Below are 57021 nucleotides of genomic sequence, written 5' to 3'. Positions count from 1 at the left end.
CCGTCGCTCACCCCGACGGCCCCCATCACTCATAAGGGTGGCAGCGACCGTGGAACTCGCTCCCGCAGCGAACGAAGCACGGGAAATGGCGCAAGCAATGCCCAGAACTCCCGCAGTGCTGGTGGCCTGGCTGATAGTCACGTAGGCGGTGGCCGCTCTGGTGGCGGTTTCCATTACTAATCTACGGAAATGACTCTGTGTACTGGCCTTTTTGACGGTACTCACAAGTATGCCGACGAATAAATGGCTACCTTGAGACGGGTAAGCCGGACGCCAAATAATTAAACAAATAACGTTAATGAGATTGCAAACCATGAAAAAACTGATTTTGAGTAGCATCACACTGGCAGCCATCACGGCTGCATCAATCGCACCGGCCAACGCTATCAATGCGCATTACCGTGACCAATTGATCCGTTCTGGCTGCACGCAAGTAAACGCAGGAACTACCTGCGATATTCACAAAACAAAGGCGCAGAACGCCGCGGCGGCTAAACCGAAGGCCAATGATGGCCATGCAGCTCGTCTGAGTGCAATGGGTGAGGATTTACTGGGCGAGAACGCTAGCACCGCCGCAGCCGCGCTGAAAGCAGCAGGATTCCAGCAGACAGACCCTGGGATTTGGTATAACTCAGCAACAAACGATGTGGTTAAGACCATCACGAAGAAAGGCGTGATTATCAGCGTTACCATTAACAAATAATCTGACGCGGCCATCAGGATGGTGGCCGCACAGAACTGTGCCGCACACGCGGCCTTTACGGTGATAACGCTAACAAAAAGCGCCTGCCGTTAGAAGAGATGGGGTATGAACGATGAAGTATTTTGGATTGAGGCCGATCCGCTGGATATGGCTGTTTCTGGCCGTTGTCGGTATGGTATTTCTGATCATCGGTGAGAAGGGCGCTCGCATAGATGAGTCGGGAATGCTCATTGAGTCGCGGCTGATGCTGCCGGGATTAATCATGCTTGCCGTGGCGTTTATTCTGGGGCTGTTGGACGTTATCACCGCCCGCTATTTCCGCAATCCGTCCTGACGAGGTTTTTATGAAATACCTGACAATCCTGCTAGCGCTACTAGCAGGCACTGCGCAGGCCACTACCTGCCGCACTGACTCATTCAACACTACACGTTGCGACAATGGCACGACGTACAGAACAGATAGTTTTGGCACGACCCGAGGCAGCGATGGCAGTACTTACCGCACTGACTCTTTCGGTACAACTCGCGACAACCAGGGCAACAGCTGGCGCACGGACAGCTTCGGGACAACGCGCGGCAGCAACGGCGACGTGACCCGCACAGATTCTTTTGGAACCAGCCGGACGCAGCACAGCGATGGCACCACCACCACGTGTCGCCGCGATAGTTTTGGCACGGTCCGCTGCGACTAATCGCCCTACTACCTACTACCTCCTCCGGCAAACGCCGAATGCGGCAGCGTCAACGGATGAGTGCAGAAAGAGCTCATTAAGACGTGCATAAAAAAGGCAGCCTTTCGGCTGCCTTAGTCTCCCCAATACTACGACTTCGAATAACTTAGTTATTACGAATATAGTCGTCCATCTCGGTTTTCAGGTTATCGGATTTGGTACCGAAAATGGCCTGAACGCCGGAACCTGCAACCACAACACCCGCAGCGCCCAGTTTCTTCAGGCCAGCCTGATCCACTTTCGCTACATCGGCTACGCTAACGCGCAGACGGGTGATACATGCGTCGAGGTTAGTGATGTTTTCTTTACCACCGAAGGCTGCAATCAGCGCCGGAGCCATTTCACTGGTGGCGGTTGCTTTAGCATCGTCAGTGTTGTCTTCACGACCCGGAGTTTTCAGATCCAGTGCTTTAATCAGCACGCGGAAAACAACGTAGTAAACGATCGCATAGCAGATACCGACAATCGGGAACAGCCACAGTTTGCTGCTGTTACCGGACAGAACGATAAAGTCGATCAGACCGTGAGAGAACGAAGTACCGTCACGCATACCCAGCAGAATACAGATTGGGAATGCCAGACCTGCCAGAATCGCGTGGATGATGTACAGGATCGGCGCAACGAACATGAAGGAGAACTCGATTGGCTCGGTAATACCGGTCAGGAACGAGGTCAACGCTGCGGAGATCATGATACCGCCCACTTTCGCGCGGTTTTCTGGTTTAGCAGAATGCCAGATAGCGATAGCTGCGGCTGGCAGACCGTACATTTTGAACAGGAAGCCGCCGGACAGTTTGCCCGCGGTTGGGTCGCCTGCCATGTAGCGAGGGATGTCGCCATGGAAGACCTGACCCGCTGCGTTGGTGTATTCACCGATCTGCATCTGGAAAGGAACGTTCCAGATGTGGTGCAGACCAAATGGTACCAGGCAACGTTCAATGAAACCGTAGATACCGAACGCCACAACTGGGTTCTGGTACGCGGCCCACTGAGAGAAGGTCTGAATAGCAGTACCGATTGGCGGCCAGATAAAGGACAGCACGATACCCATGAAGATGGCAGTCAGACCAGAAATGATCGGAACGAAACGTTTACCGGCAAAGAAGCCCAGGTATTCTGGCAGCTTGATGCGGTAGAAACGGTTGAACATGTACGCTGCAATCGCACCCGCGATGATACCACCCAGAACACCGGTATCAGCCAGGTGTTTTGCGGCGATCTCTTCAGCCGGTAAATGCAGTACCAGCGGCGCAACCACAGCCATGGTTTTCACCATGATGCCGTAAGCCACGACCGAAGCCAGTGCGGATACACCGTCGTTATTGGTGAAACCTAATGCAACACCGATAGCGAAGATAAGTGGCATGTTAGCAAAAACAGAACCACCTGCTTCAGCCATAACATGAGAGACGACGGCTGGCAGCCAGCTGAAGTTTGCGGATCCGACGCCCAGCAGGATACCTGCGATAGGCAGCACGGAAACCGGCAGCATCAGCGATTTACCGACCTTCTGCAGGTTAGCAAATGCATTCTTAAACATAATTAGGAGTGCTCCTGAGTATTTGTACTTTTATCTACGTTTTCACGCATTAGTGAGTGGGGAGAGACTCACCAGGGGTCAGGGCATCTAAAGCGCCCTTTATTTATTACACAGAGTAAAATAATTCACTCCGATTTTGTTTGACGGCTATCACGTTTCAAAGAGCTACGGCTGAAAAACTTAATCTTCTTTACACAAAGTATGTCTTCATGTTGCGGGATTAACATTCACCGCCACTTTTACGGCGGTGAACTGTACTCGCTTTAACCATTAATTACGAGCATTAAAATAAGCTAGAAAATCAGCAAGATTGCAGGCGGGCGGGATCGATATGGAAGAGTTTGGCGAAGTTTTCCGTCGTCTGCTGCGCCAGCTGTTCAACGTTCACACCCTTGAGTACCGCCATGTATTCAGCAACGTCGCGCACCATCGCCGGCTGGTTCTCTTTGCCGCGATGTGGCACCGGTGCCAGATAAGGAGAATCGGTTTCAACCAACAGCCTGTCTAATGGGACATACCGTGCGGCCTCACGCAGTTGCTCCGCATTACGGAAGGTCACAATCCCGGAAAATGAGATATAAAAGCCCATATCCAGTAGCTTACCCGCAGTCTCCGTGTCTTCAGTGAAACAGTGTAGTACACCGCCGCAATCCATCACCCTTTCTTCACGCAGGATATCCAGCGTATCGGCGCGCGCATCGCGAGTATGCACAATCACCGGCTTATTCAGCTCGCGGCCAATCTGAATATGCTGACGGAATGACAGCTGCTGCTGGGTTTTGGTTTCCGGAGTGTAGAAGTAATCCAGCCCGGTCTCACCCATCGCGACGACGCCCTCTTCCGCCGCCATACGACGCAGATCTTCTACATCGTACGCTTCATCCTGATTGAGCGGATGAACGCCGCAGGAGAACACCACTTCCGGGCGCTCCCCTACCAGCTCACGCATCTGGCGATAGCCGGGTAAAGTGGTGGCAACCGCCAGCGCGAAACGAACGTCGCGCGCGGCGGCTTTCGCCATCACGTCGTCTACGTCTTTATGCAGGGATTGATAATCAAGGCCATCGAGATGGCAGTGGGAGTCGACTAAAAACATGATGTCTCTCTTAGAAGTGAGATACTGGCAATATTGCGCCAGGTTGCAAATACTGTTCCCAGCGCAGCAGGCGCTCGGTGAGGATTAATTCGCGGTTCAGCCCGGTGACGCTTAACAACTGTTCGCGGCAAACGCAGGCATCGGCGACGATAGCCTGTAGACGCGAGGCAGACAGCGAATGGGCCAGTTGATTGACCAGCGCCAGATTGTCGGCATTGGTCAGTTGGCTAATGCGTTGTTGCTGTTTCAAGGCGTCAAGCAGGAGCGAGGATAACCAGTGCAGGCGTTGCACCACGGAATCATGGTTCAACGCCGGTAAAAGCGCCAGCCAGTCACCGCTGTTTACGCTGCCGCTCAGGGCCTGGCACAATTTGTCGCGGGCAGACCAGGTCTCCTGCGCCAGCAGTTCCAGCGCCGCCGCGGGCGCATGATCGCAAAGGCGCAGCGCGGTCAGGAGCGTATCGCGTGAAGCGGTGATTTCTCGCTCCAGCCACGCCAGCGCATACTGCTCGCTCGGCGGGGCCAGATGATAAAGACGGCAGCGGCTGCGCATAGTCGCCAGCAAACGAGCAGGCTCTTCGCAGGCGAGTAAGAACCAGGTATTTTTTGGCGGCTCTTCCAGCGTTTTTAGTAACGCATTCGCGGCGGCCTCGGTGAGCTGCGTCGCGTCGGCAATCCATACAACCTTCGCGCCGCCCAGACGGGCGTGCTCGTACAGCTTTTCACTGACGCCACGCACCGCATCAATACCCAGAGTACTTTTGCCTTTTTCCGGCTGCAGCGCGTAGTAATCGGGGTGCGTCCCCGCCTGCATCAGCTGGCAGCTATGGCACTTGCCGCAGCTTTTCTGACCGTCAGGGGTATGACACATCAACAGGCGGGTAATGGCGTAAGCGAGCGAATCGGCTCCCATACCCTCACGCGCCTGAATCAGCAGCGCGTGGTGACCCCGTCCAGCCTGATAGCTTGCGGTAAGCTGTTCAAACGGTGGGCGTAACCACGGATACCATTTCATGCCTGTTGCTCCGCAACCCAGACAGTTACCGCCGAGCGGATATCGCCCATCACTTTCTCCAGCGACTGGGTAGCATCGATGGTGATAATGCTGTCATCGGCCGCTGCCAGTTCAAGATAACGCGCTCGGGTACGGTTGAAGAAGTTCAGCGATTCTTGTTCAATGCGGTCCAGATCGCCGCGCGCACGGGCGCGTTTCAGACCGACTTCCGGCGTAACGTCGAGATAAATCGTCAGGTTGGGACGGAAATCACCCAGCACTGCATCACGCAGCGTAGCCAACATCTGGCGGTCGATACCGCGGCCGCCACCCTGATACGCCTGAGTCGACAGATCATGGCGATCGCCGATAACCCATTGGCCTTTGGCCAGCGCCGGTTTGATAACGCTATCAACCAACTGCACGCGCGCGGCGTAAAACATCAGGACTTCCGCTTTATCGGTAATCACTTCGTCGCCGACCGACTTAATATCCAACACCAGGCTACGCAGCTTCTCAGCCAACACGGTGCCGCCCGGTTCACGGGTAAACAGCAAGTCGTTGATGCCCAGCTCACGCAGCGTTTCGACGACAACATCCCGCGCGGTGGTTTTACCCGCCCCTTCCAGTCCTTCAATGACGATGTAATTACTGCGCATTTTTATCCTTTAGCACTTTCAGGTAATCCTGCACCGACCGGTTATGGCTCGCAAGATTGGTATTAAATGTATGTCCACCTTTGCCGTCCGCTACAAAATAGAGATACGGCGTTTTCGCCGGATGCGCGGCAGCATTCAGAGACGCTTCCCCCGGATTGGCGATGGCACCCGGCGGCATGCCGGCAATAGTGTAGGTATTATACGCGGTTGGCGTCTCAAGATCTTTACGCGAGAGCTTGCCATTGTAGCTTTCGCCCATCCCGTAGATGACGGTCGGGTCGGTTTGCAGGCGCATGCCAATACGCAGACGGTTGATAAATACTGAGGCTACACGGTCACGCTCTTCGGCTACCGCCGTCTCTTTTTCGATAATCGACGCCATGGTAACGAGCTGGTTTTTATCGTGATACGGTAGATTATCCGCTCGCCCGTCCCAGACTTTATCGACCTGGACGACCATTTTCTGGTGCGCGCGCTTGAGAATAGCCACATCGCTGGTGTTGGCGGTATACATCCAGGTGTCAGGCCAGAACCAGCCCTCTACCCATTCAGGGTTGTCCAGCTTCAGCGCCTGCGCCACCGTGGCGTAGGTATCATCGCTCAGTGTGTGTTTAATGTACGGTGATTCACGCAGCTGTTTGAGATAGTCGCTCAGGCGCATCCCTTCGACAAAACGCAGCGGGAACTGTGCCTCTTTACCGCTGGCCATCAGTTGTAGCATATCGCGAACGGTCATCTGCGGCGTGATACGGTAGGTCCCGGCCTTAAAGTGTGAAAGCTCAGGCTCAAGGCGCAGTAACCACTGGAAAACACGCGGGCGGTTCAGCACCTTCTCCGCGTAGAGCTGGTCGCCGAGCGCCAGACGCCCGGTGCCAGGTTTCAGCGTAAAGATGGTTTCGTCTTTAATCAGCAGCGTACTGTCCGCCAGCTGTCGAACCTTCCACATGCCCACACCGGCGGCAACGCCGAGGACAACCAACACTAACAGGACAAAGCGTAACATTTTCTTCATGCTAATCAGACGACTCACAAAGTGGGGCTAAAAATTGGTAGAGTTCGCGGGCAGGCCACTGCTGCTCCGCATAGCGCTGCACTGGGATAACCGGCATCAGCGCGTTACACATCAGAACTTCATCCGCCTGACTTATCGCCGCCAGCGGTGCATTGACTTCGACAACTCGATACGGCGAGCGTGCCAGCGTCGCCATAATAAACTGGCGCATAATGCCGTTCACTCCGGCGCTGTCGAGGCGCGGCGTGTACACTTCTTGTCCGCAGCGCCAGAATAAATTAGCGGCACAGCATTCCGTAAGCCACCCGTCGCTGTCAAGGACAAGGGCTTCATCCGCGCCCGTCTGCTCAAGATGAGTACGAATTAGCACCTGCTCAAGGCGATTGAGATGCTTAATTCCTGCGAGGTACGGATTACGCCCCAGCGTTACCGGGCTTAGCGCGAGCGTAACCCCGGTAGCCTTCCAGTGAGTATAGTGGGCTGGTGTCGCCGAGGTAGAGAGAATTCGCGTGGGTGAAACACAGGCACTACCGCTATAGCCGCGTCCGCCGGGTCCGCGGCTGATGATCACTTTAAGCACGCCGTTGCGCTGTTCACTTGCCAGCGCCGACATCTCCTGGGCCAGAATCTGCCAGTCGCTAAAGGCGATAGAAAGGCGCTCGCAGGCCAGCTGTAGACGGCCAATATGTGCGGCCAGGTGCTGTACCCTCCCCTCGACAACGCGAGCGGTGGTGAAACTGCCGTCGCCAAACTGCGTCGCACGGTCAGTGACCGCGAGGGTATTTTGTTCAAGGCCATTAATTAAGAACATAGCGGCTCCTTATCGATGGTCGGGTAGTTTCGCAAGATGGAACCCGTTGAACAAGCAGAGAAAGCCGAATAAAAAAAGGCCCGACAAGCGGGCCTTAATCATTTCGTTATCTGGCCACATCAAGGTGGCCAGATAATCAGGCTCAGACCTTTTTAAAGATCAGTGAACCGTTAGTACCACCGAAGCCGAAGGAGTTACACAGGGTGTACTCCAGGCCGCTAACCTGACGCGCTTCATGAGGCACGAAGTCCAGATCACAACCTTCATCCGGGTTATCCAGGTTGATGGTTGGCGGGACGACCTGATCGCGCAGCGCCAGGATAGAGTAGATAGATTCTACTGCACCCGCAGCACCCAGCAGGTGGCCGGTCATTGACTTGGTGGAACTGACCATCACGCGGCTTGCGGCGTCGCCGAAAACAGACTTAACTGCCTGTGTTTCTGCTTTGTCGCCAGCAGGCGTTGAGGTGCCGTGGGCATTCACGTAGCCAATCTGGCCCGCTTCAATACCGGCATCGCGAATGGCATTAACCATCGCCAGCGCAGCACCCGCACCGTTTTCCGGTGGTGAGGTCATGTGGTACGCATCGCTACTCATGCCGAAGCCAACGACTTCTGCATAAATTTTCGCGCCGCGTTTTTTCGCGTGTTCGTACTCTTCCAGTACAACCATGCCTGCACCGTCGCCCAGTACGAAGCCATCACGCTCTTTATCCCACGGACGGCTTGCCGCCTGAGGATTATCGTTACGCGTAGACAGCGCACGTGCGGCACCAAAGCCACCCACGCCCAGCGGGGTACTGGCTTTTTCTGCACCACCGGCAACCATGGCATCCGCATCACCATAAGCGATGATACGCGCAGCCTGGCCAATGTTGTGCACACCGGAAGTACATGCGGTTGCAATAGAGATGCTTGGACCACGCAAACCGAACATGATGGTCAGGTGACCTGCCACCATGTTAACAATCGTTGATGGAACGAAGAACGGGCTAATCTTACGCGGGCCACCGTTTACCAAAGAGGTATGGTTTTCTTCGATAAGACCGAGACCGCCAATACCGGAGCCGATAGCGGCGCCAATACGGTGAGCGTTCTCTTCCGTAATCTCGAGGCCAGAATCCTGCATGGCCTGCCAGCCTGCAACAATTCCATATTGAATGAAGGCATCCATCTTGCGCTGTTCTTTGCGCGAGATAATGTCATCACAGTTAAAATCCTTTACTAAGCCAGCAAATTTGGTTGCATAGGCGCTAGTATCGAAATGGTCGATCAGGCTGATGCCACTCTGACCGGCAAGGAGAGCTTTCCAGGTAGACTCTACGGTATTGCCGACAGGAGACAACATGCCCAGTCCGGTCACAACTACACGACGCTTAGACACGTTTGTCCTCCAGGGAGGGATAAAATAGATACTTGTGGGACAAAAAGATAAAACTCAGGCGGTCGAATGACCGCCTGGAGATGTTCACTTACGCCTGGTGACCGTTGATGTAATCAATGGCAGCCTGAACAGTAGTAATTTTCTCAGCTTCTTCGTCCGGAATCTCAGTATCAAACTCTTCTTCCAGAGCCATTACCAGCTCAACGGTGTCAAGAGAATCTGCGCCCAGGTCTTCAACGAAGGAAGCATTGTTGGTCACTTCTTCCTGCTTAACGCCCAGCTGTTCGCCGATGATTTTCTTAACGCGTTCTTCGATAGTGCTCATACTCTTAAATTTCCTATCAAAACTCGCTTTCGCGATGGTTTTCGTAGTGTATAAAATGTTGAAAAATTTGCAACTAAATCCCGGCAGGTCATACCACGATTTTACGCTATTTTGCGGGTTTTTGCCCTCATAACGCAAATCATTTTGCACTAATCATACTCAGACATACGTAGATTGCCCGTTGTCTGAGCACTTTGTGCAAAACACGGTCAGACCATATACATCCCGCCGTTCACGTGCAACGTTTCACCAGTGATGTAACTTGCTTCGTCGGAGGCCAAAAATGCAACCGCGTTAGCGATTTCATTTGGAGAGCCGAGGCGCCCCGCTGGCACAGCCGCCAGAGTACCCGCACGCTGCTCATCAGTCAGCGCACGCGTCATGTCCGTTTCAATAAAGCCCGGAGCAACAACGTTTACAGTAATACCGCGTGACGCAATTTCACGCGCCAGAGATTTACTGAAGCCGATCAGACCCGCTTTCGCCGCAGCGTAGTTAGCCTGACCCGCATTTCCCATGGTACCAACCACAGAACCGACAGTGATAATACGCCCATGACGCTTTTTCATCATAGCGCGCATTACCGCTTTTGACAGACGGAAAACAGATGACAGGTTGGTTTCGATAATATCGTTCCACTCGTCATCTTTCATGCGCATTAACAGGTTATCACGAGTAATCCCGGCATTGTTGACCAGAATGTCGACTTCGCCAAATTCCGCACGAATTTTTTCCAGAACAGATTCAATAGATGCAGGGTCGGTCACATTCAACATCAGACCTTTACCGTTCGCACCCAGATAATCGCTGATTGCCTGCGCGCCGCTTTCGCTGGTCGCAGTGCCGATAACTTTTGCGCCGCGAGCGGCCAGTGTTTCAGCGATTGCGCGGCCAATACCGCGGCTTGCACCGGTGACTAGTGCAATTTTACCTTCAAAGCTCATGCTGCCCTCTTTTATTGCGCAAGTGCCGCTGACAGCGCAGTTGGCTCGTTAATCGCCGATGCTGTCAGGGTATCTACAATACGTTTGGTCAGACCGGTCAGAACTTTACCCGGGCCAACTTCATACAGGTGCTCTACACCCTGGGATGCCATAAACTCAACGGTTTTGGTCCACTGAACCGGGCTGTACAGCTGACGAACCAGCGCGTCGCGAATCGCGTCTGCATCGGTTTCGCACTTCACATCGACGTTATTTACCACTGAAATAGTCGGTGCGCTAAAGGTGATTTTTTGCAGCTCAACGGCCAGTTTTTCCGCTGCAGGCTTCATCAGCGCGCAGTGGGACGGCACGCTTACCGGCAGCGGCAGCGCACGCTTAGCGCCCGCAGCTTTACAGGCAGCGCCCGCGCGTTCAACCGCTTCTTTGTGACCGGCGATAACCACCTGGCCCGGAGAGTTGAAGTTAACCGGAGAAACAACCTGCCCTTCAGCAGATTCTTCACAGGCTTTGGCGATGGATGCATCGTCAAGACCGATGATTGCGGACATGCCGCCGGTGCCTTCCGGTACCGCTTCCTGCATGAACTTACCGCGCATTTCAACCAGACGCACGGCATCAGCAAAAGCGATAACGCCCGCGCAAACCAGCGCAGAATATTCGCCAAGACTATGACCCGCCAGCAGCGCAGGCGCTTTGCCGCCCTGCTGCTGCCACAGACGGAACAGCGCAACGGAAGCCGTCAGCAGCGCTGGCTGAGTTTGCCAGGTTTTGTTCAGTTCTTCCGCCGGGCCCTGCTGGGTCAATGCCCACAGATCGTAGCCCAGAGCAGCCGAAGCTTCATGAAAAGTTTCTTCAATAACCGGGTAAGTCGCTGCCAGTTCAGACAACATCCCTACTGCTTGAGAACCCTGTCCCGGGAACACAAAAGCGAATTGCGTCATTTTTTTATCCTTGTACTTAGAAACGAACCAGCGCAGAACCCCAGGTGAAACCACCACCGAAGGCTTCCAGCAGCACCAGCTGACCGCGTTTGATGCGGCCATCGCGGACGGCTTCGTCAAAGGCGCACGGTACGGAAGCGGCAGAGGTATTGCCGTGACGGTCAAGGGTCACTACCACGTTGTCCATCGACATACCGAGTTTCTTCGCAGTCGCGCTGATAATACGTAAGTTCGCCTGGTGTGGCACCAGCCAGTCCAGTTCAGAACGGTCAAGATTGTTGGCTGCCAGCGTTTCATCAACGATGTGCGCCAGTTCAGTAACCGCCACTTTAAAGACTTCGTTACCGGCCATCGTCAGATAGATGGAATTGTCCGGGTTAACGCGATCGGCGTTTGGCAGCGTCAGCAGTTTGCCGTAGCTACCGTCAGCGTGCAGGTGGGTAGAGATAATCCCCTGCTCTTCAGATGCAGCAAGTACCACAGCACCTGCGCCGTCGCCGAAAATAATGATCGTGCCGCGATCGGTTGGATCGCAGGTACGTGCCAGCGTATCAGCACCAATCACCAGCGCATATTTGACCGCACCAGACTTCACATACTGGTCGGCAACGCTCAGTGCGTAGGTAAAGCCCGCACACGCAGCGGCAATATCAAATGCCGGTGCGCCTTTTACGCCCAGCATGTCCTGAATCTGGCAGGCCGCGCTTGGAAACGCATGGGTCGCGGAAGTGGTTGCCACCACGATAAGCCCCAGCTCGCTAGCGTCGATGCCAGCCATCTCCAGCGCACGTTTGGCCGCTTCATAACCCAGCGTAGACACGGATTCATCAGGGCCTGCGATACGACGTTCGCGGATACCTGTACGGCTAACAATCCATTCGTCAGACGTATCAACCATTTTTTCCAGATCGGCGTTAGTCCGCACCTGCTCAGGCAGATAGCTGCCGGTACCAATAATCTTCGTATGCATGTACGCTCAGTCACTTTTCGCTAATATAGCCGCACTACTCGACCGCTGCGAAGCCGGCTTTATTGTTTGCCGGTTTCCAGTGTGTCAAATCCTGCGGGGTATACGGATTCCAGGCGAGCGGCAATTCTCTGCGGAACTTGTCGCTGCACTGCCTGCACTGCCTGTTCAATCGCGATCGCGAACGCTCGCTGATTGGCTGCACCATGACTCTTTATCACCGTGCCGCGCAATCCTAACAGACAGGCGCCATTATACTGGTCGGGGTTGAGGTGACTGAATCGCCTTGTCAGGCTTTTTTGTAACCAACGCTTTAATAAAATCAGCCACCACGACCGTTTTTTACCTTCGCTCTGCGATTTCAGCAGCGAAAGGAAGACTCTGACAACCCCTTCCATCGTCTTTAAGGTGACGTTACCTGTAAAGCCATCACAAACCAGAACATCGGTCTTACCCGTCAACAGTTCATTGGCTTCAAGATAGCCGATATAGTTGAGGGAAGAGATTGTTTTTAACACTAATGAGGCATCACGGATACTATCGTGCCCTTTAATCTCTTCTTCGCCGATGTTGAGCAGCGCTACGCGAGGGTTTGCAATCCCCAACACGTCTTCTGCCATTACCGACCCCATGACGGCAAACTGCACCAGCATGGTACTGTCGCAATCTACGTTAGCGCCGAGATCCAGCACTACCGTTTTGCCCTTTTGCTGATGCGGTAGAACCGTCACCAGCGCCGGACGCTCAATCCCCGCGATGGGTTTGAGCAGTAATTTTGCTAGCCCCATCAGCGCGCCGGTATTTCCTGCGCTGACACAGGCCTCGGCCCGCCCTTCTTTTACCATTTCTAGCGCCACGCGCATTGAGCTTCCGCGACTGTGGCGAATAGCATGCGAGGGCCGTTCATCACTGGCAATAACCGACTGGGCAGGGATTATCTGCAAACGCGAACGTTGTTCAAAGTCAGCTTTGGCGAGTAATGGTGTAATGTCGTCGGGATTGCCGACTAAAAGAAGTGAGAGTTGCGAATTAGAATCCAGTGCCTGCAATGCTGCAGGCACTGTCACAGAAGGACCAAAATCGCCCCCCATGACATCTAACGCCAGGGTTAGACGTGTCAAGGTATCGTCGCCGCTCGGTTTGGTGTTTCCCCAGTTTCCCGGGGAAATTCCTCACTAAGCTTCACCACGCTTGAACTCTTCGGCCTTCACACGCAGTGCGAAAGCCTTGAGCGTCGCGTGATTACTTAGCGATGACCTTACGGCCACGGTAGAAACCGTCGGCAGTGATGTGGTGACGCAGGTGCTTCTCGCCAGAAGTTTTGTCAACGGACAAGTTTGCTGCGGTCAGAGCGTCATGGGAACGACGCATGCCACGTTTGGAACGGGTTGGTTTATTCTGTTGTACGGCCATGGACCTTACTCCTCAATTACTTTTGCTTTAAGCTGGCTAATACGGCAAATGGGTTTGGCTTCTGTGCCTCTTCAGGCAATTCACCAAAGACCATGTCCGCCTCGGACACTTCACAGTGTTCAGAATCATGCACCGGAACTACCGGCAAGGAGAGGATGATTTCATCTTCAACCAACGCCAGCAGATCGATTTCACCGAATTCGTTAACCTGAATCGGCTCATACGCTTCCGGGAGTGCTTCAACCTGGTCATCATTTTTGACCGGACTGAAACAATACGTTGTGTGTACATGATGGGTAAACGATTTCCCACAACGCTGACATTCCAGCGACACCGTCACCTTCGCATCACCGGTAATAACCGCGAGACGTTGGTTGTCGATGGCGAAGGACATCTCGCATTCCACATCAGTGTCCACACTGACTACAGACGCGGCAATACGCTCCACCAGATCACGGGTATAGATACCTGCATAATCAAGGCGTTTTTGAGCCGTACGAACCGGATCGAGAGTCAGGGGTAATTTTACGTTTTGCATAGGGCGCGCATATTAACTTTGTAGCGTCATAGAGTCAAAGAAAAAGGCAGCCTCAGGTTGCCTTTCGCCAATTATTCGCACACATTGCGGCCTATAGTTTAAAATGTCGGAATCTAATTCGCTACACTCTATTTGAAAAATTATGTCTGAATTGATTCTTGCATCGACCTCTCCCTACCGCAAAATGCTGTTAGAGAAGCTTGGCCTGCCGTTTGAGTGCGCCGCACCTGAGGTTGACGAACTCCCGTTACCCGGCGAAACACCGCGCAGCCTGGTGCTGCGTCTGGCTCAGGCCAAAGCCCAGGCGCTGGCGGCTCGTTATCCAAACCATCTGATTATTGGTTCCGATCAAGTTTGCGTGCTGGATGGTGAAATAACCGGCAAACCGCACACCGAAGAAAATGCCCGCCAGCAATTAAAAAAGGCCAGTGGCAATGTGGTGACATTTTATACCGGGCTGGCGCTTTATAATTCAGCAAATGGGCAGTTACAGACGGAATGTGAACCATTTGACGTCCATTTCCGCCATCTGAGCGAGCAGGAAATCAGCGTTTATATCCGCAAAGAGAGCCCGCTGAACTGTGCCGGTAGCTTCAAAAGCGAAGGTTTAGGCATCGCCCTGTTTGACCGTCTTGAAGGGCGAGATCCCAACACGCTGGTTGGATTACCGCTGATTGCCCTGTGCAAAATGTTGCGCCGCGAGGAGTTTAACCCGCTGTTAGACTAGCCTTACTCCCACCTTTTATTGCCTGATGCAACGCTCTTGCGTCAGGCAATTCTTATAAATATTGCTTATTCCTTCCGCGATCACAGTTTGTTTTTCCATCACCGCTAAAATCCCTTAATCAATATTGAAACGATGTTTTGATTTAAGGAGTGAGAATGCGTGGCAAAGGTAAGATATTATTTATGCTGACAATGGTAGCCGCCGCACAAAGTTATGCCGCCGACAGCTGGCAGCATCAGGGCGTGGTGGAAAGCAATCTCCCGGCGAGCTGGCAACAGCTGAAAAGCCAAATGACCTATCCTGACTCCTGGCTTTCTGGGCACAATTCCGATTTCCATGTCTGGCAGCAGCACGCACGTCAGCAATTACGCCAATCGCTGCTCACGCCGGACTCCCACAAACCGTTTGCTACGCAGATAATCGCCAGTGAAGATCGCGGTAGCTATACCGCCGAAAAGCTGGCGCTGAATATTACTGATGACAATCGTATCGCGGCTTTAATGCTCACGCCTAAAACGCCAGGCCCACATCCGGCAATCGTTCTGCTGCACGATCACGGTTCTCAATTTGACATTGGTAAAGAAAAGCTGATTCGCCCCTGGGGCAACGCTGAACAACTCGCTAGCGCGCAAGCGTGGGCGGATAAATTCTTTAGCGGGCGTTTTATTGGTGATGAGCTGGCAAAACGCGGGTATACGGTCATCGCCATCGACAGCCCTGGCTGGGGTGATCGTGGGCCGATAGTCTACGAACAGCAGCAGGCGCTCGCCAGTAACTACTTCAACCTTGGGCGCTCGCTGGCGGGTGAAGTGGCCTACGAAGACATGCGCACGGTCGATTTTATGGCGTCACTGAAAGGCGTTGACCCACAGCGTATCGGCGTACTCGGTTTTTCCATGGGCGGCTTCCGCGCATGGCAGCTGGCGGCACTCTCCGATAAAGTGGCAGCTACCGCCGTGATTTCGTGGTTTGGCACCTATGAAGGTCTGATGACCCCGGGCAACAACGTTCTGCGCGGCCAGTCAGCGTTCTATATGCTGCATCCCGGTATGCCGGCAAAAATGGATATTCCGGATATTGCCAGCATTGCGGCACCCAAGCCGATGCTGATTTTCAGCGGTGGGCAGGACAAGCTGTTCCCCGCACAGGCGGTCAGCGATGCCTTCGCGAAAGTGCATAAGGTTTGGGACTCACAAAAAGCCGACGATATGCTGGTAACCAAGAGCTGGCCAGAACTGGGTCACGTGTTTTACCGTCAGCAGCAGGATGAAGTGTTCCCATGGCTGGATAAATGGCTGAAACCTTGACCATTCAGCATCAGCCCACCCTCCTGGTGGGCTGACCCCGATAGATTTTTCATGCCGTCCTCAGTACTCTCTTGCCATCAATAATCATGACCACAGGAGTGCTCCGTGAGCACCTCATCGCCATCGTCTACAACTCTTTGGATCCCCATAACCCTCGCCAGCGTTATCTTGATGATCACCATGGGTATTCGGCAGACCGTGGGGCTGTTCATTCATCCCATCGTAATGGAAACGTCAATGAGCATCGCCGAAATCAGTATGGCGCTAGCGATTGGCCAGCTCATGTGGGGTGCCTTCCAGCCGCTATTTGGCGCATGGGCGGATAAGCGCGGCGCGTTCAGCGTGCTGGCGCTCGGGGCGTTGATGATTGCTCTCGGTCAATTGGGCACCCTGTGGGCAGCTTCGTTTTTACCGTTGACCCTGGCGCAGGGGCTGCTTAGCCCCGCAGGTGCGGCGGCGGGAAGCTTTTCCGTCCTGATTGGCGTGGTCGCTAGCCGTTTACCAACCGATAAGGGGTCAATGGCCAGCGGTCTCATCAATGCCGGTGGTTCCGTCGGGCAGTTTATCTTTGCTCCGCTGGTGCAGATTATTATTAGCCTGCGTGGCATGGCCTCAGGCCTCATTTTTTTAGCGGCAGCGGCGCTGGCAACGATATTTCCGTCATGGTTACTGTGCCGGGGCGATAAACGTCAGGCCCACGCTTGCGTTGAACACGCCGCAGAAGATAGCGGCTTAAAGCAACAGATTGCCCTTGCCTTTCGTCATCCCAGCTACCTGCTACTGCACGTCGGTTTTATGACCTGCGGCTTTCATGTGGCGTTTCTGACAACCCACCTGCCCTCGGAAGCCGCACTGTGTGGCCATGATTCAACGGTGCCCGCCATCAGCCTGTCGCTAATTGGGCTGTGCAATATCGCGGGAAGTATCGCGGCAGGTTTCCTCGGCAAGCATTATCCGATGAAGTACATCCTGGCGGTGCTGTACGCTTCCCGCGCGGTGATGATTACCCTTTTCCTGCTGTCGTCAAAATCCGAAACCGCGTTCTACATCTTCGCCTGCGCCATTGGTTTTACCTGGCTCGCTACGGTGCCACCAACCGCGGGGATCATCGGTAAGCTGTTTGGTACACGCTATCTGGCAACGCTGTTTGGCTTTACGCTATTTACCCATCAGATTGGTGCCTTCTTCGGGGCATGGCTTGGCGGCGTAGCGATGCAGTACGAAGGGAGTCTGACGTGGGTGTGGTACGCAGATATCGCGCTGGCGCTGCTGGCAGCTCTGGTCAATCTGCCGATTAAAGAGAAAAGCGTCGCCGTTCGTCTGCGCGAGACGGCGTAAAAAAAGCGGGCATAGCCCGCTTTTTTTATTTTTGGTTGCGCAGCACCTGCAAGCAACGTTTAAGAACGTTATCCATCGGCGCTTCGACGCGCATCACCTCGCCGGTTCCCGGATGGGTGAATTTCAACGCGGCGGCATGCAGGAACAGGCGATTAAGCCCGGTGCCTGCCAGCTGCTTGTCGAACTCGCGGTCACCGTAACGATCGTCGAACGCGATAGGATGACCGGCATGCAGCGTATGCACGCGAATCTGGTGGGTACGTCCGGTCACTGGGCTACAGCGAACCAGCGTGGCGTGTTCATAACGCTCTTCCACCTTAAAGCGGGTTTCCGACGGTTTGCCTTCCTGGCTCACTCGCACAATACGTTCGCCGCTCTGCAGAATATTTTTCAGCAAAGGTGCCTGGACGCTTTTCACGTGCGACTGCCACTGCCCGCGCACCAGCGCCAGATAATCTTTCTGCATACCCTTCTCGCGCAGCTGCTCGTGCAGCGAACGCAGCGCCGAGCGCTTCTTCGCCACCAGCAGGACACCAGAGGTATCGCGGTCAAGACGGTGAACCAGTTCAAGGAAGCGCGCTTCCGGACGCAGAGCACGCAGCCCTTCAATCACGCCGAAGCTTAACCCGCTGCCGCCGTGAACCGCCGTGCCCGATGGCTTGTTGAGTACGAGAATATGATCGTCTTCATAGAGGATCACGTCACTCAGCGCGGCCACCTTCTGCAGATGCGGCGATACCGCCTCTTCTTCACGCTCGGCCACGCGAACCGGCGGCACGCGAACCTGATCGCCATCTTCCAGTTTGTATTCTGGCTTGACGCGTTTTTTGTTCACCCGCACTTCGCCTTTACGCAGGATGCGGTAAATCATACTCTTCGGCACGCCCTTCAGCTGGGTGCGCAAAAAGTTGTCAATTCGTTGCCCGGCTTCATCAGCGCTGATGGCAATCATTTTTACGGTTGGAGTCTCAGTTTTCATGGTGCGCGATTCTAAATACCCCCGCTCAATAGCGCCACTCATTTTTCTATGCTTATATTTAGCATGACCTGTTTTCTTCTGGTGCTTTACGCCGCGAGTTGTTTGTTATTAGAACAATCTCATCGGACTGGTGAAGAAACTGTGAGTAACCGGGTGATAAAAGGTGAAAGTCATCTTGCTATAACTAGGTTAGCAAGGAATAATGAAGTCGTTTTCCGTGTTGAACCTGGAATAACAAGGACATTTACGGAATGACCAGTTTTGTTTGTTTGATCATCCACGCAGCAATGGCGTAAGACGTATTGATCGCTCAAACAGTTAGCGGGCTGCGGGTTGCAGTCCTTACCGGTACATATACTGTACGAATTTTAGATGATAGACAGAAAGCGCAACGGGAAACATCCGTGCTTACGCAAGTAAGATGCTAAGACCTCTAGCCTCTAAAAGATGACGAGTATAAATGGAATCTTCTCTGGAGAGTTATCCCAGGTTGTTCCCCAAATAATTGCGCTGTGGTTCCGTTTGAAACACAGGCTACCGACACTCTGCGCCTCTTAAACGAGCGACAACCGTGAGGTTGGCGACGTGAATAGTCACGAGGCCATCGGTTTACCCCGGAAAGGCAATACTCTGCTCGCAGCTTAGTCGTCAATGTAAGAATAATGAGTAAGTTACGATGAAAAGAATGTTAATCAACGCAACTCAGCAGGAAGAGTTGCGTGTCGCCCTTGTTGATGGGCAGCGTCTGTACGATCTGGATATTGAAAGCCCAGGACACGAACAGAAAAAAGCGAACATCTACAAAGGCAAAATTACCCGTATTGAACCAAGTCTCGAAGCCGCATTTGTTGATTACGGCGCCGAGCGTCATGGTTTCCTCCCCCTCAAAGAAATCGCTCGCGAATACTTCCCAGCTAATTACAACTCGCATGGCCGTCCAAACATCAAAGACGTGCTGCGCGAAGGTCAGGAAGTTATCGTTCAGATTGATAAAGAAGAACGCGGCAATAAAGGCGCTGCGCTGACCACCTTTATCAGCCTCGCGGGCAGTTACCTGGTACTGATGCCAAACAACCCGCGTGCGGGCGGTATCTCTCGTCGCATCGAAGGTGACGACCGTACCGAACTGAAAGAAGCGCTGGCCAGTCTTGAACTGCCGGACGGCATGGGCTTAATCGTACGTACCGCAGGCGTGGGCAAATCCGCCGAAGCGTTACAGTGGGATTTAAGCTTCCGCATGAAGCACTGGGAAGCTATCCAGAAAGCCGCTGAAAGCCGCCCTGCTCCATTCCTGATTCACCAGGAAAGCAACGTTATCGTTCGCGCTTTCCGCGACTACCTGCGCCAGGACATTGGCGAAATCCTGATTGATAACCCAAAAGTGATGGAAATGGCACGTCAGCACATTTCTGCGCTGGGCCGTCCGGATTTCAGCAGCAAAATCAAACTGTACACCGGTGAAATCCCGCTGTTCAGCCACTACCAGATTGAATCGCAGATCGAATCCGCCTTCCAGCGTGAAGTTCGCCTGCCGTCCGGTGGTTCTATCGTTATCGACAGCACCGAAGCGCTGACCGCCATCGATATCAACTCCGCTCGCGCAACCCGCGGCGGCGACATCGAAGAAACGGCGTTCAACACCAACCTTGAAGCAGCCGATGAAATTGCCCGTCAGCTGCGTCTGCGTGACCTCGGTGGCCTGATCGTTATCGACTTCATCGACATGACCCCGGTACGCCACCAGCGCGCGGTAGAAAACCGTCTGCGTGAAGCGGTACGCCAGGACCGTGCGCGTATCCAGATTAGCCATATTTCACGCTTTGGCCTGCTGGAGATGTCCCGTCAGCGCCTGAGCCCATCGCTGGGTGAGTCCAGCCACCACGTCTGCCCGCGTTGCTCCGGCACCGGCACCGTGCGTGACAACGAATCCCTGTCGCTCTCTATTCTGCGTCTGATCGAAGAAGAAGCGCTGAAAGAGAACACCAAAGAGGTTCACGCAATTGTCCCAGTGCCAATTGCCTCTTACCTGCTGAACGAAAAGCGTGCAGCGGTAACCGCCATTGAATCCCGTCAGACCGACGTGCGCTGCATCATCGTGCCGAACGACCAGATGGAAACGCCGCACTACTCCGTACTGCGCGTGCGTAAAGGCGAAGAGACCACCACGCTGAGCTATCTGCTGCCTAAACTGCATGAAGAAGAGATGGCACTGCCGGTCGATGAAGAAGTCGCCGAGCGTAAAATGCCTGAACAGCCTGCACTGGCAACCTTCGTCATGCCGGAAATTCCACCTGCTCCGGCTGCGGAAAGTTCAGCCGCTGCTGCACCGAAAGCGAAAGCCGCCGTTGCTGCTGCCCCTGCCGCACCAGGTCTGATTTCCCGCTTCTTTGCTGCACTGAAAAACCTGTTTGCAGGTGCTCCAGAGGCGCCGGTTGAAGCTCAGCCGGAAAAACAGCAGGAAACGAAAACGGATCGCCAGCAGGATCGTCGTAAACCGCGTCAGAACAACCGTCGCGACCGTAATGATCGCAACGACCGTAATGACCGTCGTAACGACCGCAATGACCGTAACGACCGTAACGACCGCAGCGATCGCAACGAGAATGCTGAAGGCCGTGAGCCGCGTGAAAATCGCGAAAGCCGTGAGGACAATCGTCGTAATCGCCGTGAGAAGCCACAGCAGTCGTCCGAAGCGCGTGAAAACCGCCAGCAGGCCGCTGCCGTTGTTGATGACAGCGACAAAGCGAAGTCCCGTGACGAGCAGCAGCCACGCCGCGAACGTAACCGTCGCCGTAATGACGATAAACGTCAGACGCAGCAGGAAGCGAAACCGCTGAATCGCGAAGAAGCCGTTGTTGCTCAGGAAGTTGCACCGGAAGATCGCGTACAGAATATGCCGCGTCGTAAGCCGCGTCAGCTGTCGCAGAAAGTGCGTATTGAAACCGCAGAGCAGACCGCCGCTCGTGAATTCATCGCTGAAGATGAACCGCAGCAGGAAGCACCGCGTACTGCACTGGCGAAAGTTGACCTGCCAGCCGTAGTTGATGCGCCAGCTCATGCTGAGCAGGATGACAGCGGTGAAGCGCGTGACAACAATGGTATGCCTCGTCGTTCACGTCGTTCTCCGCGCCATCTGCGCGTAAGCGGCCAGCGTCGTCGTCGTTACCGCGATGAGCGTTATCCAACACAGTCCCCAATGCCGCTGACCGTCGCCTGTGCGTCGCCAGAAATGGCTTCTGGTAAAGTGTGGATCCGCTACCCGGTTGCCCCGGTTCAGGATCAGGCTGTCGTTGATGCGCCAGTTGAGCAGGAAGTAATTGAGCAGCCAGCCGCGGTTGAAACCGTAGAGCAAACTGTTGCACCGATTGTTGCCGCCGAGCCGGTAGCCGTTGAGGCGCCAGTACAGCCAGCGGAAATCGTTGAGCCGGAAGTAGTTGCAGAGCCTGTCGCTGCTGTCGCTGAACAAGCTGCGCCAGTCGCTCAGGTAGAAGCTCCAGCGCCGGTTGAAGTGCCAGAGCAGGCCGTTGAAGCTCCGGTTGCCATCGAGCCAGTCGTTGAGGCCGCCCCGGTGGTTGAAGCTCCGGTTGCGCCAGCTCCTGTCGTTGAAGCACCTGTGGTTGAAGAACCTGTGGTCCAGGCTCCAGTGGTTGCAGCGCCTGCTGCGCCAAAACCGGTGGTTGCTGAGCCGGTAGCGGCTACCGTTGCCGTTAGCCATGCGACAGCGCCAATGACTCGTGCCCCAGCGCCAGACTACGTGCCAGAAGCGCCGCGTCACAGCGAATGGGTTCGCCCATCCTTCGGCTTCGAAGGTAAAGGCTCCGCAGGCGGTCATAGCGCAACGCATTCAGCAACGGCTGAACCAACGCGCCCGCAGTCGGCTGAATAATCCGAACTTAGCGTGATAAAAATCGGCCCTCAGCGGCCGATTTTTTTATGCCCAAAACCGCACTGCTGTTCAGGCGGTCATCACCCTTTTCCTGGCAGCCGCATCCCCGCTATCTGCGGCATCGCTTCACGCATCAGGTCGAGAAATTTACGCAGCCGCACCGGATAGTAGCGCGCCCACGGATAGACCAAATGTACCGGCAGCGGTGCCGCCTGCCATTGCGGCAATAGCTCAATCAACGTTCCGTTAGCTATCTCTTCCTCGACCGTCCAGCTCGAGACTACCGCTACCCCCACACCTGCGAGCGCCGCGTTTTTCGCCACGTACAGGCTATCCGTACTCAACCGCGAGGCTATCGCCACGCTTGCCGTTTGGTCACTGCCAGCATGGCGCAACACGACCTCATGCTGGTAAAACGTCCTGATGGCAATCCACGGCAGTGCCGATAATGACTCCGGCTGCGTCACATCTGGAAAACGACTCAGCAATTCCGGTGACGCGACGATACAACGAGGAACCTCAGCCAGCAGCACCGTTACGGTTGCCGGGTCAACTTCCGCCCCCACGCGAATCGCACAGTCGATATTGTCACTGATAAAATCAACGGCCTTATCGTGCAGCATCCATTCCACGGAAAGCTGAGGATAGCGCGCCAGGAAGCCTATCAGCGGTATCAGCAACTGCTGCTGCCCGAAGGCATGGGGCGCTCGCACCCGCAGCGTCCCCACCGGCTGCTCATCGGTTAACTGCAGGGCATCTTCCAGCGCCAGCCACGACTCCACCACCTGCCGCGCGTGCTGATAGCAGCGCTCACCATCGTCGGTAAGCTTCATCGCGTGAGTTGAACGCAGCAGCAGCTTTGCGCCCAGCATCTCTTCCAGCGACTGTAACCGGCGGCTGATCGTCGCCTGCGTGGTTTCCATCTGCCGGGCGGCAGCGGACAGCGATCCCGACTCCACAATGCGAATGAAGGTGCGCATCAGCTCAACGCGATCTATACGCTCATTTCTTTTCATTAACTTATTGCCTATACGTCAAACGTATAACTGTTTTACCACCACGACGGCTACCGCTCCAGTCCGAAGAGACGGAAAATGCGTCCCATACACCGTTGAGGATAAACAAATGACAACACCCACTACATCGTCACAGACCGCTGGTCTGCTGATTTTTATCCTGGCACTCGGCGCAGGGTTCAGCGTCGCCGCCATTTACTACGCCCAGCCCCTGCTACCGCTGATGGGCGCGACCTTAAACCTGAGCGTCGAGGGCATGGGCTTAATACCCACGCTGACGCAGGCCGGTTATGCATTAGGTATTTTGTTCCTTTTGCCGCTTGGCGACCGCTACGACCGTCGCTCGCTGATTTTATTCAAAAGCCTGGCGCTGGCGGTATTACTGCTGATTTACAGCCTGACTCAACAATTTCACTCTCTACTGGCGGTGAGCCTGCTGATTGGTATGGCGGCGACCATGGCGCAGGATATCGTGCCCGCAGCCGCCATTCTGGCCCCGGCGGGTAAACAGGGGAAAATGGTGGGTACGGTGATGACCGGTCTGCTGCTGGGGATCTTGCTATCACGGACCGTGAGCGGCGTGGTTGGCGAACTGTTTGGCTGGCGCGTGATGTACCAGGCCGCAGCCGTCAGTATTGCTTTAATTGGGGGGCTAATGTGGCGCGTACTGCCGCACTTTACCGCCCACTCAGAGCTGCGTTACCCGGCGCTAATGGTGTCGATGGCGCATCTGTGGCGCCGCTATCCGACGCTACGTCGCGCCGCGATGGCACAGGGGTTTCTCTCTATCGCCTTTAGCGCCTTCTGGTCTACGCTGGCAGTGATGCTGGCTGAGCATTATCACATGGGTAGCGCGGTAGCCGGTGGTTTTGGCATCGCCGGTGCCGCGGGGGCATTAGCCGCACCGCTGGCGGGCGGCCTGGCAGATAAAGTCGGAGCGGAAAAAGTCACCCAGTTAGGTGCCGCGCTGGTAAGCGTCTCATTTGCCCTGATGTTCCTGCTCCCGGTCCTGCCGCCGATGGCACAGCTGGTATTGATTGCCGTCTCCGCCGTGGGCTTTGATCTCGGCTTGCAGTCAAGCCTGGTCGCCCACCAGAACCTGGTGTATAGCCTTGAGCCGCAGGCTCGTGGTCGCCTGAATGCGCTGCTGTTTACCGGAGTATTTATCGGTATGTCGCTAGGGTCGGTCCTCGGGACGCAGGTCTACTCGCAGGCAGGTTGGGAAGGCGTTGTCGCACTGGCGACGGTGGCGGGTCTGGCGGCTTTCGTTATTCGGGTTAGCGAGACGTATCGTCTGCGCAACGCCGCGCTGAGCGCACGTTAAACGATGAAAAAACCCCCGCGACGGGGTAATGACGCGGGCGATAAAAACATATCCAGTTTCCAGATATGTTCAAACCTTATGTTATTATTTATTCAGTTGGAACAGCGACATACCTTGCATATCGGTAAACGCTTTATAAGCCGCCTGCAGCGCCGTTTGCTGCATGGTGTAGTTGGAAATCGTCGAGTTCCAGTCCACATCCACCAGGTTACTCATCTGCTGCGTTTGCGCCAGCGCGCGGTCATCGCCCAAAGCATCCAGTTTGTCCAGTTCGTTAAGCTGGGTCCCCAGTTCGGCGCGTACGGTCAGTACGTTGTTCAACGAGTTGCTCAGGCTACGGTTGGTGCTGTCAATCACCGCCGCAGCCGCGTCTTTCTCTGTATCATCGGCATCAGCCACCGGAACGTTCAATGCGGTAATAGCATTGTCGAGCGCGGTAAAAATATTCTGTTCGGCGTTCGGTTTGGCATTACTGGTAACATTATCAAAGATCAGGTTCCCCGTATGACCAATCACCATAGAACGCGAAGAGTCGACCTGCTGCTCAACGTTGATATCACCGCCCACATATTGCCCTTTAGAATCAAAAGGTGGCGTATCCGTCTTATAGCCCGCAAAGATATAGCGACCATTGCCATCAGTGCTGTTCGCCAGGTTCAACAGCTGATCGCGAATCCCCTGTAGATCGGTGGCCAGCGATGCGCGGTCGTCATCGCTGAGCGTGCCGTTACCGGCATAAACAATCTTCTCTTGCGCCGATTGAATTGCGGTAGTCACCTGCTTTAAGGTGCTCTCTTCCGTTGAGACGCGCTGGGTGGCGAAGGTACGGGCTGTGGCGAACTGGGCGTTTTGCGCCTGCGCCTGCGACAGCACAACCGCCTGGGAAGCCGCTACGGGATCGTCTGAGGCGCGGTTCACCCGCTTGCCGGTCGACATCTGCTCACCGTACTTTAACCATTCAGACTGAGAGTTCGTGATACCCCCCATATTCTGCTGGTACATCATTAAGGTACTGACGCGCATGCTATTCCCTCTCCTTAGCGGATGTTAATTAATGCGTCAAAGAGAGTGCTTGCGGTTTGCAGCACCTGCGCATTGGCCAGATAGTATTGTTGGAACAGCTGCAGGTTGCCGTACTCTTCGTCGAGGTTGACGCCAGAGATCGACTGCTGCTGATTGCTCAACTGCGTCACCACGTTTGCCTGAGTCGTGCTGCTGCTTTTGAGGGTCGCCGTTTTGGTGCCGATAGTACTCACCATCGCTGCGTAGGCATCGTTAAAGCTTTTTGAGCCGCCGACAATTTTGCTGTTTTGCAGATTCAGCAGCGCCTGACCGTTACGGTTATCGCTTTCGCCTTCACCTTTATCGGTAGAATTCGGATCGCTATTCGGCAGCCCCATCGCAATTTCGGATTCGCTGCTGATAGCCACATCCATATTGACGATAGTGTCGCTCACCGGTTTGACGATAAAGCTGTCACCCGTTGCAACAGGTTTAGAGCCGTCCGTTTTCAACTGAGCTGTCACCGTCAAGCCGTCGAATTTCAGCACGCCGCTGGCAAGTTCACTCGTGCTACTATCCAGCGTCACACTGGTATTATCAGACAGGCGCGTCACTTCCCAGCCGCTGTCTGTTTTCACCACTTTGTAGTCGGTGGCCTGCACGTCGGAAGACTTGGTCATCTTCACGTCCAGCTCAAAATCACCCTTGTTTTTGCTGTTAGCGATGGAGGAAGGCTTACCAAAATCAAAGAACTTCTCGCCCGGATCACCGTTAGCATCAACGCCCTGCTGATGCACCGTGTTAAACGCATCGGCAAAGGCCAGCGCCATCTGGTTCAGGGTGTTGCGCGTCTGGTCAAGATCCTGTGAACGGAAGGTCAGCAAACCGCCCAGCGAACCGGTGGTCAGCAATTTCTCCGGGATTTCAACGTTACCTGCAACGTTATCGACATAGGCCACGGTGGTGCGGTTTGGATCCGCGCTGCTCGGCACCGCCGCCAGCTGGCTCGCTTTACTGCCGGCCACGAGGGTGTAGCCGTTGGCCATGGTGATGTTGTAGGTGCTGCCATCCTGGACGTTAACTTCAACGCCCACCAGCTTGTTTAATTCGCTTACCAGCTGATCGCGCTGGTCGAGCAAATCGTTCGGCGATGCACCTGCTCCCACACCGGTTAAACGCGCGATTTTGTCGTTCAGGCTGGCAATCTGTGAAGAGTAGTTATTGACCAGCGCAACCGTAGAGGAGACCGACAGATTGACCTGCTTATCCTGATCGCGCAGATACTGGTCGACGACTTTAAACTGGTTTACCACACCGTCCGCTTTGCCCAGTACGGTCTGACGTGCCGCCGGATCTTCCGCATTACTGACCAGCGTCTGCAAGCTGCTGAAAAAGCCCTGCAGCGTCGTCGACAGGTTATTGGTCGAGCTGGAGATCATACTGTCGATTTTCGACACCTGCTCGTAACGCGTGGTCAAACCGCTGCTCTGGTTTTGCGCCGTCCGCAGCTGGTTAGTGATAAAGGCGTTGTATTCACGCTGTACGCCGGTAACGTTGACGCCATTCCCCACCCAACCGCCTGCGCCAAGCGTACTGTTGGCTGAAGCCAGCACCGTCGTCTGGCGGGTGTATCCGGCTACGTTGTAGCTAGCAATGTTGTTACTGGTGGTGTTCAGCGCTGACTGGGCGGCACTCAGCCCGCTCATCGCGCTGTTAATTAAACTGGACATGAACGCTCCTTCTTAAGGCCATGGTAATACTTATCGGATGGCGGACTACAAACTTGAGGCAAATCAGAACAGATTTTCGAGATCGTTGCGGTAAGTGTTACTGACCTTTTCGCTCATCGATTTTAGCTGCTGAATCATGCTGGTTAATTTGCGCGCATACTGCGGATCGGTGGCGTACCCGGCGTTCTGCAACGCCTGCGCCCCCTGCTCCGCCGTCGAGGCCGACGTCACCGCCGCATAGCGCGGATTACGCGTCAGCAGACCGACATAATCGGACAGCGCCTCCAGATACGAGCTGTAGACGCGGAATTTGGCTTTGACCTTTTTCGACTCACCATTTTCAAATTCGGTTGTGGTGATTTCGGTGACTTTACCCTTCCAGTCACCAGAGGCTTTAACACCAAACAGGTTGAAGCTCGGCTCGCCGTTTTCCCGGCGGATCTGCCGCTGCCCCCATCCGGACTCCAGCGCGGCCTGCGCCAGAATCAGGTGGTGCGGGATCCCGCTCTGCTCGCTCGCCAGACGCGCGGGCAGAGAAAGCTGGGCGAGGAAGTCCTTCGAATCGCCGGACAGCGGCGTATCGCTGCTGTCCGGCGCTTTTGGCAGCGCTTTGCGTACCATCTGCGTTAATGCCGCATTCTGGTAGCTGGTGATGGTCTGCATATCGAACTTCATCGGGACCTGGCCCACGTTTTCCGCAGGCTCCTGCTGCTGGGCTGACAGCTGTTTAACCATCTCCTCTGCAAGGCCTAAGCCCTTGCCAGCGGTCATCTGCTGGGCGATTTGCTGGTCATACATACTGGTGTAGAGCCGGGTCTGGTCGCTGTTGAAAAGGCCATCTTTCGGTAGCGTTTCGCGCATGCTTTTCAGCATCATCTGCACGAACATCCCTTCGACCTGACGCGCCACCGGCCGCAGGTTAGCCTGCGGATCTTGCCCGGCTTTGGTCTTCAGCTCGTTTAACGACTGTGAATCCCAGGCGGCGCTCGCCAGTAATTTGCTGTCAGTCAGCATTAGACAATCTCCACTTTCGCCCGCAGACAACCGGCGCTCTGCATCGCCTGGATTATCGACATCAGATCGATAGGCGTTGCGCCCAGCGCATTCAGCGCCCGAACAACGTTGTTGAGATTGGCGCTGGCGCGAATACTCTGCAATGAACCGCCGCTCTGACGTAAATCAATCTGCGTTTGCGGTGTCACCACGGTTCGCCCGCCGGCAAACGGCGTATCCGGCTGGTTAACCTGCGCGGAGCGGTTGACGGTGACCGACAGGTTGCCCTGCGCCACCGCACAGCTATCCAGCGACACTTCGCGGTTCATGACCACTGAACCGGTACGCGAGTTAATAATGATTTTCGCATCCTGCGGCGCCAGGCCGACTTCCAGGTTCTGGATATCTGCCAACAGACGTACCTGCCCGCTACCGCCGGTTGGCGCACGAACCTGTACGGTACGCGCATCCAGCGCAGTGGCATTGCCAAGGCTGCTACGGCGGTTGATGGTGTCGGCAATCTGCTGCGCCATCGTGAAGTCATCATCGTTGAGCTGTAAATTGATAGTGTTGCTGGCCCCAAACTGGGTTGGCAGTTCACGTTCAATGGTGGCGCCGCCGGTGATACGGCCACCGTTAAGCTGGTTAACCTGAACGCTGCTACCGCCCGCCGCCGCACCCGCGCCGCCGACCAGAATGTTGCCCTGCGCCAGCGCATAAACCTGGCTGTCGACGCCCTTCATCGGGGTCATCAGCAGCGTGCCGCCGCGCAGGCTTTTGGCATTACCCATCGAAGAAACCACGACATCGATAGTCTGACCCTGGCGACCAAACGCCGGAAGCTGGGCGGTGACCATGACTGCCGCCACGTTTTTCAGCTGCATGTTGGTGCCCGCCGGAACGGTAATTCCCAGCTGCGACAACATGTTATTAAGACTCTGGGTGGTAAACGGCGTTTGCGTCGTCTGATCACCCGTTCCGTCAAGCCCCACCACCAGACCGTAGCCTATCAGTGAGTTTTCCCTGACTCCCTGCACGCTGGTAAGATCGCGGATGCGTTCAGCGTGCGCCAGGCCGGTGACGAGCACCAGCGCCAGGGTTAGCAGAGTTTTAAACATAATTCACCTCGTTACATCGGCGATAGGTTAAGGAAGAAACGCTGCAGCCAGCCCATATTCTGTGCTTCGTTGATGTAGCCATTGCCCACATATTCGATGCGTGCATCTGCCACCTGCGTTGACGGTACGGTGTTGCTGCCGCTGATGGTGCGCGGGTTGACGACCCCGGAGAAGCGAATAAATTCGGTGCCCTGGTTAATCGCAATCTGTTTTTCACCCACCACGTGCAGGTTGCCGTTGACCAGCACCTGATCGACCGTCACGGTTAACGTGCCGCTGAAGGTGTTGCTGGCGTTTGCGCCGCCCTTGCCATTAAAGGTGTTGCCACCGGACGCTTCCACATCGGCACGCTCATTGCCAAACAGGCCCTGTAGATAGCGTGGTACGGTGTCAAAGCCAAAGTTAGTTTTGCCATCACGGCTGGCATTAGCCGACGAGCTTTTGCTCGCGCTGACGTTTTCCTGCAGAACAATTGTCAGCGTATCGCCGATATTGCGCGGACGACGGTCTTCAAACAGCGGCTGATAGCCGTAGTTAATCGGCTGCGCGGTCTGGAAAATTGAACCGTTCACCACCGGTACCGGACCGGGGATCGGTTGAGCAGAAGTCGCCCCTTCCACCAGCGGTTTAGTCGGTATCAAGGCGCATCCTGCGACGCTTATGGCGACGAGGGTTAAAAGCGGAAAACGAAACGCGGCAGAATTATGCATTGCTTTCTTCTTCTGAATCATTAAAGCGTTTAGCTGGATGGCCCCACGCCATCCAGCCAACAAGTTCGCACACCGTAGGTCGGATAAGCGCAGCGCCATCCGACGTCAGTGTGTTACAGCTGCGTCAGTTTTTGCAGCATCTGGTCGGTCGTCGACACCGCTTTACTGTTGATCTCATACGCGCGTTGTACCTGGATCATATTGACCAGCTCTTCCGCCACGTTGACGTTAGAGGTCTCGACATATCCCTGATATAGCAGGCCCGCGCCGTTTAAGCCCGGCGTGGTATCGTTCGGCGCGCCCGACGCCTGAGTTTCGATGTACAGGTTCTCACCAATACTTTCGAGACCGGTGTCGTTCATAAAGGTCGACAGGTTCAACTGCCCCACCTGTACCGGGTTCGCCTGCCCCTGCTGGGTCACGCTGACGATGCCGTCGCGCCCAATGGTAATGCTGATGGCGTTGGCCGGAATGGTGATCGCAGGCTGCACCTGATAACCGCTGGCGGTCACCAACTGGCCGTTCTGATCCACCTGGAACGAACCATCGCGGGTATAGCCGGAGGAACCGTCAGGCAGCAGGATCTGGAAGAACCCGTCGCCTTTGATCGCCACGTCTTTACTGTTGTTGGTCTGCGACAGGTTGCCCTGGCTATGCAGACGTTCGGTCGCTACGGGGCGCACGCCGGTACCAATCTGCAGACCAGAAGGCAGCGTCGTTTGTTCGGATGATTGCGCACCCGGCTGGCGAACGGTTTGATAGAGCAAGTCTTCAAATACCGCGCGCTGGCGCTTAAAACCATTAGTACTGACGTTCGCCAGGTTGTTGGCGATAACGTCCATATTGGTTTGCTGCGCGTCGAGACCGGTTTTCGCGATCCATAATGAACTGATCATATTTTTCCTTAGCTCATTGACAGCAACTGGTTAGCTTTCTGCGTGTTTTCATCCACGCTGCTGATAACCTTCATCTGCATTTCAAATCGGCGAGAGCTGGCAATCATGTCAGCCATTGCCGCCACCGGTTTGACGTTACTCCCCTCCAGCACGCCGGACTGCAAACGCAGCGTAGGGTCAGCCTGTAAGGTCTGCCCACGCGTGGCGATCGCCGACGGCGTGAGATGGAAAAGCCCGTCGTCACCGCGCGCCACTTCCGTCGCGTTTGCCTTGACCACTTTCAGCTTGCCAACCGGCGACACCGTATTCGGTGGGTCGCCCGGCGTCAGCGCCGAAATAGTGCCGTCCGAGGCGATAGTCACCTGCGAGCCTTCCGGTACGCTAAGCGGCCCGGCTTCACCGATAACCGGGTTGCCCTGAATAGTCAGTTGGCCCGTCGGGCTGACCTGGATGTTGCCGTTACGGGTATAGCCTTCGCTACCGTCCGCCGATTGCACCGCCAGCCAACCATCCTGTTGAATCGCCACGTCCAGCGGACGCGCGGTATAGTCCAGTTGCCCTGGCGTCATATCCGCCCCCGGCGTGGTAGCGGCGACCAGCGTACGTGTTTCCACGGACGGCCCCACGACCGGCACCGCGCGCATGGCGGTTAACTGTGCGCGAAAGCCCGGCGTGGAGGTGTTAGCAAGGTTGCTCGCCGTGACCGACTGCTGCTGCATGGTCTGGCTGGCGGCACCCATTGCCGTGTATATCGCGTGATCCATGACGTCACCCTGTTAGAGAATTAACGCAGGTTAACCAGCGTGTTGAGGATCTGGTCCTGGGTTTTGATGGTCTGCGCATTCGACTGGTAGTTACGCTGCGCCACAATCATGTTCACCAGTTCTTTACTCAGATCGACGTTGGAAGCCTCCAGCGCACCGTTGGTCAGCGAACCGAAGTTACCGGTCCCCGCGGTACCCAGCAGCGCCACGCCGGAAGACTGAGTGGCTGACCAGACGTTATCGCCTTCCGATTGCAGACCGCCGGTGTTGGAGAAGTTCGCCAGCACAATCTGGCCCAGCAGCTGGCTTTGGCGGTTGGAGTAGTTCCCCACCACCGAACCATCGTCGTTGACCTGATAGCTCACCAGGCTGCCCGGCGCGTAGCCGTTCTGAGTGGTCGCGACCACATCGCTGGAGCCGGTGTTTTGCTGCATGGAGTTGAGGAAGCTGAGGTTGAAGGTGCCGGCAGTGGAACCGTTCAGGGATAAAATAGGTATATCAACCGTCATCGCTGCGGCTGTCGATGCAGTGTCGGTGCTAGTTACCGATTTCAGCGTTCCGCTAGGGTTAAACTCCATCTGAGCCATTTTTGCAAATCCGGCACCAGATACACTCGTGTCCTGCGTATAAACATCCCACTTATTGGCTTCTGTTTTCACGTAATAAACGTTCAGATCGTGAGAGTTACCCAGGCTGTCATAGACGGTCACGGTACCTTTTTTGTTATAGGTATCCGGGTCACTTGGGTTGAAGGTTTTGGTGATAGCGTTATCGGTGGAGTTCAGGTTCATCTGCATGGTGCCGGTGGTCGACGCTTTCGCCGACATCAGCGTGTTCGGAATCGACAGCGCGACCGGGTTAGCACCCTGCTGGATGGTTGGCGGCGTACCGTTGGCCGGGTAGCCGGTCAGGTTCAGCCCCTGGGAGTTCACCAGATTACGGTTCTCATCGAGTGAGAACTGGCCGTTACGGCTGTAGTACACCGCACCGTTGTTATCGACCAGACGGAAGAAACCGTTCTGGCTGATAGCCACGTCCAGCGCACGTCCGGTGCTGGTGGTGGTGCCGTCAGTAAAGTCTTGCGTGATCCCCGCAACTTTAACGCCCAGACCGACTTTAGAGCCGGCGAACATATCCGCAAACGACGCCGACCCGGATTTAAAGCCATAGGTGGCGGAGTTGGCGATGTTGTTGCCGATAACATCGAGGTTGGTGGCAGCCGCGTTTAAACCACTGACTGCTTGTGAAAAGGCCATAACGTCTCTCCTGAAATAGTGATACGCAAATCCCTTCAAGTTGCATCAAGGCGGCGGGTGAATGAACGCAGCCCACGCCGAGGTGGCTTAAAGGATGACGTGCATCAAGGCTTAAATAATCTGGCGAACCTGATCCAGCGTGGTGGTGCCGTAAGTTCCCAAATCCAGTTTGTTTCCGTCTTTGCCCAAAGTTACGCCCTGAACCAGAGCAAATTGCAGCGGCTGAACCACCATCTGCGTGGTTCCCTGGCTAGCGGCAAAGGTGATGTTGTATGCGCCATCCGGCGCCGCCGAGCCATCATCCTGCTTGCCGTCCCAGGTATAGGTATGAACGCCTGCCGTTTGCGCGCCCATATTCAGCGTGCGGATCACTTTGCCGTTGCCATCGGTGATGGTGGCGGTGACCTTCTCAGCCGGTTGCGTCAGTTCAATGCCAAACGGCGTGGTATCCACGTTCTCGCTGCTGCTGTTTTTTCCCGCAAGAATGGTTGAGCCAGGGACCATCACGCCGCGACCGACCAAAGCGCCGGCCTGCAGAGACTGGCCGCTATTGATTTGTCCGGAGATGGAGCCCAGGGTGGTGTTGAGCTTCTCAATGCCGCTTAGGGTGCTTATCTGCGCCAGCTGTGAAGTCAGTTCGTTGTTCTGCAGCGGGTTGGTCGGATCCTGGTTCTTCAACTGCGCCACCAGCAGCGTCAGAAAGCTGCTTTGCAGATCGGAGGAGCTGTTGGTCCCGGTGCTGCTGACCGACGACGATGAGGACGCCGCCTTGCTGCTCGCGGTATCGGTAATATTGGCTACGATAGACATCGGTTATCTCCTTATTGTCCAAGCGTCAGCGTTTTGAGCATCATGCTTTTCACGGTGTTCAGCACTTCGACGTTGGCCTGATAACTGCGCGACGCGGACATGGTGTTGACCATCTCGCCAACCACGTCCACGTTAGGCATCCGGACATAACCTTTGGCATCCGCCAGCGGGTTGCCCGGCTGATAAACCAGCTTGTCGGGCTCCTGACTTTCCACGACATCAGCCACCTTCACGCCGCCGGTAGCGGCACCAATCGGCGCATCCACCTGGAAAACAACCTGCTTGGCGCGATACGGTTGCCCGTCCGGCCCGGCCACGCTGTCGGCGTTCGCCAGGTTACTGGCGGCCACGTTCAGACGTTTGGACTGCGCGGTAAGCGCAGAACCCGCGACGTCGAAGATATTGAGTAATGCCATGGGTTAGTTCCCCTGCTGCAGGACACTCATCATGCCCTTGATTTGTCCGCCCAGAACCGTAAGCCCGGTCTGGTACTGGAGGCTGTTATCGGCGAACTGCGTACGTTCCCGGTCCATATCGACGGTGTTACCATCCATCGCTGGCTGGTCGGGAATGCGGTACAGAAGGTCGGCTTCAGGTGTCGAGATTGTCTGGGCGGGAATGTGGCGTGAAGAGGTCAGCGTCAGCGAAACGCCGCTGTTTTCCGCGCGCCCGCGCGCCATCACTTTTTTAAGTTCGCTGGCAAAATCCATATCGCGCGCCTGATACCCCGGGGTATCGGCGTTGGCAATATTGGCAGCCAGAATCTCCTGACGCTCAGCGCGCAGGTTTAGAGCTTCTTGCTGAAAACGTAATGCGGCGTCGAGTTTATCGAGCATGTCTCCTCCGCTAATGACAAAGTTTCAGCTATAAGCTTAATTCTCCGCACCTGCGCGTCATCGTCGGAATAAGCGCAATATGCGTCGCTATTTATTGCGTTGATGTCGGAACAAGTTGGGTAAAATGCGTACATTCGCCATCCACTGGAGCGTTCAATGCGTCAGCTCATTGCCCCATTTACCGCAGCGCTGCTGGCCTTCGGCCCGTTGGCTCAAGCGGCTGATATCCAGACTCAGTTGACCGATTTTTTTACCCAGCGGCTTACCGGTTTTAGCACTGAAGTCAGCGTCAGCCTGCGCAATGCGCAAAATCTGAAGCTTGCCTGCGATGAGCCTGCGTTTACGACGCCGGGGAATTCGCGCCTGTGGGGAAATTTAACGGTGCTGGCGCAGTGCGGGAATGCGAAACAGTATTTGCAGGTCAGCGTGCAGGCGATGGGTGATTACGTTGTTGCCGCCGCGCCGATTGTGCGCGGAACGCCGATTGAAGCGCAGAGCGTGACGTTGATGCGCGGCCGGCTCGATCAATTACCGCCTCGCACCATGCTAACGCTGGCGCAGGCCGAAGATGCTATCAGCCTGCGCGACGTGGCTATCGGGCAGCCCATTCAGCTGTCAATGGTGCGCCAGTCATGGCGGGTGAAAGCCGGGCAAAAGGTGATGGTGATTGCGCAAGGGGATGGATTCAGTATCAACAGTGAAGGCCAGGCATTAAACAATGCCGCCGTGGCGCAAAGCGCGCGGGTGCGAATGCCGTCCGGACAGGTGGTGAGCGGACAGGTCAATACTGATGGGAATATTCTGATTAATCTATAAACGTCATAAAGAAACTGTATCGCTTGCCGATAGATAATTAACAATTAATGAGAGTCGGCGCCTGCGCCATACCAGAGCCTCCATGAGGAAAGAACCATGAGCATCGATCGTACATCACCTCTGAAAGCTGTCACCACCGTACAGCCGCGCGAAACCCCAGAAACCAGCGCGCAAAAAACGCGCGCGGAAAAAACCACCACCGCCACCAGCGCGAGTGTGACTTTAAGCAATGCGCAGACGGCGTTAACCCGCTCCGGCAGCAGCGATATTAATATGGCCCGCGTCGAAGAACTGAAAACGGCAATCCGTAATGGCGAATTAAAAATGGATACCGGCAAGATTGCCGACGCGTTAATCCAGGACACCCAAGACTATCTACAGAGTAAATAAAAAAGATGAGCGGTTTGTCAGCGATACTCGACCAAATGATCAGCATCCTCAACTCGCTAAAAGAGGTGATGGATGCTGAGCAGCAGCAGCTCTCCGCAGGCAACGTCAACGGCCTGCAACTTGCCAGCATCACGGAAGAGAAAAGCTCTCTGTTGGCAACGTTAGACTATCTGGAGAAACAGCGCCGGGTCGAACAAACGGCGCAACGCAACGCCGAAGAAGAGGTAGGCGACCGCTGGCAGGCTATCACCGATACCACGCAGCATCTACGCCGCGTAAATCAGCACAACGGCTGGTTACTTGAAGGTCAGATTGAGCGCAATCAACAGGCGATTGACGTTCTCAAACCGTTCCAGGAAACGGGGCTTTACGGTAAAGATGGTCAGACGGCAGGAAGTAGTCTGGCGCGTAGCGCGAAGAAATTCTCAGTGTAAAACGTGCGGGGCACCATGATGTGCCCCGCGAAGTGCATCTCTTTTACGCCGTCCGGCGAGCAAACTCTTTAATCTTGAATCCCAGAATCGCCAGCGTTGCAAAGTAAGCGACGATCCCCACCAGCACCACGCCCGTCAGACGCAGCAGGCGGAATGGCATTGTCCCCTGCGACCACTCCGGCATCACATGCATCATACCCAGCAGCGCAGCCGCCATCACCAGAACAGAGACAACCAGACGCACCAGGAACATGCGCCAGCCCGGCTGCGGGGTAAAGATTTTCTGTTTACGCAGCTGCCAGTAAAGCAGCGCCGCGTTAAGACAGGCCGCCAGACCAATCGACAGTGACAGCCCCGCATGCTTAAGCGGGCCGATAAACGCCAGGTTCATCACCTGGGTCATAATCAGCGTCACAATAGCGATCTTGACCGGGGTTTTAATATCCTGGCGTGAGTAGAAGCCCGGAGCCAGCACCTTCACGACAATCAACCCCATCAGGCCGACCGAGTAGGCCACCAGCGCACGCTGGGTCATTGCCGCATCGAATGCGGTGAATTTGCCGTACTGGAACAGCGCCACGGTCAACGGTTTAGCCAGAATCCCCAACGCGACCGCGCTTGGCAGCGCCAGCAGGAAACACAGGCGCAAGCCCCAGTCCATCAGGCGACAGTATTCATCATGGTTGCCGCTGGCAAAGCTTTTCGACAGCGATGGCAGCAGGATAGTCCCCAACGCCACGCCCAGCACGCCGGAGGGGAACTCCATCAAACGGTCAGCATAGTACATCCACGAGACGGACCCGGAGACAAGGAAGGAGGCAAAAATGGTGTTGATAATAAGCGAAATCTGGCTGACGGAAACGCCAAGAATTGCCGGCCCCATCTGTTTCACCACCCGCACCGCGCCCGCATCTTTCAGGCTAAAGCGCGGTAGCACCAGCATGCCGATTTTCTTCAAGTGCGGCAGCTGATAGGCCAATTGCAACACGCCGCCGACCGTGACCGCCCACGCCAGCGCCAGCACCGGTGGATGGAAGTGCGGTGCGGCAAACAGCGCGAAGCCAATCATGCTGACGTTCAGGAACGTGGGGGCAAACGCGGGAACCGAGAAACGGTTCCAGGTATTCAAAATCGCCCCGACCAGCGAGGCCAGCGAGATCAGCAGAATATAGGGGAAAGTAATGCGCAGCAGCTGCGTGGTTAAGGCAAATTTATCTGCGGTATCGGCAAAACCGGGGGCGGTAATGGTAATCACCCACGGTGCAGCAATCATCCCCAGCACCGTCACCAGCGCCAGCGCCAGGGTTAACAGACCAGAGACATAGGAGACGAAGACGCGGGTCGCATCTTCACCCTGCTTGCTTTTGTATTCGGCAAGAATCGGCACGAATGCCTGAGAAAATGCGCCTTCGGCAAAAATACGACGCAGTAGATTTGGCAGCTTAAACGCCACGAAAAAAGCATCAGTGGCCATACCGGCACCGAATACCCTCGCTACAATCGCGTCACGCGCAAATCCCAATACGCGCGAAAACATGGTCATCGAGCTGACGGCTGCCAGCGATTTAAGTAGGTTCATTAATCTGTGATTCCACAACCTGGATCAGAGCGCCCGCTAGATGAGCGCTGAAAAAGTGGCGTTAGTCTACCGGGTTCAGGGTGAATTGCCACTGCCAGTTGTTACAGCTGATGTGGGTTTACAGTGGAACTTGCCGGCTGAGTGCGGGGTTCCGTTCACCTTTCGTCAAGCGATATATGACGCCTCGTTTCCCGTGAACGGGCTAAGGGGGGCGCCGCGCCCCCCTTTGCAATCCCCGCGGCCCCGCGGCGAAATCGGTGCTTCGCACTGCGTTCGCCTCCGAACTCCAGCCTGCGGCACGGCGAAACTCGACCTCCTGTCTCGGTTCGCCTCAGTCCGCCGTCCTGGCGGACTGACCTTGTCTTCCCTTCTCCGGCTCACCGATTTCAAGCGGGGACTCATCGGTTTCAGCGACACTGACGTTTGTTTTTAGCTAAAAAACGGAAGCGGCATAGGTGGCGTCTGAATCGCCGAAGCGTTGCCTGGAGGCCGGGGCAGCCCACAGGGATGTGGGCTGAGGGCGCGGCTTTACAGGGATGTTACCTCGCGCCCGACCCGGAAGCCGGAAGGCATAAGCTGAGGGTACCGCGAAGCGGCGATTCTGCCGCCAGAGCCTGGGGGTGCAGGGGGCGGCGGCGATTGGCCGCCCCTTGCGCGCTCTTTGCGTCGCACTTTTTATATGGCAAGAGTAGAAAGGGAGCGCAACAAAGCTCCCTTTTCAATTGTATTGTCCATTGAATGTAATCTTGGTCTATTCCCGGATCGCCTCACGCCATAACCCTTCCACAATACGCTGGGCATAAATCGCCTGCTCGCCCGCCGTATCCGGAACAGTCTGATTTTGCACACACTCAATAAAGTGACGCGCGCAGCCGCTAAAACCGCGCTGTTCGAGGGTCGTTTGCCAGCCGGGAATCGGCTGCGTGACGATACCGGCACCGCGCTCTTCTCGCCACTCACGCATATCCGTCACCTCGTACAGCCCACCATCCGTTACCGCCTGCACCCATTCGCGTTGGCTGCCCGCGCGGCGGTGCATGCTGGTGGTAATCTGTAGCCCTGGCTGGCTGAAGTGATGCTCCGCGTAGAACATGCAGCCCTGGTCAGTGGTTTGCAGCATACCGCCGCTGAGCTTCGCCTTACCGTCGGCCAGCCACAGCGCGGTATCCACCACGTGCAGATAGTCATCCAGCAGCGTAAAACGCAGGTCGTGCGGACCCACGCTGTCAGCGCGGTGCTTGTCCATGCGCAACGAAGACATCTCACCAGCCCGCTGCTTTAACTGCTTATACAGCGGGGAAAAACGGCGGTTAAAGCCCACCATCAGAGTCAGGTTTTTACGCGCTGCCAATGCCACCAGCCGCTCGGCATCGTCGAGCTTATCGGCCAACGGTTTGTCGACGCAGACATGGACACCGGCATTGAGCAGTTCGCTCACCACGGCGTAATGCGAAGCCGTAGAGCTATGAACGAAGACCGCATCACACTGGGCGGCAAGTGCCGTAAGCGAGTCGGCATAGGGCATACGGTAGTTTTCACATACCCGCAGCGCCTTTTCTTTCCCCGGCGACCAGGCTGCCTGTAGCGTCCAATCGGTCGCTGCACTTAATACCGGCAGCCACGCTTTCTGGGCGATACCGCCCAGCCCCACCACGCCAATGCGAATTTTAGCCATCCTGATTACTCTCCAAGGTGCGCCAGCAGTGATTCCAGACGCTGTTTCAACTCGGCGACTTCGCCTTCCAGCGCGTCGACGCGGGAGCGCAGATCATCATCAATCAGCGGGGAATCTGGCTGGCTGGCCGCCATCGCCTGCAGGTCCACCTCGCCGCTGAACAGATGCATATAGCGGCTTTCGCGTTTACCCGGCTCGCGCGGCAGACGAACGACAAACGGGCCATCTTCACGATTCGCCAGACGTTCGAGAGTGTTCTCAACTTCCGCCATATCGCTAAATTCATGCATACGCTGCGCGCGACCGCGCAGTTCGCCAGGAGTTTGCGCACCGCGCAGCAGCAGCGTAGTAATCAGCGCTACTTCCGCGGTCGAGAGCTTAAGGTCACCAAATTCAGAATTACAAAAACGCTGCTCGTATTTCATTACCCGGTTACCAAAACCGCTGACCGTACGCAGGTAGTGACGTTTGACCAGCATATCAAGCTGATTCTGCACTTCCGCTTCGCTGAGCGTCATCACCGGTTCCCGGTTGGTTTTCTGGTTGCAGGCCGTAACCACACCGTTAATCGACAGCGGATACTGCTCGGGGGTAGTAACCTGTTTTTCCAGCAGGCAGCCGATAACGCGGGCCTCGAGCGGACTTAATTGGTATTTCATGGTTGTCTCCTTATCGACCAGCAGTCCATTGTGGGGTAGTCAACGCCGTGAGCACGTGATCGCGCCACTCGCCGTCAATCAGCAAATAGTCTTTGGCGTAGCCTTCTTTTTCGAAACCCAATCGCGCCAGCAGGTCACCGCTGCGCTGATTGTGCGGCATGTAGTTGGCCATAATACGGTGAATGTGTTGCGTTCGTTGCATATAGCGGATAGCGCTGGAGAGCGCCTCGAACATCATCCCTTGTCCCTGCCATTTCTGGCCGATGGAGTAGCCAAGATAGCAGGCATGGAATGAGCCGCGCACTACGTTGGAAAAATTTGCCACGCCGATAATCTCTTTCTCTTCCGGATCGAGCAGCGCGAAATAAAAAGCCGTTCCCTGTTTATGAAACTCATTGATCATCGACAATCGCGCCTGCCAGCCCGATGGGTAGCAATGGCTGTCATCGCGGACAGGTTCCCAGGGTTTTAAAAATTGCCGGTTTTCGGCGTAATAATCCGCCAGACGCCAGGCGTCCCGGTCATGAACCAGACGCACGACCATCCGGTCGGTGGTTAACCTAATTTTCGGCACACTACTGCGATAGCCAAACATCTCACTACTCCCGTACCCAACCTATACCCTGGTCGTTTAACTATACCTGCACCACGGCAGCCAATGAAAACAACAATCTATTATTTTGCATTGTGATAAAAAAGCCCCGCGACTGGCAATACGTGAAAAGGTGAGACAGTCCAGCAAAATGAAGATGTTTCTGGTATTTTCTAACCGCTTGAGAAATGAGGAAAAGACCAAAACGGTTATTTATTCAGCTGAATAACCCATTTTTGCCATTTAGAGACAAATAAAGCAGTGCCAACTTTGCGAGAATTCGCTGCCTCAGATTTCGACATGCCTCTATCGTGTATTCTAAGGCGCTCCTGCGGTATCAAAGTTTATTTCTTTAAAGGCTCCATGATCGGTGAAATTAGCATTACCAAACTGCGATGCCGACTTTTCAATGATAAAAAGTCTGCCAACCGCCACGATAAATAGGATCGTTTAGCACGGTATTTATCCGTTTAGAATCTGTCCACACCGGATTTTGCGCGCAGCATGAGGTCGGTTTCCGGTAACGGTTGAACCTCTCCACGGCACTTTCAGTGTTTTCCGCTGTCACAGACCTACTGACAGCGTATGCTGCTCTTAGTCAGGATGAACATGATGCATCTCGTTGAGGAACCCCATGAATAAATTGTTAGTCATTGCCGCCCTGATTGTCAGCGGTCTGGTCGTTGGTTGTAACCAGCTTACGCAGTATTCCGTCAGCGAGCAGGAGATTAATCAGGCGTTACAGAAACGTAATAATTTCTCCAAAGATATCGGGCTCCCTGGCGTCGCGGACGCGCATATCGTCCTCAGCAACCTCACCAGCGCGATTGGCCGTGAAGAACCGAATAAAATCACGCTCAGTGGCGATGCGAAACTGGACCTGAACTCACTGTTTGGCAGCCAGAAAGCTAACATTGTTCTGACGCTTAAAGCGCTGCCGGTCTTTAACCAGGAACAGGGCGCTATCTATCTACAGGAGATGGAAGTCCAGGACGCGAAAGTGACGCCGGAAAAAATGCAATCGGTGGTACAAACGCTTATCCCGTACCTGAACCAGTCTCTGCGCACCTACTTCAATAAACAGCCCGCCTACGTGCTGAAAGAAGATGCCAGCCAGGGCGAAGCGCTGGCGAAAAAATACGCCAAAGGTATCGAAGTGAAGCCTGGTGAGATAATCATCCCGTTCACTAATTGATTCATCCACAAAAATGCCCGGCGATGACCGGGCATTTTTTTATCTAAAAGAGATGCAAAGGAAAACGTTTACGCTTATCCTTAGTGCCCGGCAAAAATGACTGCAATCCCACCAGCCGGAGCCTCAAATGACCGCATTACCTCAAGTTGTGAAAATTCGCCGCCCAGACGACTGGCATATTCATCTTCGCGATGGCGAGATGCTGAAAACGGTTGTTCCGTATACCAGTGAACTGTATGGCCGCGCGATTATCATGCCGAATCTGGTTCCGCCAATCACCACCGTGGATGCGGCTATCGCCTACCGCCAGCGTATTCTTGACGCCGTGCCTGCCGGGCATGATTTCACTCCGTTGATGACCTGTTATTTAACCGATACGTTGGATCCTAACGAGCTCGAGCGCGGCTTTAATGAAGGTGTATTTACCGCCGCCAAGCTGTATCCGGCTAACGCGACCACCAATTCCAGCCATGGTGTCACCAGCACCGATGCCATCATGCCGGTACTTGAGCGTATGGAAAAGCTGGGCATGCCGCTGTTGGTACACGGCGAAGTCACCCACGCGGATATCGATATTTTCGACCGCGAAGCACGCTTTATTGATACCGTGATGGAACCGCTGCGCCAACGCCTGCCGGGGTTGAAGGTGGTATTTGAGCACATCACCACCAAAGACGCAGCGGAATACGTCCGCGACGGTAACGAGCTTATCGCTGCCACGATCACCCCGCAGCACCTGATGTTTAACCGCAACCACATGCTGGTCGGCGGCGTGCGTCCGCATCTGTACTGTCTGCCAATCCTTAAGCGCAACGTCCACCAGCAGGCGCTGCGTGAACTGGTTGCCAGCGGCTTTACCCGCGCGTTCCTCGGCACCGATTCGGCACCCCATGCCCGTCACCGTAAAGAAGCGAGCTGCGGCTGCGCCGGGTGCTTCAACGCCCCAACCGCACTGGGCAGCTACGCCACGGTATTCGAAGAGATGAATGCACTACAGCACCTGGAAGCCTTCTGTTCGCTAAACGGATCACGCTTCTACGGTCTGCCGGTCAACGAAGGCTTTGTCGAGCTGGTACGTGAAGAGAGCCAGGTGGCCGAAAGCATCGCGCTGAGCGACGATACTCTGGTGCCATTCCTCGCCGGCGAAACGCTGCGCTGGACGGTGAAAAAATAAAATCGCGCCCCTTGTTGTAAAAGCCTGAATGTGACTGTATAAATATACAGTATATTACACAGGGGGCAATTATGCGTATTGAAGTCACTGTTGCAAAAACCACCGTGCTGCCCGCCGGTGCCTTAGACGCGCTGGCAGACGAACTATCCCGCCGTATTAACAACCAGTTTCCCGACAGCGGAGGCAACGTCAGCGTGCGTTACGCCGCCAGCAACAACCTCTCCGTCATTGGTGGCATTAAAGAAGATAAAGACCGTATCACCGAGATCCTGCAAGAAACGTGGGAGAGTGCGGACGACTGGTTTATTACCGATTAACCCTTGTTCCAACATTGTGTTTTTGCCGGGTCGCCCCGGCTTTTTTTCATCTTTATCCGCTTGTTTTCCCCGCCTTTCATCGCCATATTTTAGATTAGCCGCAAAAACAATGAGCAAAATGGTTGTTTATTGCGCAAACAACAACCTACTCAGGAATTTATGTTGCTTTTGATTTCAATTCTCGAGTATTTATTGAATTGTTGTATACTGATAAAGCTTCACAAAAAATTGCATTAAACCTCGAGAGTTGTTGCCTTTTAACACGTATATAAGGGGTTATGATGGAAAAGAATAATGAAGTCATCCAGACCCATCCCCTCGTCGGATGGGACATCAGCACCGTAGATAGCTATGATGCGCTGATGTTGCGCCTGCACTACCAAGACCCCAATGAAGCGAGCAACAAAGAAGCAGAAGTTGGCCAGACGCTATGGTTAACGACGGACGTCGCACGTCAGTTTATTTCTATTCTTGAAGCCGGGATTGCCAAAATTGAGTCTGGCGATTATCAGGTCAACGAGTATCGCAGGCATTAATGCCGATACTTTCCTCGAGTTAAGAGCCAACAGGCACCTGCGGGTGCCTTAATTATTTCCACGCTTGTATAACCTCTATGGGTTAATTACTCTACCGGTCTGTGTTTCGCGCCTAAACATCGTGTCAGGAAAGACTATGCAATACGATCTTATTATTATTGGCAGCGGCTCCGTCGGCGCTGCGGCAGGTTATTACGCCCGAAAAGCAGGATTAAACGTCCTGATGACCGACGCCCATATGCCGCCACACCAGCAGGGTAGCCACCACGGAGATACGCGCCTGATGCGTCATGCCTACGGCGAAGGCGAAAAATACGTGCCGCTGGTACTGCGCGCCCAGGCGTTATGGGATGAACTTGCCACCACCAGCGGTGAAGAGCTGTTTGAACGCAGCGGCGTGGTTAACCTTGGCCCTGCCCACTCCACCTTTCTCCAGACCGCAGCGCAAAGCGCCGCGCAGTTCGCTCTCCCGGTAGAGCATCTCGATGCCGCCGCAGTGATGAAACGTTGGCCGGAAATTTCCGTACCGAGCGATTATCACGCCGTTTTCGAACCTAACGCTGGAGTGCTGAAAAGCGAACTGGCGGTCAAAACGCTGATTGCGATGGCCAAAGACGCCGGCTGCGCGCAGCTATTTAATTGCCCCGTTACCGCAATCCATAGCGATGCTGACGGCGTAACGATTGAAACCTCCGAAGGCAGCTGGCGCGGCAAAAAGTTACTGCTGAGCGCGGGCACCTGGGTGAAACAGTTCTACCCTGAGTTGCCTATTCAACCAGTACGCAAAGTGTTTGCCTGGTATCAGGCCGATGGCCGCTACAGTAAAAAGAATAATTTCCCGGCCTTCACCGGTGAGCTACCGAATGGCGACCAGTTCTACGGTTTCCCAGCGGTGGAGAATGAGCTAAAAATCGGTAAGCATAACGGCGGCCAGGTGATAAACAGCCCCGAGGAACGAAAAGCATTTGCGGCAGTTGCGACCGATGGCTCAGAAGCCTTCAGCTTCCTGCGCCAGATCCTGCCGGGAATTGGCGGTTGCCTGCACGGCGCATCCTGCACCTATGATAACTCGCCGGATGAAGATTTTATTATCGACACCCTGCCCGGCCAACCGGATGTCCTGTTTATCGGTGGACTGAGCGGCCATGGCTTTAAGTTTGCTACCGTACTGGGCGAAATTGCCGCCCAGTTTGCACAACAGCAGACCCCAGCGTTTGACCTGAGTCCCTTCACGCTTAACCGCTTTAATCAATAAAACAAAACGGCCCCGAATTTTCGGGGCCGTTCACTCGAGAATGCTATGCGTCGCCTGTTCAACTACCTTATCAACAATATCCGCGAACACCTGATGCTCTATCTGATGCTCTGGCTACTGTTGGCGGTGCTCGACATCGCCTATCTCTATTTCAGCTAATTACCGGCGCTTTCCGGGTCCGGAATACCCAGTTTGGTGTTCAGGCGACCGCGGGACTTATTGAAAATTTTATTGCCGTTTTCCCGCCCAGCGCGACGTAGCCGTTGCTCTTCTTCCGGCAGTTTATGTTCTTCCTGACAGGCTTCGCTGCAACAGCCATCATATTTCGCCGCACAGGCCGGACATTGGATAAACAACAGATGGCAACCGTCGTTTAAGCAATTGGTGTGGCTGTCGCATAGCGTGCCGCACTGATGGCAATGAGCAATGATCTCATCGGAAATACGCTCGCCCATGCGTTCGTCAAAGACAAAGTTCTTGCCAATAAAGCGCACCGGCAGCCCCTGCTCACGTGCACGACGCGCGTACTCGATGATCCCGCCTTCGATGTGCCAGACCTGCTTAAAGCCGTTGTGCTTCATCCACGCGCTGGCTTTCTCACAGCGAATGCCACCGGTGCAGTACATCACGATCTTCTTATCTTTATGCTCCTGCATCATCTCGACCGCCTTCGGCAATTGCTCGCGGAAGGTATCTGCCGGGATTTCCAGCGCCTGGTCGAAATGACCCACTTCATATTCGTAGTGGTTGCGCATATCGATAAACACCGCATCCGGGTCGTCGAGCATGGCGTTAACTTCTGCGGCCTTCAGGTACTCGCCCACATCGCTGGCATCAAAGGTTGAGTCTTCAATACCATCGGCGACAATACGCTCGCGCACCTTCATACGCAGTACCCAGAACGACTTACCGTCATCGTCCAGTGCAATGTTAAGGCGCAGGTTTTTCAACGCCGGGTCAAAGCCGTCCAGGCACTCGCGCAGCGCATCAACCTGGCTTGCAGGCACGCTAATCTGCGCATTGATCCCTTCGCGGGCAAGGTAGACGCGGCCAAAGACATTTAGCGCCGACAGCGCAACGTAGAGCGCATCGCGCGTTGCTTTTGGATCGACAATGGTAAAGTATTTATAGAATGAGATGGTGGTGCGTGGCTCAGTTTCTGCCAGCATCTGCGCTTTCAGCGTCTCATTCGAAATGCGGTTATGCAACACTGGCATGGTGTTCTTATCCTGCAAAATTGAATGGATGATTCGGTTTATTGATAAACGGGGCGCATGATATAGCAATCATCGCCAATTTACATCTCCATATTTTGCGCTACATTTTTATCACTATCTATTAGGTACCTTAAAACAATTGTTTAAATTAACACCAGTCGATTGCTGGTCATTTTGGATGACAGAGAAAAAGTGCAACAATAGAGCCAGTTGCTTATAACAACAGGAAAGACATGACCCAGTTACCCAAATTTACCGCCGCACTGCTGCACCCCCGTTATTGGCTGTTATGGCTGGCCGTTGGCCTGCTCTGGCTAGTCGTTCAGTTGCCGTATCCGGTTCTTTATCGTCTGGGCCATGCAATGGGCCGATTGGCTATGCGCTTAATGAAACGACGCGCCAAAATTGCTTATCGTAATCTTGAGCTCTGTTTCCCCGACATGAGCGAAGCGGAACGTCAGCAATTGGCGGTGAAGAATTTTGAATCGGTGGGCATGGGCGTCATTGAAACCGGCATCGCCTGGTTCTGGCCTACCGCCCGCATAAATCGCTGGATGGATGCGAGTGGTCTTGAGCATATTCGCGCAGTACAGGATTCCGGGCGCGGCGTATTGCTGATCGGGATTCATTTCCTGACCCTCGAAATGGGCGCGCGGATGTTCGGTATTCATAATCCCGGTATCGGCGTCTACCGCCCGAATGACAACCCGGTCATCGACCTGCTCCAGACCTGGGGCCGCATGCGTTCCAATAAAGACATGATCGATCGTAAAGACCTAAAAGGGATGGTCAGAGCGCTGAAAAATGGCGAAATAATCTGGTATGCGCCGGATCACGACTACGGCCCGCGCGCTAGCGTGTTTGCTCCGTTGTTCGCGGTAAAAGATGCGGCGACCACCTCCGGTACCTGGATGCTGGCGAAGATGTCTAAAGCCTGCGTCGTGCCGTTCGTACCGCGCCGTAAGCCGGATGGCAAAGGCTACGAGCTGATCATCCTGCCGCCTGAGTGCACCCCGCCGCTGGATGATGCCGAAACCACCGCCATGTGGATGAATAAAGTTATTGAGCAGTGCATCATGATGGCTCCTGAACAGTACATGTGGTTACACCGCCGCTTTAAAACGCGCCCCGAGGGCATGCCCTCCCTGTACTAGCTCTTCCACGCGCAGCCCCGGCTGCGCGTTTTTGTTTTAGCTTTAAAGCTTCCCGCATTGCGACGATATGAACACAGGCGCATAATTAGCAGGCTTATATATACAGTCTTTTTTGGCGACACATCGCCTGCGGAATCCTATGCAACCCTCAGATGCCCCCATAAACTGGAAGCGTAATCTCACCGTCGTTTGGTTCGGCTGCTTTTTAACCGGTGCCGCATTCAGCCTGGTGATGCCTTTTCTCCCCCTCTATGTGGAACAACTTGGCATAACCGGTCATAGCGAACTCAATATGTGGTCCGGGCTGGTATTCAGTATCACTTTCCTGTTTTCCGCTATTGCTTCTCCGCTGTGGGGCGGGCTCGCAGACCGTAAAGGCCGTAAAATCATGCTGCTGCGCTCGGCGCTGGGCATGGGAGTCGTGATGCTGCTAATGGGGCTGGCACAGAATATCTGGCAATTCCTGGTGCTGCGGGCGCTACTGGGGCTGTTAGGTGGTTTTATTCCTAACGCCAACGCCCTGATTGCAACACAAATCCCGCGCCACAAAAGCGGCTGGGCGCTGGGGACATTATCTACGGGTGGGGTCAGTGGCGCGTTATTAGGGCCACTGGCGGGCGGGTTCCTCGCGGACAACTATGGCCTGCGTCCGGTCTTCTTTATTACCGCAGCGGTCTTGTTTATTTGCTTTATTCTGACGCTCTTTTTTATCCGCGAGAACTTCACCCCGGTCTCCAAAAAGGAGATGCTGCACGTCAAAGAGGTGTTTGGCTCACTGAAAAACCGCGAGCTGGTCTTAAGCCTGTTTGTCACCACCTTAATCATTCAGGTCGCCACCGGCTCAATTGCTCCTATATTGACGCTTTATGTGCGCGATCTTGCGGGTAATATCAGCGATATTGCATTTATCAGCGGCATGATTGCCTCGGTACCCGGCGTGGCCGCGCTGCTGTGCGCGCCGCGACTGGGCAAACTTGGCGATCGCATCGGTCCCGAAAAGATCCTGATCGCCGCCCTCATCATTTCAGTGCTGTTACTGATCCCCATGTCGTTTGTACAAACCCCGTTACAGCTAGGCATCCTGCGTTTTCTGCTCGGCGCTGCCGATGGCGCGCTGCTACCCGCTGTGCAAACGCTGCTGGTCTACAACTCCAGCAACCAAATTGCCGGGCGTATTTTCAGCTATAACCAATCCTTTCGCGATATCGGTAACGTCACCGGCCCGCTGATTGGCGCCGCCGTCTCAGCAAACTATGGCTTCCGCGCCGTGTTTTTCGTTACCGCCCTGGTGGTATTAATTAACGCCGTTTATACCGGGCTTAGCCTGCGTCGTCGTTCCGCCCCATCCCGTACCTGAAGCAGTCGCCCGGCGGTTTGCGTAAATTCAAAGCCCCGGGCGTGTACAACCAAAAAGTTCAGCTATTATTTTCCTGAATACCCATCATATTGCAGGGAGTTGAGATGACTTTATATGCCACCCTCGAAGAAGCTATTGATGCGGCACGCGAAACGTTCCTCGCCGATAACCCCGGTCTTGAGGAAGGTGACGCGGACGTACAGCAGTTCAATATGCAAAAGTACGTTCAACAAGACGGCGACATTATGTGGCAGGCCGAGTTCTTTGCCGACGAGGATGAAGACGGTGAATGCCTGCCGATGCTCACTGGCGAAGCGGCCCAGAGCGTATTTGACGGCGACTTCGATGAAGTTGAACTACGTCAGGAATGGATAGAAGAGAATACGTTGCACGAATGGGATGAGGGCGAGTATCAGCTTGAGCCCTCGCTGGATACCGAAGAGGGCCAGACCGCTGCCGATGAGTGGGATGAGCGCTAGTTACTCGTAAGGACCGTGGCTGGCATCGATAGGCAGCAACAGGGTATCGAAGACCAGCGAGAATGGCAGATCAAGAATGGTGACATAACGCCAGGCGGAATCACGCAGATCCCATTGCACACCCGGGTAGTACTGGTTTCCGTGGCCTTGCCCCGGAATTGTCCGGCTGATAATGCTGCCGCATCCGCCCAGCACCGTCACCATGGCCGCCACCAGAATGATTCGTATCACGTCAATCTTCCTCGTTAAACAGACAAAAAAATACCGGCAATCATTGCCGGTATTTTCCTACGGCGAATCTAAGCTCCACGCGTTCCCAGCCTGAAGGCCGGGAACGGGCCTATTATCGCTATTTTGTTTTCAATGCCAATGGGTTCAGCGTGAGTTTGTTGTACTCACCCACCCACGAAGAGTATTTCTCCGGTGCCGCCCAAACGCGATAGTGCATGCGCGACAGCGTTACCGGGTCGCTCAGCAGAACCAGTCGACGATCGCGGTTAAGTTTGTCCGGCATATCGTTTAGAGCCTGCTCAACGTGACGGTCACGGGCGATTTCCAGCACCTTGCTGCTACGGTGACGGGCGGTTGCCATCGCCGTCGCCAGGGCGTTGAATGATGGGTTAAACACCGCATGCATAAAGCCATCGTCAAGGATCCGTTCGCGGTTAAGCTTCAGATAACTTTCGGTATCCGCCAGTACCTTCGGCGTACTGTACTCTTCCGGGATCAGGAACAGCTTCCAGCGTTTGGTACGCAGACCGTTGGTTGCCCGGCTCGACACCACTGACACAAACGGTGACAGGATCAGCGAGAAGACAATCGGTGACAGCCAGAACAGGAAGCGCAGATCCAGCCACGCCATGCCAACAGCCCACACCAGACCCAGCAGCATCTGCGAGCCATGACGCATAAATGCTTCGCTCCACGGCGTCGAGTCATCGTCACGTTGCGGCGAGTTCCAGACCACTTCCCAACCCAGGAACGCGCTGACCACAAACACGGTGTGGAACAGCATACGCACTGGCGCCAGCAGCACTGAGAACAGCACTTCCAGCAGCAGAGAAATCGTCACGCGGATAAAGCCGCCGTACTCTTTCGAGCCTTTGCACCACACCAGAATAATGCTCAGCAGTTTCGGCAGGAACAGCAGAACCATCGTTGAGGCGAACAGGGCAATTGCCAGTTCAGGACGCCACTGCGGCCATACCGGGAACAGCTGACGCGGCTGCAGGAAGTACTGCGGCTCGGTCAACGCATGCACCACCTGTAGCGCGGTCGACAGGGCCAGGAACATAAACCACAGCGGCGCGGAGAGATAGGACATTACGCCGGTCAGGAACACCGCGCGGTGTACCGGGTGCATACCTTTCACCAGGAACAGGCGGAAGTTCATCAGGTTACCCTGACACCAGCGGCGGTCACGCTTGAGTTCATCCAGCAGGTTCGGCGGCAGCTCTTCATAGGAACCCGGCAGATCATAGGCAATCCACACGCCCCACCCTGCACGTCGCATCAGCGCGGCTTCTACAAAGTCATGCGACAGAATCGACCCGGCAAAGTTACCGTCACCCGGCAACGGTGCCAGCGCACAGTGCTCGATAAACGGTTTCACGCGGATAATCGCATTGTGCCCCCAGTAGTGGGATTCACCCAACTGCCAGAAGTGCAGACCGGCGGTAAACAGCGGCCCGTAGACGCGTGTCGCAAACTGCTGGCAGCGCGCATACAGCGTGTCCATCCCGGAAGCGCGTGGCGAAGACTGGATAATCCCCGCGTTCGGGTTCGCTTCCATCAGACGCACCAGGTTAGTCAGACAATCGCCGGACATCACGGAGTCGGCATCCAGTACCACCATGTAGCTGTACTGATTGCCCCAACGACGACAGAAGTCATCGATGTTACCGCTTTTGCGCTTCACGCGACGACGACGACGACGGTAGAAGATCTGCCCTTCGCCCTGCACTTCGGCGATAAGCTCCATCCACGCTTTCTGTTCTGCGACGCAGATGTCAGGGTTGTAGCTGTCGCTCAGGATATACACATCGAAGTGTTTTTCCTGACCGGTCGCTTTCACCGACTCCCAGGTCGCACGCAGACCGGCGAACACGCGGGACACATCTTCGTTACAGATAGGCATAATCAGCGCCGTCCGGTGTTCCGGATTCAGCGGCTCATCGCCTACCGTCGAGGCAGAAATACTGTACTTATCGCGGCCTATCAGTAGCTGCAGGAAGCCCATCAGCGCGGTCCAGAAACCGGCTGAAACCCAGCAGAACAACACGGCGAACAGAATCAGGATCCCGGTTTGCAACAGATACGGCAGCAGTTGCATAAAGGAAAGCCAGACGTTCTGCCCGATCATGTCCGCTGGATTGATCAGCGCCCATCCCTGATACGGCAGGATGGTTTTCATGTACCAGGTCGCTACCACGGTCTGAGCCAGAGTAAGGATAAGCAGGGTATAGCGGCGCAAAGAGCCCACCGTACGCCATTTTGTCTCATGCTCCTGCTCTTCTTTGGTCAAGCGGGAAAGATAACGAGGAGTGACGTCGCGACCGCGCAGGCGATCCCAAAAACGGCCAACCGGGTTCGTCCGCCATGGATCGGGGAACATGGAGGAACGCGTTGCCTTCGGCATCGCCTTAAGCTGGGTACGCCCTTCGTCATCTTTGGTTAGTTGATCGCCAGCCAAAGAGTCAGGCCAGCTCTGTTCGAGCCGGGCCTTAACGGACGCCAGGGGAGTATCGTCATCACGGGAAAAAGCTTGATGTTCGTCATCCAGTGCTTCGTGAACGGCACGGAGATCCGTGCCGGGAAGCGCTGCTTTTTCGGTATCCGTAAGCGACAGTGCGTCGATATACTTCGTAGTGTTATTCATTTGCAGGCAGCTGATAGCTCCAGGTTTCACTCAGCGACTGATCGGCATTGACCAGGGCTGCACGCATTTCAGTGGTTTTCTTCGGATCTTTCACTTTCACGCGCAGCGTTAAACGCCAACCTTTAGTGACCGGGTTGTAGCGCACGCTGTTCTCGACGATTTCACCGTTATCACCAATGCTGGCCTGGGCCGTTACCGCCGTATCCTGCGGCAGTTTGCGCATTTCAGCACCGGTGAAATCAACCACGAATGCTACTGTCCCGTCTGGCTGGCGAATCAGGTTGGACTGTTTCACATCGCCGGTAGAACGGCGAGTCTGCATGACATACGCGCTGTCCGCGTCGTGCAGTTTCTCTTCGTCACGGGTAAAGGTGATGGTGTACTTATAGTTCATCTCTTTACCGGCATCCGGCAGCTTGTCCGGCGTCCAGTAAGCGACGATATTGTCGTTAGTTTCGTCGTTAGTTGGGATTTCTACCAGCTCAATGGTCCCTTTGCCCCAATCACCTTTTGGCGTGATCCAGGCGCTAGGACGCAGATCGTAGCGGTCATCAAGATCTTCAAAATGGGAGAACTGACGGCCACGCTGCAACAGACCGAATCCTTGAGGATTTTCGGTCGCAAAGCTGCTGACGGCCAGATGTTTAGGGTTGTTCAGCGGACGCCAGATCCACTCATCGTTACCGGCATGAATAGACAAGCCGTTTGAGTCATGGAGTTCAGGACGGAAGTTAGTCGTCGGCGACGGCTGGCTCGGTCCAAACAGGAACATACTGGTCAGCGGTGCAACGCCCAGTTTGCCCACTTTATCGCGCAGGTAGATTTTGGTCTGCACATCAACCACGGTATCGCGGCCAGGCATCACCACAAAACGGTATGCGCCGGTTGCACGTGGGGAGTCCAGCAGTGCATAGATAGTCAAACGCTTGTCGTTGGCTTTCGGACGTTCGATCCAGTATTCACGAAAGCGAGGGAACTCTTCGCCAGACGGCAGCGCGGTGTCAATGGCCAGGCCACGTGCTGACAACCCGTAAACCTGCCCCTGACCCAGCACGCGGAAATAGCTCGCGCCAAGCATGCTGACGATTTCGTCGTTTTTATCTTTGCTATTCAGTGGGTAAAGCACTTTAAAGCCCGCGAAGCCAAGATCCTTCACGGTGTCTTTGTCATGCTGCACATCACCAAAAGTAAAATAGTCCGGGCTATATTTAATTTTACGCACGGAAGTCGCCGTGACTTCATTAATCTTCACCGGCGTGTCGAAATACATACCCTGATGGTAAAACTCAAGCTTAAATGGGGTCTTTATTTTGCTCCAGTATGCCTTATCGTGGTTGAACTGGATTTGTTGGTAGTCCGCGTATTTCATGTCACGGAACACGGATGGCAGATTGCTTTTCGGCGCTTCATAGCTCTTATCAGCTAGCGATTTAGCCTGCTTCGCAACGTCATCAATACTGAATGCCCATGCAGATGAAGTACACAGGGACAACATTACGGCTGCGCCTAACCAACGCAGTTTCATCATCTGTGGTGTATGTTTCATATAACTAAGCACTTCCCCCTTTGTGTGCTTAAATCGATCCGATCCATATTACTGGAAATTCAAGCGTTCCGACAACATAATCCCCATATTGTTCAGCGCGGTGGCTTATGGAATAAACAACTGTTAACCGCACTTTGCACTTTGTGTGCTTATCCTGGAGACAGGTAGCCAGAGTTAGTGTAGGGTTGCCAACGAATGTAAACTTCATCGTCAGATTGCGTAAGGCGATTAGTCCGAGAATCATACCTAACCCTATGAATAACAAACCCGCACAGCGTGAATACTTCCTCGACTCCATTCGGGCCTGGCTGATGCTCCTGGGGATTCCTTTTCACATCTCATTACTCTACTCCAGCCACACCTGGCATATGAACAGTGAAACACCGTCATGGTGGTTAACGCTGTTCAACGATTTCATTCACGCTTTTCGCATGCAGGTATTTTTTGTTATCTCGGGCTACTTTTCCTATATGCTTTTTTTGCGCTATCCGCTCAAAAAATGGTGGAAAGTCCGCGTGGAGCGAGTCGGTATTCCTCTGCTTACCGCCATCCCGCTTCTGACGCTGCCGCAATTCCTGATGCTGCAATATGTAAAGGGTAAGACGGAAAGCTGGCATACGCTCACTTTCTATCAAAAATATAATACGCTGGCCTGGGAACTGGTGTCGCATCTGTGGTTCTTGCTGGTGCTGGTAGTCCTCACCACTCTCGGCATTCTGGCGTTTCGCCTGATGCGTCGCCGCCAAATGCGCAGACGCGCCGATCTTTTCGATAATATGTCGATGGGTAAGTTGACGCTGATGTTCTTGCTGCTGGGTATCGTCTACGCAGCCATTCGCCGCACAATTTTCTTACTCTATCCACCGATTCTGAGCGACGGCTTATTTAACTTTGTCGTCATGCAGACGCTCTTCTACATTCCGTTCTTTATTCTTGGCGCGCTGGCGTTTATTCACCCGCGGCTGAAGACGCTGTTTATCACGCCGTCGCCCTGGTGCATTTTTGCCGCCCTGCTCGGGTTCATCGCTTATCTCGCAAACCAGCATTATGGTTCTGGCGATGCGTGGATGTATGAGACTGAGTACGTCGTTACGATGGTGCTAGGTCTGTGGATGGTCAACGTGGTCTTTTCGTTTGGTCACCGCCTGCTGAACTTCCAGTCAGCACGAGTGACCTATTTCGTGAACGCGTCTTTGTTTATCTACCTGGTGCATCATCCATTAACGCTGTTTTTTGGCGCGTGGATAATGCCAGGTATTAGTTCAAATGCGCTGGGTTTCCTGACAGGCCTGCTGTTTGTCGTCGGCTGCGCAATCTTGCTCTATGAGATTCATCTGCGCATTCCGTTGCTGCGTTTTCTTTTCTCCGGTAAGCCCCAGCAAAAAATAGCCAAGGCTCCGACCAGCGGTACTAAGTGTTAGCATCATTCGCCAGAAAAGGCATCCTGGTCTGGCTGAGCTGCTGCTGATACAGCGCCAACGTCTCCTCGTCGAAGCAAACAAAGTAGACGATCTCTGGCAAACTACGCCGTGTAAGAAAGGCGGCCACGGTGCTGACCGCGATCTCTGCTGCTGGGGCATGCGGGTAGCCGTATGCCCCGGTTGAAATGGCGGGAAACGCAAGCGTGCGATAACCATTGTCTAACGCCAGCTGCAGGCTGTTGCGGTACGCTTGCTCTAATAGAGAAGCTTCATGTGCATCCCCACCCTGCCAGACCGGCCCGACGGTATGAATAACCGCCTTCGCTTTCAAATCCCCTGCATGAGTAATCACAGCATGTCCCGGTGGGCAGGTACCCTGCTGCTGACGTACAACCGCGCAAGCCTCCTGTAGCGAGGGGCCTGCTGCACGGTGGATGGCGCCATCAACACCGCCACCACCCATCAGTGAAGGGTTTGCGGCATTGACAATAACATCCACGTCAAGGCGTGTGATATCGCCTTGCAGCAGTTGAATTCGTTCGGTCATGCTTACTATCCTCTGTCTAAGAAGAACATATTGTCTACCATAGACAACGCTGACCGCAATTTCGTTTCGGACTATTTGTATTCGACTTTCAGTATTGCCAGTTTTTTCGCCCGGTCCACCCACTGTAGACGAGCTGTGCTCATGTCATTAGAAATAACATCACCCTGAACCAGCGCACTGATGGGGAAAGCCTGCTCAGTACTGCCGATTTTATCGTTATAACATTTAACATGAACTTGTTTTGGAGATGCTTGATATGCGCAAGGAGTTTCAACAATCTGCCCAACAAAGTGGATAACGCCACCGCTTGCTGCAAGGGCAAAGGCCGAACTTAACGCAAGGAAAGAAACGATAGAAATCAAACTGCGGATGATTGTTTGCATGGCAACTCCCAGTGAATTTTAGGTGTCTGGAATAGCGCACGGTTCCGTAGTGCATCTCTGGCTCACATTCTGTAAACATTGCATTTACATTAATGACGTTAGACGGCTTTTATGTTTCCTGCATACGGAGCCTATCGATAAGCCATCTACTTTCTATTCTCGGCAGCCTTAGCGATCTCTTGATTCATTTCGTAAAAGAAAAAGGCCGTAATGCTCAGATCACGGCCTTCTCATCTTTTTAAACTCATTGTGACTACATTACCTATACATCTGAGCCATTAACGGAAGTTGCATCCTGCAGCACCCGGTTGATTACATTTTGCCCCATCAGCCGTGCCGGAAACCGGGCTACTGGTGAAGAAGCCACCACGAACTGTGGTTGCAGTCACGCTTGGGGTTCCGCTGACCGGATCGACGCCACCGCCATCTCCGCCACCGTTATTGCCGCCACCGTTGTTGCCGCCACCGTTGTTGCCGCCACCGTTGTTGCCGCCACCGTTGTTGCCACCACCGTTGTTGCCACCACCGTTGTTGCCGCCACCGTTGTGACCGCCGCCGTTGTGACCGCCGCCGTTGTGACCGCCGCCGTTGTGACCGCCGCCGTTGTGACCGCCGCCGTTGTGACCGCCGCCGTTGTGACCGCCACCGTTGTGACCGCCACCGTTGT

General features: G+C 54.7%; 59 protein-coding genes and 1 pseudogene (1 of these 60 only partly in view). 21 read left to right on the top strand and 39 right to left on the bottom strand.

Annotated features, from left to right (window positions below):
• From LZ634_RS08685 to LZ634_RS08675, 3 genes and pseudogenes are all read left to right on the top strand, one after another.
• On the top strand, positions 1–180 hold part of the coding region annotated (locus LZ634_RS08685) for a hypothetical protein (RefSeq protein WP_234504015.1) (this coding region is incomplete at its 5' end). 403 nt of the annotated region lie to the left of the window's left edge; 180 of 583 annotated nt are visible.
• Between the two features lie 133 nt (positions 181–313).
• Positions 314–496 (top strand): annotated as a pseudogene (locus LZ634_RS22745) (hypothetical protein); the annotation flags it as partial.
• A 319-nt stretch (positions 497–815) separates the two neighbouring features.
• Positions 816–1037 (top strand): hypothetical protein, encoded by a 222-nt coding sequence (locus LZ634_RS08675; RefSeq protein WP_234504010.1) that lies wholly within the window; start codon positions 816–818, stop codon positions 1035–1037.
• Positions 1038–1199: 162 nt separating this feature from the next.
• Here LZ634_RS08675 and LZ634_RS08670 read toward each other — a convergent pair whose 3' ends face one another.
• The 15 genes from LZ634_RS08670 to yceD form a co-directional block, all read right to left on the bottom strand.
• Positions 1200–1379: a hypothetical protein gene (locus LZ634_RS08670; RefSeq protein WP_234504008.1), complete on the bottom strand. Its 180-nt coding sequence runs from the start codon at positions 1377–1379 to the stop codon at positions 1200–1202.
• 161 nt (positions 1380–1540) lie between these two features.
• Positions 1541–2974, bottom strand: a complete 1434-nt coding sequence (gene ptsG, locus LZ634_RS08665) for a PTS glucose transporter subunit IIBC (RefSeq protein ID WP_234504006.1) — start codon at positions 2972–2974, stop codon at positions 1541–1543.
• A 301-nt stretch (positions 2975–3275) separates the two neighbouring features.
• Complete coding sequence (locus LZ634_RS08660; RefSeq protein ID WP_234504004.1) at positions 3276–4070, bottom strand: metal-dependent hydrolase; 795 nt, start codon at positions 4068–4070, stop codon at positions 3276–3278.
• 10 nt (positions 4071–4080) lie between these two features.
• Positions 4081–5085 carry a DNA polymerase III subunit delta' gene (gene holB, locus LZ634_RS08655; RefSeq protein WP_234504002.1) on the bottom strand — a complete coding sequence of 335 codons (1005 nt, stop codon included), beginning with the start codon at positions 5083–5085 and terminating at the stop codon, positions 4081–4083.
• On the bottom strand, positions 5082–5723 hold the full coding sequence (gene tmk, locus LZ634_RS08650; RefSeq protein WP_234504001.1) for a dTMP kinase: 642 nt from the start codon (positions 5721–5723) through the stop codon (positions 5082–5084). The genes holB and tmk overlap by 4 nt, the downstream gene beginning before the upstream one ends.
• A complete protein-coding gene (yceG, locus tag LZ634_RS08645) occupies positions 5713–6735 on the bottom strand; it encodes a cell division protein YceG (RefSeq protein ID WP_234503999.1) in 1023 nt (340 codons plus the stop codon). Before yceG ends, tmk begins: the two co-directional genes overlap by 11 nt.
• Position 6736: 1 nt before the next feature.
• On the bottom strand, positions 6737–7546 hold the full coding sequence (pabC, locus tag LZ634_RS08640) for an aminodeoxychorismate lyase (RefSeq protein ID WP_234503997.1): 810 nt from the start codon (positions 7544–7546) through the stop codon (positions 6737–6739).
• A 142-nt stretch (positions 7547–7688) separates the two neighbouring features.
• Positions 7689–8930, bottom strand: coding sequence for a beta-ketoacyl-ACP synthase II (fabF, locus tag LZ634_RS08635; protein ID WP_234503995.1), 1242 nt, complete (start codon positions 8928–8930; stop codon positions 7689–7691).
• Positions 8931–9018: 88 nt separating this feature from the next.
• On the bottom strand, positions 9019–9255 hold the full coding sequence (gene acpP / locus LZ634_RS08630; protein ID WP_000103754.1) for an acyl carrier protein: 237 nt from the start codon (positions 9253–9255) through the stop codon (positions 9019–9021).
• A 209-nt stretch (positions 9256–9464) separates the two neighbouring features.
• Entirely contained in the window at positions 9465–10199 is a 735-nt protein-coding gene (gene fabG / locus LZ634_RS08625; protein WP_112202228.1) for a 3-oxoacyl-ACP reductase FabG, read from the bottom strand.
• A gap of 11 nt (positions 10200–10210) precedes the next feature.
• Complete coding sequence (gene fabD / locus LZ634_RS08620) at positions 10211–11140, bottom strand: ACP S-malonyltransferase (RefSeq protein ID WP_234503992.1); 930 nt, start codon at positions 11138–11140, stop codon at positions 10211–10213.
• A 16-nt stretch (positions 11141–11156) separates the two neighbouring features.
• Positions 11157–12110 (bottom strand): beta-ketoacyl-ACP synthase III, encoded by a 954-nt coding sequence (locus tag LZ634_RS08615; protein ID WP_234503989.1) that lies wholly within the window; start codon positions 12108–12110, stop codon positions 11157–11159.
• A gap of 59 nt (positions 12111–12169) precedes the next feature.
• On the bottom strand, positions 12170–13228 hold the full coding sequence (gene plsX / locus LZ634_RS08610; RefSeq protein ID WP_234503985.1) for a phosphate acyltransferase PlsX: 1059 nt from the start codon (positions 13226–13228) through the stop codon (positions 12170–12172).
• Positions 13229–13349: 121 nt separating this feature from the next.
• Complete coding sequence (gene rpmF / locus LZ634_RS08605; protein WP_052284447.1) at positions 13350–13520, bottom strand: 50S ribosomal protein L32; 171 nt, start codon at positions 13518–13520, stop codon at positions 13350–13352.
• Between the two features lie 16 nt (positions 13521–13536).
• Positions 13537–14058 (bottom strand): 23S rRNA accumulation protein YceD, encoded by a 522-nt coding sequence (gene yceD, locus LZ634_RS08600; protein ID WP_234503984.1) that lies wholly within the window; start codon positions 14056–14058, stop codon positions 13537–13539.
• Positions 14059–14200: 142 nt separating this feature from the next.
• On the opposite strand from yceD, the gene LZ634_RS08595 reads away from it, so the two are divergent.
• From LZ634_RS08595 to LZ634_RS08585, 3 genes are all read left to right on the top strand, one after another.
• Positions 14201–14785, top strand: a complete 585-nt coding sequence (locus tag LZ634_RS08595; protein ID WP_234503982.1) for a Maf family protein — start codon at positions 14201–14203, stop codon at positions 14783–14785.
• A gap of 191 nt (positions 14786–14976) precedes the next feature.
• Positions 14977–16092: a dienelactone hydrolase family protein gene (locus LZ634_RS08590; RefSeq protein ID WP_414467733.1), complete on the top strand. Its 1116-nt coding sequence runs from the start codon at positions 14977–14979 to the stop codon at positions 16090–16092.
• Positions 16093–16197: 105 nt separating this feature from the next.
• Entirely contained in the window at positions 16198–17430 is a 1233-nt protein-coding gene (locus LZ634_RS08585) for an MFS transporter (protein WP_234503977.1), read from the top strand.
• A 25-nt stretch (positions 17431–17455) separates the two neighbouring features.
• Here LZ634_RS08585 and rluC read toward each other — a convergent pair whose 3' ends face one another.
• A complete protein-coding gene (gene rluC, locus LZ634_RS08580; protein WP_234503975.1) occupies positions 17456–18409 on the bottom strand; it encodes a 23S rRNA pseudouridine(955/2504/2580) synthase RluC in 954 nt (317 codons plus the stop codon).
• 676 nt (positions 18410–19085) lie between these two features.
• Between rluC and rne the strand changes: the two genes are divergently transcribed.
• Positions 19086–22295: a ribonuclease E gene (rne, locus tag LZ634_RS08575; RefSeq protein WP_234503973.1), complete on the top strand. Its 3210-nt coding sequence runs from the start codon at positions 19086–19088 to the stop codon at positions 22293–22295.
• An 80-nt stretch (positions 22296–22375) separates the two neighbouring features.
• Here rne and LZ634_RS08570 read toward each other — a convergent pair whose 3' ends face one another.
• Complete coding sequence (locus LZ634_RS08570) at positions 22376–23311, bottom strand: LysR family transcriptional regulator (RefSeq protein ID WP_234503970.1); 936 nt, start codon at positions 23309–23311, stop codon at positions 22376–22378.
• On the opposite strand from LZ634_RS08570, the gene LZ634_RS08565 reads away from it, so the two are divergent.
• A complete protein-coding gene (locus LZ634_RS08565; RefSeq protein ID WP_414467732.1) occupies positions 23193–24635 on the top strand; it encodes an MFS transporter in 1443 nt (480 codons plus the stop codon). The genes LZ634_RS08570 and LZ634_RS08565 overlap by 119 nt on opposite strands.
• An 84-nt stretch (positions 24636–24719) precedes the next feature.
• Here LZ634_RS08565 and flgL read toward each other — a convergent pair whose 3' ends face one another.
• The 11 genes from flgL to flgB form a co-directional block, all read right to left on the bottom strand.
• Positions 24720–25658, bottom strand: a complete 939-nt coding sequence (gene flgL / locus LZ634_RS08560) for a flagellar hook-associated protein FlgL (protein ID WP_234503965.1) — start codon at positions 25656–25658, stop codon at positions 24720–24722.
• 14 nt (positions 25659–25672) lie between these two features.
• Positions 25673–27367 carry a flagellar hook-associated protein FlgK gene (gene flgK, locus LZ634_RS08555; protein ID WP_234503961.1) on the bottom strand — a complete coding sequence of 565 codons (1695 nt, stop codon included), beginning with the start codon at positions 27365–27367 and terminating at the stop codon, positions 25673–25675.
• A gap of 63 nt (positions 27368–27430) precedes the next feature.
• Entirely contained in the window at positions 27431–28381 is a 951-nt protein-coding gene (flgJ, locus tag LZ634_RS08550) for a flagellar assembly peptidoglycan hydrolase FlgJ (protein WP_234503958.1), read from the bottom strand.
• On the bottom strand, positions 28381–29478 hold the full coding sequence (locus LZ634_RS08545) for a flagellar basal body P-ring protein FlgI (RefSeq protein ID WP_234503957.1): 1098 nt from the start codon (positions 29476–29478) through the stop codon (positions 28381–28383). The genes flgJ and LZ634_RS08545 overlap by 1 nt, the downstream gene beginning before the upstream one ends.
• 11 nt (positions 29479–29489) lie before the next feature.
• Positions 29490–30188, bottom strand: a complete 699-nt coding sequence (locus tag LZ634_RS08540) for a flagellar basal body L-ring protein FlgH (protein WP_234503956.1) — start codon at positions 30186–30188, stop codon at positions 29490–29492.
• 113 nt (positions 30189–30301) lie between these two features.
• The gene (gene flgG, locus LZ634_RS08535; RefSeq protein ID WP_052285574.1) at positions 30302–31084 is read right to left on the bottom strand and encodes a flagellar basal-body rod protein FlgG; all 783 of its coding nucleotides are present in this window, start codon (positions 31082–31084) and stop codon (positions 30302–30304) included.
• 8 nt (positions 31085–31092) lie between these two features.
• Entirely contained in the window at positions 31093–31848 is a 756-nt protein-coding gene (locus LZ634_RS08530; protein ID WP_234503955.1) for a flagellar basal body rod protein FlgF, read from the bottom strand.
• A gap of 20 nt (positions 31849–31868) precedes the next feature.
• Complete coding sequence (gene flgE / locus LZ634_RS08525; protein WP_234503954.1) at positions 31869–33104, bottom strand: flagellar hook protein FlgE; 1236 nt, start codon at positions 33102–33104, stop codon at positions 31869–31871.
• A gap of 111 nt (positions 33105–33215) precedes the next feature.
• Positions 33216–33914, bottom strand: a complete 699-nt coding sequence (flgD, locus tag LZ634_RS08520; protein ID WP_234503953.1) for a flagellar hook assembly protein FlgD — start codon at positions 33912–33914, stop codon at positions 33216–33218.
• An 11-nt stretch (positions 33915–33925) separates the two neighbouring features.
• Positions 33926–34330 (bottom strand): flagellar basal body rod protein FlgC, encoded by a 405-nt coding sequence (flgC, locus tag LZ634_RS08515; protein ID WP_035894207.1) that lies wholly within the window; start codon positions 34328–34330, stop codon positions 33926–33928.
• Between the two features lie 3 nt (positions 34331–34333).
• Positions 34334–34750 carry a flagellar basal body rod protein FlgB gene (gene flgB / locus LZ634_RS08510; RefSeq protein ID WP_234503951.1) on the bottom strand — a complete coding sequence of 139 codons (417 nt, stop codon included), beginning with the start codon at positions 34748–34750 and terminating at the stop codon, positions 34334–34336.
• Positions 34751–34906: 156 nt separating this feature from the next.
• Between flgB and flgA the strand changes: the two genes are divergently transcribed.
• The 3 genes from flgA to flgN all read left to right on the top strand — a co-directional run bounded on the left by flgA (position 34907) and on the right by flgN (position 36390).
• Complete coding sequence (gene flgA / locus LZ634_RS08505) at positions 34907–35566, top strand: flagellar basal body P-ring formation chaperone FlgA (protein WP_234503948.1); 660 nt, start codon at positions 34907–34909, stop codon at positions 35564–35566.
• 96 nt (positions 35567–35662) lie between these two features.
• Positions 35663–35956, top strand: a complete 294-nt coding sequence (gene flgM / locus LZ634_RS08500) for a flagellar biosynthesis anti-sigma factor FlgM (protein WP_234503946.1) — start codon at positions 35663–35665, stop codon at positions 35954–35956.
• A gap of 5 nt (positions 35957–35961) precedes the next feature.
• Positions 35962–36390, top strand: a complete 429-nt coding sequence (gene flgN / locus LZ634_RS08495; protein ID WP_234503944.1) for a flagella biosynthesis chaperone FlgN — start codon at positions 35962–35964, stop codon at positions 36388–36390.
• A 43-nt stretch (positions 36391–36433) separates the two neighbouring features.
• On the opposite strand, the gene murJ is transcribed toward flgN, so the two are convergent.
• From murJ to rimJ, 4 genes are all read right to left on the bottom strand, one after another.
• Positions 36434–37969, bottom strand: coding sequence for a murein biosynthesis integral membrane protein MurJ (gene murJ / locus LZ634_RS08490; RefSeq protein ID WP_234503942.1), 1536 nt, complete (start codon positions 37967–37969; stop codon positions 36434–36436).
• Between the two features lie 751 nt (positions 37970–38720).
• Positions 38721–39635, bottom strand: coding sequence for a Gfo/Idh/MocA family protein (locus tag LZ634_RS08485; protein ID WP_234504022.1), 915 nt, complete (start codon positions 39633–39635; stop codon positions 38721–38723).
• A 14-nt stretch (positions 39636–39649) separates the two neighbouring features.
• Entirely contained in the window at positions 39650–40303 is a 654-nt protein-coding gene (locus LZ634_RS08480) for a YceH family protein (protein WP_234503938.1), read from the bottom strand.
• 10 nt (positions 40304–40313) lie between these two features.
• Positions 40314–40898 carry a ribosomal protein S5-alanine N-acetyltransferase gene (gene rimJ / locus LZ634_RS08475; protein WP_234503935.1) on the bottom strand — a complete coding sequence of 195 codons (585 nt, stop codon included), beginning with the start codon at positions 40896–40898 and terminating at the stop codon, positions 40314–40316.
• Positions 40899–41529: 631 nt separating this feature from the next.
• On the opposite strand from rimJ, the gene LZ634_RS08470 reads away from it, so the two are divergent.
• The 6 genes from LZ634_RS08470 (at position 41530) to LZ634_RS08445 (ending at position 45531) form a co-directional block, all read left to right on the top strand.
• Positions 41530–42090 carry a lipoprotein gene (locus LZ634_RS08470; protein ID WP_234503931.1) on the top strand — a complete coding sequence of 187 codons (561 nt, stop codon included), beginning with the start codon at positions 41530–41532 and terminating at the stop codon, positions 42088–42090.
• 127 nt (positions 42091–42217) lie between these two features.
• Entirely contained in the window at positions 42218–43264 is a 1047-nt protein-coding gene (gene pyrC, locus LZ634_RS08465) for a dihydroorotase (RefSeq protein WP_234503930.1), read from the top strand.
• Between the two features lie 71 nt (positions 43265–43335).
• Entirely contained in the window at positions 43336–43581 is a 246-nt protein-coding gene (dinI, locus tag LZ634_RS08460; RefSeq protein WP_234503927.1) for a DNA damage-inducible protein I, read from the top strand.
• Positions 43582–43862: 281 nt separating this feature from the next.
• The gene (gene bssS, locus LZ634_RS08455; RefSeq protein WP_052285557.1) at positions 43863–44117 is read left to right on the top strand and encodes a biofilm formation regulator BssS; all 255 of its coding nucleotides are present in this window, start codon (positions 43863–43865) and stop codon (positions 44115–44117) included.
• A 136-nt stretch (positions 44118–44253) separates the two neighbouring features.
• Positions 44254–45372 (top strand): N-methyl-L-tryptophan oxidase, encoded by a 1119-nt coding sequence (solA, locus tag LZ634_RS08450; RefSeq protein ID WP_234503924.1) that lies wholly within the window; start codon positions 44254–44256, stop codon positions 45370–45372.
• Between the two features lie 45 nt (positions 45373–45417).
• Positions 45418–45531 (top strand): DUF2770 family protein, encoded by a 114-nt coding sequence (locus tag LZ634_RS08445; protein ID WP_234503921.1) that lies wholly within the window; start codon positions 45418–45420, stop codon positions 45529–45531.
• Here LZ634_RS08445 and LZ634_RS08440 read toward each other — a convergent pair.
• The gene (locus LZ634_RS08440; protein ID WP_234503919.1) at positions 45528–46589 is read right to left on the bottom strand and encodes a rhodanese-related sulfurtransferase; all 1062 of its coding nucleotides are present in this window, start codon (positions 46587–46589) and stop codon (positions 45528–45530) included. The genes LZ634_RS08445 and LZ634_RS08440 overlap by 4 nt on opposite strands.
• Before the next feature lie 233 nt (positions 46590–46822).
• Between LZ634_RS08440 and LZ634_RS08435 the strand changes: the two genes are divergently transcribed.
• The 3 genes from LZ634_RS08435 to LZ634_RS08425 all read left to right on the top strand — a co-directional run bounded on the left by LZ634_RS08435 (position 46823) and on the right by LZ634_RS08425 (position 49579).
• A complete protein-coding gene (locus LZ634_RS08435) occupies positions 46823–47743 on the top strand; it encodes a Kdo(2)-lipid IV(A) acyltransferase (RefSeq protein WP_234503917.1) in 921 nt (306 codons plus the stop codon).
• A gap of 139 nt (positions 47744–47882) precedes the next feature.
• A complete protein-coding gene (mdtG, locus tag LZ634_RS08430) occupies positions 47883–49100 on the top strand; it encodes a multidrug efflux MFS transporter MdtG (RefSeq protein ID WP_234503915.1) in 1218 nt (405 codons plus the stop codon).
• A gap of 104 nt (positions 49101–49204) precedes the next feature.
• The gene (locus LZ634_RS08425) at positions 49205–49579 is read left to right on the top strand and encodes a MysB family protein (protein WP_234503913.1); all 375 of its coding nucleotides are present in this window, start codon (positions 49205–49207) and stop codon (positions 49577–49579) included.
• Here LZ634_RS08425 and LZ634_RS08420 read toward each other — a convergent pair whose 3' ends face one another.
• The 3 genes from LZ634_RS08420 to mdoG form a co-directional block, all read right to left on the bottom strand.
• Positions 49580–49807 carry a YceK/YidQ family lipoprotein gene (locus LZ634_RS08420; RefSeq protein WP_234504020.1) on the bottom strand — a complete coding sequence of 76 codons (228 nt, stop codon included), beginning with the start codon at positions 49805–49807 and terminating at the stop codon, positions 49580–49582.
• Positions 49808–49928: 121 nt separating this feature from the next.
• A complete protein-coding gene (gene mdoH / locus LZ634_RS08415; protein WP_234503912.1) occupies positions 49929–52457 on the bottom strand; it encodes a glucans biosynthesis glucosyltransferase MdoH in 2529 nt (842 codons plus the stop codon).
• The gene (gene mdoG / locus LZ634_RS08410) at positions 52450–53985 is read right to left on the bottom strand and encodes a glucans biosynthesis protein MdoG (RefSeq protein WP_234504017.1); all 1536 of its coding nucleotides are present in this window, start codon (positions 53983–53985) and stop codon (positions 52450–52452) included. The genes mdoH and mdoG overlap by 8 nt, the downstream gene beginning before the upstream one ends.
• A gap of 272 nt (positions 53986–54257) precedes the next feature.
• Between mdoG and mdoC the strand changes: the two genes are divergently transcribed.
• Positions 54258–55424: a glucans biosynthesis protein MdoC gene (gene mdoC, locus LZ634_RS08405; protein ID WP_234503910.1), complete on the top strand. Its 1167-nt coding sequence runs from the start codon at positions 54258–54260 to the stop codon at positions 55422–55424.
• Here the strand turns inward: mdoC and ymdB are convergent.
• From ymdB to LZ634_RS08390, 3 genes are all read right to left on the bottom strand, one after another.
• Complete coding sequence (gene ymdB, locus LZ634_RS08400) at positions 55414–55971, bottom strand: O-acetyl-ADP-ribose deacetylase (protein ID WP_234503906.1); 558 nt, start codon at positions 55969–55971, stop codon at positions 55414–55416. The two genes, mdoC and ymdB, sit on opposite strands and share 11 nt — an antisense overlap.
• Positions 55972–56042: 71 nt before the next feature.
• On the bottom strand, positions 56043–56354 hold the full coding sequence (locus LZ634_RS08395; RefSeq protein WP_234503903.1) for a hypothetical protein: 312 nt from the start codon (positions 56352–56354) through the stop codon (positions 56043–56045).
• Between the two features lie 278 nt (positions 56355–56632).
• On the bottom strand, positions 56633–57021 hold a 389-nt coding region (locus tag LZ634_RS08390), incomplete at its 5' end, for a hypothetical protein (protein ID WP_234503901.1).

Origin of the sequence: Kluyvera intermedia (assembly GCF_021440345.1) — a bacterium.
Taxonomy (GTDB): domain Bacteria; phylum Pseudomonadota; class Gammaproteobacteria; order Enterobacterales; family Enterobacteriaceae; genus Kluyvera; species Kluyvera intermedia_A.
Note: the sequence above shows the minus strand (reverse complement) of the source record. Positions and strands in the feature narration are given on the sequence as shown.

Excerpts from the sequence above, each read along its gene's own strand:
- LZ634_RS08445 (WP_234503921.1), top strand. The coding sequence starts at position 45,418 with ATGCGTCGCCTGTTCAACTACCTTATCAACAATATCCGCGAACACCTG.
- LZ634_RS08615 (WP_234503989.1), bottom strand. The coding sequence starts at position 12,110 with ATGCATACGAAGATTATTGGTACCGGCAGCTATCTGCCTGAGCAGGTG.
- flgL (WP_234503965.1), bottom strand. The coding sequence starts at position 25,658 with ATGCGCGTCAGTACCTTAATGATGTACCAGCAGAATATGGGGGGTATC.
- LZ634_RS08675 (WP_234504010.1), top strand. The coding sequence starts at position 816 with ATGAAGTATTTTGGATTGAGGCCGATCCGCTGGATATGGCTGTTTCTG.
- yceD (WP_234503984.1), bottom strand. The coding sequence starts at position 14,058 with ATGCAAAACGTAAAATTACCCCTGACTCTCGATCCGGTTCGTACGGCT.
- acpP (WP_000103754.1), bottom strand. The coding sequence starts at position 9,255 with ATGAGCACTATCGAAGAACGCGTTAAGAAAATCATCGGCGAACAGCTG.
- LZ634_RS08530 (WP_234503955.1), bottom strand. The coding sequence starts at position 31,848 with ATGGATCACGCGATATACACGGCAATGGGTGCCGCCAGCCAGACCATG.
- flgC (WP_035894207.1), bottom strand. The coding sequence starts at position 34,330 with ATGGCATTACTCAATATCTTCGACGTCGCGGGTTCTGCGCTTACCGCG.
- ptsG (WP_234504006.1), bottom strand. The coding sequence starts at position 2,974 with ATGTTTAAGAATGCATTTGCTAACCTGCAGAAGGTCGGTAAATCGCTG.
- LZ634_RS08395 (WP_234503903.1), bottom strand. The coding sequence starts at position 56,354 with ATGCAAACAATCATCCGCAGTTTGATTTCTATCGTTTCTTTCCTTGCG.
- fabD (WP_234503992.1), bottom strand. The coding sequence starts at position 11,140 with ATGACGCAATTCGCTTTTGTGTTCCCGGGACAGGGTTCTCAAGCAGTA.
- mdtG (WP_234503915.1), top strand. The coding sequence starts at position 47,883 with ATGCAACCCTCAGATGCCCCCATAAACTGGAAGCGTAATCTCACCGTC.
- tmk (WP_234504001.1), bottom strand. The coding sequence starts at position 5,723 with ATGCGCAGTAATTACATCGTCATTGAAGGACTGGAAGGGGCGGGTAAA.
- LZ634_RS08470 (WP_234503931.1), top strand. The coding sequence starts at position 41,530 with ATGAATAAATTGTTAGTCATTGCCGCCCTGATTGTCAGCGGTCTGGTC.
- LZ634_RS08590 (WP_414467733.1), top strand. The coding sequence starts at position 14,977 with ATGGTAGCCGCCGCACAAAGTTATGCCGCCGACAGCTGGCAGCATCAG.
- flgA (WP_234503948.1), top strand. The coding sequence starts at position 34,907 with ATGCGTCAGCTCATTGCCCCATTTACCGCAGCGCTGCTGGCCTTCGGC.
- LZ634_RS08480 (WP_234503938.1), bottom strand. The coding sequence starts at position 40,303 with ATGAAATACCAATTAAGTCCGCTCGAGGCCCGCGTTATCGGCTGCCTG.
- yceG (WP_234503999.1), bottom strand. The coding sequence starts at position 6,735 with ATGAAGAAAATGTTACGCTTTGTCCTGTTAGTGTTGGTTGTCCTCGGC.
- flgJ (WP_234503958.1), bottom strand. The coding sequence starts at position 28,381 with ATGCTGACTGACAGCAAATTACTGGCGAGCGCCGCCTGGGATTCACAG.
- holB (WP_234504002.1), bottom strand. The coding sequence starts at position 5,085 with ATGAAATGGTATCCGTGGTTACGCCCACCGTTTGAACAGCTTACCGCA.
- flgE (WP_234503954.1), bottom strand. The coding sequence starts at position 33,104 with ATGGCCTTTTCACAAGCAGTCAGTGGTTTAAACGCGGCTGCCACCAAC.
- fabG (WP_112202228.1), bottom strand. The coding sequence starts at position 10,199 with ATGAGCTTTGAAGGTAAAATTGCACTAGTCACCGGTGCAAGCCGCGGT.
- rimJ (WP_234503935.1), bottom strand. The coding sequence starts at position 40,898 with ATGTTTGGCTATCGCAGTAGTGTGCCGAAAATTAGGTTAACCACCGAC.
- LZ634_RS08545 (WP_234503957.1), bottom strand. The coding sequence starts at position 29,478 with ATGTTTAAAACTCTGCTAACCCTGGCGCTGGTGCTCGTCACCGGCCTG.
- bssS (WP_052285557.1), top strand. The coding sequence starts at position 43,863 with ATGGAAAAGAATAATGAAGTCATCCAGACCCATCCCCTCGTCGGATGG.
- flgD (WP_234503953.1), bottom strand. The coding sequence starts at position 33,914 with ATGTCTATCGTAGCCAATATTACCGATACCGCGAGCAGCAAGGCGGCG.
- rne (WP_234503973.1), top strand. The coding sequence starts at position 19,086 with ATGAAAAGAATGTTAATCAACGCAACTCAGCAGGAAGAGTTGCGTGTC.
- flgN (WP_234503944.1), top strand. The coding sequence starts at position 35,962 with ATGAGCGGTTTGTCAGCGATACTCGACCAAATGATCAGCATCCTCAAC.
- LZ634_RS08660 (WP_234504004.1), bottom strand. The coding sequence starts at position 4,070 with ATGTTTTTAGTCGACTCCCACTGCCATCTCGATGGCCTTGATTATCAA.
- flgB (WP_234503951.1), bottom strand. The coding sequence starts at position 34,750 with ATGCTCGATAAACTCGACGCCGCATTACGTTTTCAGCAAGAAGCTCTA.
- ymdB (WP_234503906.1), bottom strand. The coding sequence starts at position 55,971 with ATGACCGAACGAATTCAACTGCTGCAAGGCGATATCACACGCCTTGAC.
- rluC (WP_234503975.1), bottom strand. The coding sequence starts at position 18,409 with ATGAAAACTGAGACTCCAACCGTAAAAATGATTGCCATCAGCGCTGAT.
- flgG (WP_052285574.1), bottom strand. The coding sequence starts at position 31,084 with ATGATCAGTTCATTATGGATCGCGAAAACCGGTCTCGACGCGCAGCAA.
- mdoH (WP_234503912.1), bottom strand. The coding sequence starts at position 52,457 with ATGAATAACACTACGAAGTATATCGACGCACTGTCGCTTACGGATACC.
- LZ634_RS08595 (WP_234503982.1), top strand. The coding sequence starts at position 14,201 with ATGTCTGAATTGATTCTTGCATCGACCTCTCCCTACCGCAAAATGCTG.
- LZ634_RS08425 (WP_234503913.1), top strand. The coding sequence starts at position 49,205 with ATGACTTTATATGCCACCCTCGAAGAAGCTATTGATGCGGCACGCGAA.
- rpmF (WP_052284447.1), bottom strand. The coding sequence starts at position 13,520 with ATGGCCGTACAACAGAATAAACCAACCCGTTCCAAACGTGGCATGCGT.
- flgK (WP_234503961.1), bottom strand. The coding sequence starts at position 27,367 with ATGTCCAGTTTAATTAACAGCGCGATGAGCGGGCTGAGTGCCGCCCAG.
- LZ634_RS08570 (WP_234503970.1), bottom strand. The coding sequence starts at position 23,311 with ATGAAAAGAAATGAGCGTATAGATCGCGTTGAGCTGATGCGCACCTTC.
- solA (WP_234503924.1), top strand. The coding sequence starts at position 44,254 with ATGCAATACGATCTTATTATTATTGGCAGCGGCTCCGTCGGCGCTGCG.
- LZ634_RS08435 (WP_234503917.1), top strand. The coding sequence starts at position 46,823 with ATGACCCAGTTACCCAAATTTACCGCCGCACTGCTGCACCCCCGTTAT.
- pyrC (WP_234503930.1), top strand. The coding sequence starts at position 42,218 with ATGACCGCATTACCTCAAGTTGTGAAAATTCGCCGCCCAGACGACTGG.
- pabC (WP_234503997.1), bottom strand. The coding sequence starts at position 7,546 with ATGTTCTTAATTAATGGCCTTGAACAAAATACCCTCGCGGTCACTGAC.
- mdoG (WP_234504017.1), bottom strand. The coding sequence starts at position 53,985 with ATGATGAAACTGCGTTGGTTAGGCGCAGCCGTAATGTTGTCCCTGTGT.
- LZ634_RS08540 (WP_234503956.1), bottom strand. The coding sequence starts at position 30,188 with ATGCATAATTCTGCCGCGTTTCGTTTTCCGCTTTTAACCCTCGTCGCC.
- flgM (WP_234503946.1), top strand. The coding sequence starts at position 35,663 with ATGAGCATCGATCGTACATCACCTCTGAAAGCTGTCACCACCGTACAG.
- mdoC (WP_234503910.1), top strand. The coding sequence starts at position 54,258 with ATGAATAACAAACCCGCACAGCGTGAATACTTCCTCGACTCCATTCGG.
- murJ (WP_234503942.1), bottom strand. The coding sequence starts at position 37,969 with ATGAACCTACTTAAATCGCTGGCAGCCGTCAGCTCGATGACCATGTTT.
- LZ634_RS08440 (WP_234503919.1), bottom strand. The coding sequence starts at position 46,589 with ATGCCAGTGTTGCATAACCGCATTTCGAATGAGACGCTGAAAGCGCAG.
- dinI (WP_234503927.1), top strand. The coding sequence starts at position 43,336 with ATGCGTATTGAAGTCACTGTTGCAAAAACCACCGTGCTGCCCGCCGGT.